The sequence below is a fragment of the Streptomyces sp. NPDC096310 genome, from assembly GCF_044763125.1.
Classification (GTDB): domain Bacteria; phylum Actinomycetota; class Actinomycetes; order Streptomycetales; family Streptomycetaceae; genus Streptomyces.
The window spans coordinates 54,702-97,527 of sequence record NZ_JBIWFO010000007.1; the positions used below are offsets into that span (position 1 = coordinate 54,702).

Consider the following 42,826-nt stretch of genomic DNA (forward strand, 5'->3'; position numbering starts at 1 on the left):
CGAGGCCACCCGCGGCGCGCCGCCCCGGATCGCCGGCCGCGGCGCCGCCGGACGGGCCGCCGCACGGCGGGGAGCGGCGGCGGGCGGCGACGAGAGTCCGCAGGAGACGATGGTCGCGCTGCGCCCGCGCATCATGGCGGCGTTCGAGGCCGACCATGTACGGATCGACGCCCTCTGTCTGACGGCCGAGTCGCTGAGCGCGGCCCTCGGGGAGCAGCGCCTGCGCATCCGCGACCGCGCCGCGCTGCCGGCGGGGAGCGGCGCGCCGGGCGCGGGCGCCCTGCCCGCCACCGTGACGGTCCGGGTGCTGCTGCCGAACCGCGACATCGAGCTGGCGTTCCCACGCTCCGTCTCCACGGCCGGCACGCGTCAGGACGAGAGCGACCTCGTCCACCAGCGCTGGCTCCAGCAGCGCAACGCGCACGGCACGGTCCTCGGGGACCATCTGATGGGGATGCGCTCGGCGGGCATCGACGTGGACGTGCGGTTCAAGGCGCTGCCGTTCACGCCGCCGGTGAAGCTGTACGTGCTCAACGGCGCGGAGGCGCTGTTCGCGTACTACAAGGTCACCGTGCGCGAGACGGAGATCCACCGGACGTCCGTCGAGATGTACGACGCGCTGGGGGACCGGTCGCCGCTGTTCTCGTTCGAGTCGGGGGCGCTGGCGGCGCAGCGCGACCACGCGTTCGTGGCGGAGTCGCAGGCGTGGTTCGACGCGCTCTGGGAGACGATCGCGACGGAGCTCGCGCTGGGGTGACGGCGCGAGAGGGACGGGCGGAGCCGTGTCGTACGGGTGTGGTTCGGGGCAGGATGTGATCCGGAGGCGCTGACGGTGCCCGGCCTCAGCCCCGATGGACGGAGCGACGTGAACGACTCGTACGCGGCCGACTGGTACGCGACCAACTCGTGCGCGGCCAACTCGTGCGCGGCCGAGGCGCCCGGCCTGCTCGGCGTGTCGGGCGCGGCCCCGGTGCGGTGTGTGCTCTTCGACTTCGACGGCCCCGTCTGCGCGCTCTTCCGTAACCATCCGGCGCCGGAGGTGGCCGCCCGTCTGCTCGCGGCGCTCCCCGGGGGGATCGCCCGCGCCGTGGGGACGGTGGACGGCGTCCCGGTCACCGATCCGCAGGCCCTGCTGCGCGCGGTGGGGGGAGCTGGTCCCGGGCGGCGCGCGGGTGGCCGAGCTGGAGGCGTGGCTGACGGAGGAGGAGATACGGGCGGCCGGGTCGGCCGTACCGACCAGGAACGCGGCGGAGCTGATACGGGCGCTGGCCGATGCCCGGGTCGCCCTCGCGATCACCACCAACAACTCGCCGAAAGCGGTCAGGCGCTACCTCGAACGGACCGGCCTGACCCGTTGCTTTGACGGGCATGTCTACGGGCGCCGGCTCGACCCGAGGCTGCTCAAGCCGCATCCGGACTGCCTGGAGCGGGCGCTGAAGTGGACGGGCACGACGGCTGCCGAGGCCGTGATGATCGGTGACGCGGAGGCGGACTTCCGCGCGGCGCGGCAGCTCGGGGTCCGTTTCCTCGGGTACGCGACGAGGGAGACGAAGAGCGCCGTGCTGTACGGGGCGGGGGCCCGGGTGGTCATGGACGAACTTCCCCACAACCTGGCGGAGTTGGCCGGACAAGTTGGCCAAGTCGACCAACTCTGAGGTTCCCGAGGGGCTCGGAGGGCCGGCGGGCGGGAATTCGCTGATCCGGGTTGGTGAAGATGGCGCCAACTTCACCCATGACGGCTTCCGGAGAGGTAGCTTCCGCACAGCGGCTCCACACACCGCACGCACACACCACCCACCACAGACACCACCCATCACAGACACCATCCGCACCACGGACACCCACGCTCAGGCACGCACCCCGCGTACATCAGAGGCACCACCAGCACCGAGGGCATACGGCACAGTGCACAAGGCAATGACAGTCGGCCGGGCATCCGGCACCGGATCCGACATCCGCAGGCGAGCGGGCGAGCTGAGCCGTGACGGCCAGGGGGTCACCGGCCCCCTCAACGGCTACCACCACGAGACGTACGCCTTCCCGCTGCCCGCCACCCACGAGCTGAGCGCCCGTTTCGAGCGCGCCAAGCTTCGCGCCCCCCGCCCCGGGCTGCTCTGGTTCGACCGGCGCTGCTTCGCCTCCGAGGATCTGCTGCTCACCGCGCTCCAGGGCCGGGTGGACCGTATCCCGGAGATCACCAGGGTCGACGGCGGTGTCTATCTCCAGGGCTTCATCGAGGGCCGGACCCTCGACGCCCGCCAGGTGCCGGGGCGCGGGCTCTCCCGGCGCCACGCCGACCAGCTCGGACGTTTCTTCGGCCAGTTGGTGTCGATCGATCCGAAGGAGCTGGCGGAGCGTGACGTCACCCGGATCTGCGCCCCGGACGACTGGACGGCCGAGGGCGACTCGGCGGGGTTCCTCGACCGGCTGATCCGGTTCACCGAGGAGCAGGTCCACCGGGACCACGGCGAGCCGTACCGGAACCTCTTCGGGGAACTCGGCGTCAACGCCGACGCGCTCGGGCGCCTGCGGAAGCGGACGGTGGAGCTGCGCGCACGCCCCTTCGCGCTCCTCCACTGCGATCTGCACCGGAAGAACCTGATCGTCGACCGGGACGGCGACCTCTGGGTCATCGACTGGGAACTCGCCATGATCGGCGACCCCCTCTACGACCTGGCCACCCACCTCCATCTGATGGGCTATCCGAAGCAGGAGGAGGCCCGGGTCAAGGAGGTGTGGGTGGCGGCCGTGGAGGAGGCCAGGCCCGGCAGTTCGTACGGCTGGGAGGAGGACCTTCCGCTGCTCCTCGCGTACAAGCGGGTGCAGTCCGTCTTCACCGACGTCATCCGTACGGCGCTGCTGCTCGGCTCCGACGCGGAGTCGAACTGGCGGGTGCTGCCGCGCGCGGCGTGGCGGATCCAGCGGGTACTGGCGGCGGCGGAGCGGGAGTTGTACGGGGCGGGCACGGCGCCGTCGATGCGGCAGGTGGTGACCGCCTACCGCAACTGGTTCCGTACGTCGCACGGGGGCGAGGCGGAGGCGACCGCCGTCACGAGGTCCGGGACCTGAACAGCACGCCCGACAGCCCCAGCGCGACGGCCAGGATCCCGGCGGTCCAGGCCAGCGCGAGCCAGGGCGTATGGCCCACCGGCAGCCCCAGCAGCAGCCCGCGCAACGACTCGATCACCGGGGTGACCGGCTGGTGGTCGGCGAAGCCGTGCAGCCAGGTGGGCATCGTCCCGATGGGGACGAAGGCGCTGCTCGGGTAGGGCAGGAACAGGACGAGGAAAGTGAACCCGGACGCGGCCTCGGGGGACTTGGCGAGCAGCCCCACGGCCGCCGAGAGCCAGGACATCGCCGTGATGTAGGCGAGCAGGATGCCCGCGGCGGCGAGCGCGGCGGCCGGTCCCGCCGCCGGGCGGAAGCCGATCAGCAGGGCGACGCCGAGGACGAGCGCGGTCGAGACGAGGTTGCGGACGACGCTCGCCGTGACGTGCCCGGCGAGGACCGGCGCGCCGCCGACGTCGAGGGAGCGGAAGCGATCGATGATGCCGCCCTTCATGTCCTCGCTCACGCTCACGGCGGTGCTGGCCGAGCCGAAGCCGGCGCAGAGGATCAGAACGCCGGGGACGACGTAGGTGACGTACTCCGTACCGGTGTTGATGGCGCCGCCGAAGAAGTAGACGAAGACCAGCATCATCATGACCGGCAGCATCAGCGAGGTGACGACGGCGTCGGTGTTGCGCCGGCTGAGGCGGATGCCGCGCCCGGCCAGGGTGACGGCGTGGGTCAGGGTGAGGGGGCGGGGCAGGGCGCGGGGTGCGGGCGTGTCAGACACGGGCGGGCTCCTGGGTGTGGGGGCCGGCGTCGGGGGCGGCGCGGGTGAGGGAGAGGAAGACGTCGTCGAGGGTGGCGCTGTGGAGGGCGAAGCGCGCCACCTCCGTACCGTCGGGGTCGATCTCGTCCAGCAGGGCGCGTACGTGCGCGGCGGTGCCGTCGGTCGGCAGGCCGAGGGTGAGCGCCTCGGGGGCGTGGTGCACGGCGCGGGCCGCGAGCCGCAGATAGGCGTCGGGACCGGTGAGGACGAGGTCGAGCCGGTGGCCGGAGACCAGGCGCTTCAGCTCGTCCACGGTGCCCTCGGCGGCGATCAGGCCCCGGTCCATGACGGCGACGCGGTCCGCGAGCCGGTCGGCCTCCTCCAGGTACTGGGTGGTGAGGAAGACGGTGGTGCCGCGCGCGGCGAGGTCCCGTACGACCTGCCACAGCTCCTGGCGGCTGCGCGGGTCGAGGCCGGTGGTCGGCTCGTCGAGGAAGACCACCTCGGGGGCGCCGACCAGCCCCGCGGCGAGGTCGAGCCGGCGCCGCATGCCGCCGGAGTACGTGCCGGCCAGGCGGTGGCCGGCGTCGGCGAGGCCGAACCGGTCGAGGAGTCCGGCGGCGCGCCGGCGGGCCTCGGCCCGGGGGAGGCCGCCGAGGCGGGCCATCATGCGGAGGTTCTCCTCGCCGGTCTGCTTCTCGTCGACGGCGGCGAACTGCCCGGTCAGGCTGAGGGCGCCGCGTACCCGCCGCCGGTCGGCGACGACGTCGTACCCGGCGACGCGGGCGGTGCCGCGATCCGCGGTGGTGAGGGTGGTGAGGATCCGGACGGCGGTGGTCTTGCCGGCGCCGTTGGGCCCGAGGAGGGCGAAGACGGTGCCGCGCTCCACGCGGAGGTCGATGCCGCGGAGGACGCGGAGCGCCGTCTTCCCCTTCCCCTCTCCCCTGCCTGTGTAGGACTTTTCGAGGCCGATGGCCTCGACGGCCGTATCTGAATCCACGGTTGCTCCCCCTCGCGCTTCTTCTGCGTATGTCATACGCGCTACTGTGTAAGGGTTACGCATTACTAGGATGGGCGTCAAGCGGCGGGGAGCGGAAGAAGAGGGGTACGGCGATGACGGGCACCGCGGGCGGCAGGGCCGAGGAGGGCGGCACCGGGCTTCCCGCCAGCATCGAGGCGGCGTGGGGGCTGCGCGACCGCCCCGCCAAGGGGCCGCGGCCCGGCCTCACCCTGGCGCGCATCGTCGACGCGGCGGTCGGACTCGCGGCGGCGGAGGGGCTGGGCGCCGTCTCGATGGGGCGGGTCGCCAAGGAACTGGGCGTCTCCACGATGTCGCTGTACCGGTACGTCGCCGCCAAGGACGAGCTGTACATCCTCATGCTGGAGGAGGCGATCGGCGCGCCGCCCCCGCCGCCGGACCCGGCGCTCGGCTGGCGCGAGGCGCTGGCGCGGTGGGCGTGGGCGCAGCGGGAGGCGTTCCACCGGAACCTGTGGTCGCTGCGCCTGCCGATCTCGGGCCCGCCCAGCACGCCCCACATGGTGGCGTGGTGGGAGCAGGGGATGGTGGCGCTGGACGGTACGGGCCTCGACGACGGCGCCAGGATCTCGGTGATCCTGCTGGTCAGCGGCTACGTACGGAACGAGGCGCTGACGACGGCGGATCTGGCCGCGGCGGTCGAGGCGAGCGGTGGCTCGGCCCGGCAGGTGATGGAGGGCTACGGGCGTACGCTCCGCCGGCTGGCCGACCCGGCCCGCTACCCGTCGGTCGCCCGGCTGCTCGCCGAGGGCGGCCTGGAGGAGGACGGGGAGCCGGACGCCGACTTCCTCTTCGGCCTGAACTGCCTTCTGGACGGGGTGGACGCGCTGATCCGGCGGCAGGGGTGAGTGACGGGGATGAGCGCGCCGCACCCGTAGGCTTCTCCGTCATGAACGGCGACGGCGACAACGAGGTCCTCGACCCGGCCCCCCACCCCGAACCCCTTTCCGCCCCCCACCCCGAACCCCTTTCCGGCCCCCGACCCGGCCCCGGCTCCGCCCCCCACTCCGATCCCGGCCTGCGGGAACGGAAGAGGCGGCGGCGCCACCAGGAGATCTCGGAGGCCGCGATCGCGCTCTTCCTCGCGAAGGGCTTCGACCGGGTCCCGGTCGCGGAGGTCGCCGCCGCGGTCGAGATCTCCAAGCCCACCCTCTTCCGGTACTTCCCGGCCAAGGAGGACCTGGTGCTGCACCGGTTCGCCGACCACGAGGACGAGGCGGCCCGTGTGGTCTCCGGCCGGCCCGGAGGCGTACGCCCGCTGGACGCGCTGCGCCGGCACTTCCTGGCCGGACTCGACCGGCGCGACCCGGTGACCGGGCTCAACGACGCCGAGGGTGTGCTCGCGTACCACCGGCTGCTGTACGGGACGCCGAGCCTGGTGGCCCGGTTGTACGGGTACCAGCGGCGCTCCGAGGAGGCGCTGGCCGCCGCGCTCGGGGGCGGGGTCGAGGGGGCGCTCGGCGCGGCGCAGATCGTCGCCGTCCAGCGTGTCCTCGCGCAGGAGAACTGGCGGCGGATCGCGGCGGGCGAGCCGGCCGGGGCGGTGTACCCGGACGCGGTGGCCGCGGCGGAGCTGGCCTTCGAGCGGCTGCGCAGCGGGCTCGGCCTCTGGTGACGCCGGTCCCGTAAACCCGTCGTGATGCTCCGCGATTGTTAACCCGGTAACATTCTTTACCAGGTAACGCTAATCTTGACGGTATGACCGCAGCCGAAGCACTCGACGAGGAACGGACCTACCACCGGACCTGCCGCGCCGCGCTGACCGGCATGGTGGACGACGCGCACGAACAGATCGTCACCGGCGAGAACGCCTTCGCCTCCGGCGCCGACGCCGAAGTCCTCGGCCGCCATCTGCGCAGCTACGCCAAGGAGTTGCGGCAGGAGCCCGACAGTCCGCTGTTCTTCGGCCCGCGCGATCGCCCGCCGCGCGGCCTTCGGCTCGCTGACCGTGCTGGGTGATCTCGCACAGGGCACCACCCCGTGGGCGGCCCGCTCCTGGCCCGCGCTCCTCGCGCACCTCGGCCGGCCGGACGCGTCGGTGACCTCGCTGACCACCGGATTCCGCGTGCCCGGCGCGGTCGTGGAACTCGCCAACCGGCTGCTGGCCTCGCTGGACGTCGATGTACCGCCGGCCCGATCCCTGCGCGGCGCGGGGGAGTTGACGATCAGCTGGGCGGGGGACGGTGAGCGGGAGGCGGCGGACGGGCTCGACGCGGTGGTGGTCGGCGCGGTGCGCGCGGCGCTCGCCCGTGAGGGTTCGATCGGCGTGATCGCGGCGGGGCCCGAGGCGGACCGGCTCCGCACCGTCCTCGTGGGGGCCGGGATCGACACCGTCACGGCGGACGACTTCGGCGCGCCGGCCGCCAGGGTGACGGTGCTGCCCGCGACGGCGGCGAAGGGGCTGGAGTACGACCATGTCGTCCTGGTCGAGCCGGCGGCGGTGCTGGCCGCCGAGGCCCGTGGGGCGCACCGCCTGTATGTGGCGCTCACCCGCGCGGTCTCCCGGCTCCACATCGTGCACAGCCGGCCGCTGCCGGGGGAGTGGGGGCCGGGGCCCAGCGCGTCGTGACGTTGACACGCCTGCGCTCCGCCGCGCCGAGGAGATCGCCTGGTGCCATGCCGTACTTCCCGCTCGGTGGCGCGTCCCCCGGTGTGCCGAAGGCGACCGGCGAGCAGGCCGTCCTGGCTGCCGTGTGCTCCCTCGATCGGCCGTCAGGAGCGTGTACCGGACACCTCGGTCCGCCATGGTGGAAGAACGGCCTGTACCTTGCTCTCGGCGGAAGGCGGAGAGCCCATCCGTATGCGGTTCGTACAGCGGTATTCCGTCCATGTCCGTCCATGTCCAGATGAACCGGACCCAGGTGTTCCGGACGCACCAGCGAGGCGGCACCCTTCATGAAGCTTCTGCACATCGACTCCAGCATCTCGGGCGCCGAATCGGCCAGCCGCCGGATCTCGGCCGCTGTCGTCGGCCGCTTCAAGGACGAGCACCCCGGTCTTGAGATCACGTACCGCGATGTCGCCGCCGAGCCGCTGCCGCACCACTCGGAGGCCATCCTGAGGCTCAAGGCGGCCTCGGCGGCGCGGAGCTCGAATGCGGAGTCCGACACCGACACCGACACCGACACCGACGCTGACACTGACGCCGGTTCGGGCTCGGGCACCGACCTCGACGCGGGCGCCCGCACCCTGGGCGAACTGAGCAGACTCGACGAGGCGTTGGAGGAGTTCCTGGCCGCCGATGTCGTCGTGATCGGCGCCCCGATGTACAACTTCGGCATACCCAGCCAGCTCAAGTCGTGGATCGATGCCCTGGCCGTGTTCGGCAAGACCTTCCACTACACCCAGGACGGCCCCGAGGGACTGGCGGGCGGCAAACGCGTCATCGTCGCCTCCTCGCGCGGCGGCGAGTACGTGGCGGACACCCCGACCGCGTCGTTCGACCACCAGGAGACGTACCTCACCAGCTTCTTCGCCTTCCTCGGGGTACGGAACCTCGAATTCGTCCGCGCCGAGGGCATCAACTACGGCCCCGAGCAGCGCAAGCTGGCGATCGACGCGGCGCTGGCCGAGGCCGTCGCACTCAAGGCCGTCCGAGGCGCACAGCCCGGAGCGGGACCGCGGTGAGGATCCGGCCCCGTCCGAGTCCCCTCCCTCAGATGTGGAGTTCGGGCGGAAAACCAGTCCAGCGCAGCTCGGCGGGCAGATGCTCCATGTCGTTGGCGCAGAGTACGGAGGGCGGCCTGCCGGGCGCGTAACGGATCACCGTCAGCGCGGCGTTGGCGAAGTCGAGGCCCAACCAGCGCCACGGGGGCGCGTCGAGGGCCGCGCGTATCAGCCATCCGATGAGGAAGTTGTGCGTGACGACCAGCTCGTGGCGAGGCGCCTCCCCGGCCACCGGACCGGTGAACTCCGCCTGTGCCTCGCGCGCCAGAGCGGCGCCGTCCCGGGCCTCCTCCTCCGTCACCCGGGCGAGAAAGGCGAGCAGGGCGTCGGCGGAGTCCGGCGGCAGCTCCTCCTTCTGCGGCAGGTACGGGACGTAGTCCCCGGCCGTCTCCGACCGGCGCAGCGGTACCCCGTCGAGCTGCCCGGCGAGCAGCGTGGCCGTCTCCTCGGCGCGGCGGAGCGGACCGTGGTGGACCGCCGACAGGGGTACGTTCCGCAGCCGCTGCCCGAGCAGTACCGCCTGGCGGCGGCCGTTCCCGCTCAGCGCGGACTCGTCGGCCGATGCCTCGCCGTGCCGGGCGAGATAGAGAAAACGGGGGGCTGTACTCATGATCGTCTGTGCCTTTCACCGATGACGGTCCTTCGGCCGCTGACGATACGTCGGGCCGCCGCTCCTGTTCCGCGCCGGTTCGCGTCGGTTCGCTCCGGTTCCGCGCGGCGAGGGGCCGGTCTCAGCGCGGGGCGGTGGCGGGTTCGGTGACGCGGCCCCGGGCGTCCGCGCGGAGGGTGGCGGAGCCGCGGGAGTCCGTGACGGTCACGCGGATGACCAGGGCCCGGGTCTTCGCGTCGCGGGCGATGTCGATGCGCCAGGAGCTGTCGTCCCCGGCGCCGGAGGTGGTGCGTGCCGTGCGGACCAGGGCGGGGAGGCGTTCGTACGGGAGGGAGCGCAGGTCGATCGACGGCTCACCGGCACCCGTACCGCTGCCGGTGTCGCCTCCGTCCCCGACTCCTTCGGCCGCCATGCTGTGTTCCTCGATGCGGAACTCGGTGGCGGTCAGCACCCCGGCCGTGGCCAGCGCGTCGACCGTGAGGCGCATCTGTCCGTCCCGCAGCATCGACTCGGTGGTCCGCGTGGTGCTCGTACGCGACGAGACGGAGGCCGAGGCGGACACGGAGACCTCGGCGCCCCCGGTCCCCTCCCCGCCGGCCGCGCCGTCCTCCCGGAACAGCTCGGCGCGGAACAGCAGAACGACCAGCGCCGCGCCGAGGAGGATCGCGAGGAGGGAGGCCAGGCAGTACGCCCCTTCCCGGTTCGGGTTCTTGACCAGCGTGGACTCGGGGGCGGAGTCCATCGACGCCTCGGCGGCCCGCCTCGCCCACTCCTGGTCCGGCCGGGTGACGATGGTGACGTCCCAGGGTTCGTGCGCGGGGTACTCGACGACCACGACGCGGCGCGCCGGGTAGTCGGCGACGTCGACGAGGTTGATCGACTGGGAGAACGCGACCCGGTAGGCGGGGCGGTCCTCCGGAGCGACGGTCAGGACGAAACTGATCGGGACATCGGCCAGTTCACCGCTGGTCGCGCGCCGGCTCTCGATCATCGCGAGGGCCGTCCGCCTCTCGGCCTTCGGCGCGCGTGCCCGGGTGCGGCTGCCCGAGACGGTCGTGACCAGGACGACGAACAGGAAGAACCCGGCACCGGCGCCCCACAGCGCGGCCTTCCCGATGACGATCCCGACCACCACGGCCGCCACCGCGGCGCCGGTCAACGCACCGGTCAGCAGACTGCCCAGCAGCGCGGCGGGCCCGGCGCGGCGGGACTCGGCGGGGCCGCTGGTCTCGGTGATCGTCACAAAGGGCGATTGTCCCCCGGCCCCCCGACCACGGGAAGCCCCTCGCGACGGGCTTCCCGCACAGGACGGCCGCACGCCCCGCCCCGTACACGCCCCGATCACCCGCGCTCGGTCGCCCGGTCAGGCGCCGACGTACGCCGCGAGGTGTTCGCCGGTCAGGGTGGAGCGGTCGGCGACCAGGTCGGCCGGGGTGCCCTCGAACACGATCCGGCCGCCGTCGTGGCCCGCTCCGGGGCCGAGGTCGATGATCCAGTCGGCGTGCGCCATGACCGCCTGGTGGTGTTCGACGACGATGACCGACTTACCGGAGTCGACGAGCCGGTCGAGGAGGCCGAGCAGATGCTCCACATCGGCGAGGTGGAGGCCGGTGGTCGGCTCGTCGAGGAGGTAGACGCCGCCCTTCTCGGCCATGTGCGTGGCCAGCTTGAGCCGCTGCCGCTCGCCGCCGGAGAGCGTGGTGAGCGGCTGGCCGAGGCTGAGGTAGCCGAGCCCGACGTCGACGAGCCGGCCGAGGATGGCGTGCGCGGCCGGCGTACGTGCCTCACCGGCGCCGAAGAACTCCTCGGCCACGGTCACCGGCATCGCGAGCACCTCGCTGATGTCCCGGCCGCCGAGGCGGTGCTCCAGCACCGCCGCCTGGAACCGCTTCCCCTCGCACTCCTCGCAGACCGTGGAGACACCGGCCATCATCGCCAGGTCGGTGAAGAGGACACCGGCGCCGTTGCACTGCGGGCAGGCGCCCTCGGAGTTGGCGCTGAACAGCGCCGGTTTGACCCCGTTGGCCTTCGCGAACGCCTTGCGGATCGGGTCGAGGAGTCCGGTGTACGTCGCCGGGTTGCTGCGCCGGGACCCGCGGATCGCGCCCTGCCCGATCGACACGATCCCCGTGCCGGCCGCCCCCGTACCGTTGCCGCCCTCCGTACCGCCGTCCCCCGAGCCCTTGACCAGGGTGCCGTGCACGAGCGAGCTCTTGCCGGAGCCGGCGACTCCGGTGACGACGGCCAGCACGCCGAGCGGGATGTCGACGTCGACGTCCCGCAGGTTGTTCGCGGTGGCGCCGCGGATCTCCAGCGCGCCGGTGGGCTTGCGTACCGTCTCCTTGAGGACGGCCCGGTCGTCGAAGTGGCGCCCGGTGAGGGTGCCGGCGGCCCGCAGCCCCTCGACGTCGCCTTCGAAGCAGACGCTGCCGCCCGCCGTACCGGCGCCGGGGCCGAGATCGACGACATGGTCGGCGATGGCTATCGTCTCCGGCTTGTGCTCCACCACGAGCACCGTGTTCCCCTTGTCCCGCAGTTGCAGCAGCAGGTTGTTCATCCGCTGGATGTCATGCGGGTGCAGGCCGGTGGTGGGCTCGTCGAAGACGTACGTGGTGTCGGTGAGCGAGGAGCCGAGATGCCGGATCATCTTCACGCGCTGCGCCTCGCCGCCCGACAGCGTGCCCGCCGGCCGTTCGAGCGAGAGGTAGCCGAGACCGATCTCCACGAACGAGTCCAGGGTCTCCCGCAACGTCCCGAGCAGCGGTGCCACCGACGGCTCGTCGAGGCCGCGGATCCACGTGGCCAGATCGCTGATCTGCATCGAGCAGGCGTCGGCGATGTTGATCCCGCCGATCCGTGACGACCGGGCCGCCGCGGCGAGCCGGGTGCCCTCGCACTCGGGGCAGGCGGTGAAGGTGACCGCCCGGTCCACGAACGCCCGGATGTGCGGCTGCATCGCCTCCCGGTCCTTGGACAGGAACGACTTCTGGACCTTGGGTATCAGCCCCTCGTAGGTGAGGTTGATGCCGTTGATCTTGACCTTGGTCGGCTCGCGGTGGAGGAAGTCCCGCAGCTCGGTCGCGGTGTAGTCGCGGATCGGCTTGTCCGGGTCGAGGAAGCCCGACTCGGCGAAGACCCGTACGGTCCAGTGGCCGTCCGTCTTGTAGCCGGGGACGGTGATCGCGCCCTCGGAGAGCGACTTGGAGTCGTCGAAGAGCTGGGCCAGGTCGATGTCGGAGACCGTGCCGCGGCCCTCGCAGCGCGGACACATGCCGCCGGTGCGGTGGAAGGTCTGCTTCTCGGTCTTGCGGCCACCGCGTTCGACCGTGATCGCCCCGCTCGCCCGGACCGAGGGCACATTGAAGGCGAACGCGTTGGGCGAGCCGATGTGCGGCTGCCCGAGCCGGCTGAAGAGGATGCGCAGCATCGCGTTGACATCGGTGGCGGTGCCGACGGTGGAGCGGGGGTCGGCCCCCATCCGCTGCTGGTCGACGATGATCGCGGTCGTCAGCCCTTCGAGTACGTCGACCTCGGGCCGCGACAGCGTCGGCATGAAGCCCTGCACGAAGGCGCTGTACGTCTCGTTGATCATCCGCTGGGACTCCGCGGCGATCGTGCCGAACACCAGGGAGCTCTTGCCCGAACCGGAGACACCGGTGAACACCGTCAGCCGGCGCTTGGGGATCTCGACGCTGACGTCCTTGAGGTTGTTCTCGCGCGCGCCGTGCACGCGGATCAGCTCATGACGGTCGGCGGCGTGCGGCGCGGGCGACTGTCTGTCCGGCCTCGTGACCGTGCTCATGGTGTCTCCATCTGTTACGCGGGCATCCGGGGCCACGTACGCGGCGCCCGTGGCGCCCGCGCCCGGCCGGGGAGCTGCGGAACCGGCGGTACGGGGGTGGCGGCGCGCCGATCTGTCGAAGGATAACCGCACCGGATCCGGGGCTGCCGACCACGGAACGGCGGACGCCTCGTGAGCCTCACCCCGCGATGGGGCCCGCCGTGTCCCCGGCGTCCCGGGGGGAGGTAAGGGGCGATCCCAGCCGGTCATGGAGGGCCGCGAAGGCCGTGCACGTGATGGGGAGGGCCACCGCCGCGGTGACCAGGATGCCGACGAGGACGGGGACGAGGATGCCGGCGTAGTACGCGGCGAAGAAGTTCCCCGTGGCCTGTTCGAGGAGGGTTCGTACGAGGGGCCGCAGCGGCAGGGCGAGCTGCACCACCACCCGGAGCACCCCGGCGGTGAGCGCGGCCAGCGGCAGCGCGAGGGCGAGAACGCGGACCACTCCGGCACGCGTCCACGTCAGCGACCAGGAACGGCGCAGGGCCGCGCGGGCACCGAGGCCGTCGGCCGCGGCGGCCGGGGCCAGGGTGAGGGCGAGGCGCAGCACGGCGGCGACGAGCAGGGCGGCGACAGGGGAGGCCTTGACGAGCGTGTAGGGCCACGATCCGCGGTCCAGGGGCAACGGGGTGTCGAGGTGGTAGCCGGTGAGCGAGTCCGCCACGAGCGCGACGACCAGCGGCAGGAGCCATACGATCACGCCGCGCAGCGCGTACACGGCGAGCAGAGGCCGCAGCCGCGCGGTGACCGAGGCCCGTGACCGTACCCCTTGCGCGGGCTCACGGGCCCCCGCCGCGACCGCCCGCGAGCACACGGCTTGCAGGGCCGCGCCGCCGGTGCCGAGGAGAAGCAGGAAGAGCGGAAGCGTGCAGAGGGCGACCAGCGCCAGGTCGGTGTGGTCGTGCAGATAGGGGTCCTCGGCGTAGTGGTACCAGATGCGTTGGTTCCGCATATGGGTGAAGAGGGGCCAGGCGAGCGCGAAGATCGCGGTCGTCATCAGCAGCGCGGCCAGTCCTGACAGGCCCACGACGCGTACCGTCGCACCCGCCAGAGCCCCCCGGTGCCGCCGCAGGACGGCGATGGTCGTGGCGGTGAGCCCGCGTCGCGGACTTCCGCTCGTCGGTGTCACCGTGCGGTCGTGCTGTGTGGGCATGAGGACGAGCCTTCTGTACGTTCCGGGTCCGTTCCCGATGTTCCGGGTCCGTTCCCGGAGAGGACGCCACGCGGACGGCCCCGGTTCTCCGGGGGTGCCCGGCCTGGGAGGCTGTCCGTTCCCCGGAGATCCGAATGGGTCTGGTACCTGCTTTCGCGAAGGGTGGTCAGCCGGTGCTCGGCCTCTGTGAAGGGATGCGCTGGCAGAACAGCGTGTTGATCGAGGAGATGTCCGCTCGCCGATGTCCGGCGCGATCCCCCGTGGCTGGGCCGTGTCTCTGAGCTGAGCGTCACGTGGGCGGCTGGGTCAGTTTGGCGGCCACGGCGTCGAGGACCCAGTCCAGGCCGGTCGTGAAGGATTCCTCGGCATCCACGTCCGTGCCGTCGTATACGGCCTTGGCCAGCGCAGGAAAGCGGCCCGTGGCCAACGTTCTCGTCATATGTGGGCCGGAGGCGCGCTGCCAGTCGAGCTTGGACAGGCCCGTGGCGCGCTCGGCCCGCAGGTTCGCGATCTCGCGCCTGATCGCGCCAGTGAAGTAGGCGCTGACAGTCTCCACGGCGCGCATGACGGTGTCGATGTCGGCGAGGTCGTCGAGGGCGGCCAGCGTGGCCTCGGTCACGGCGAGGCCGTTCGGGCCCAGGGCCGGGCGGCCGCCGAGCAGGTCGGCCAGCCATTCGTGACGGAGAGCGGCCTGCCTGGTGCGGTGGGCGAGGGTGCGCAGCGCCTTCCGCCAGTCACCGGGCTGCTCCTCGGGGAGAATCTCGGCCTGGACCTCGTCCACCATGAGGTCGAACAGCTCCTCCTTGGTGGTGATGTATCCGTACAGCCGCATCGGACCGGCGTTCAGCCGGGCGGCGACCTTGCGCAACGACACCGCCGCCAGCCCGCCCTCGTCTGCCAGTGCGATGGCGGCGGCTACGATCCGCTCCCGGTCGAGCGGCACAGGGCGAGTCGGCGGCTCCGGTCGGTCCCACACAGTCATGATGACATCGTACTGTTGCGATGCATTGTATTGGAGAAATACAGTGTATTGCCATGAGCCATCGTATCGCTGTGGTCGGGGGTGGCCCTGCCGGCCTTACCTTCGCCCGTGTCCTGCACCGCCATGATTACCCCGTCGCCGTCCTCGAACGCGATCCCGCCCCCGACGCCCGCCCCCCGGGTGGCACGCTGGACCTGCACGAAGGGCTGGGTCAGCTCGCGCTGGACAAGGCGGGGCTGCTGGCGGAGTTCCAGGCGCTGGCCCGTCCTGAGGGGCAGGCCATGCGCATCCTGGACACGGCTGGGACTGTCCTGCGCGACTGGCGACCTCGTCCAGATGACCGGGCCAATCCCGAGATCGACCGAGGACAACTCCGTGACCTGCTGCTCGGCCCTCTCGACGTCCAGTGGGGTCGGGGCGTGACAGAGGTGGTGCCGGGGACCCGGGACGGCGTACTGGTCCATTTCGCGGACGGGCGGCAGGAGACGTTCGACCTCGTGGTCGGCGCGGACGGCGCCTGGTCCCGGATCCGCTCGGCAGTCTCGTCGGTGACGCCGCACTACACCGGCGTCACCTTGATCGAGACCTCCCTCGACCACGTCGACACCCGCCACCCCGACCTCGCCCGGTTGATCGGCGAGGGTTCCATGGCTGTGTACGGCGTGAACCGAGCTCTGGTCGCCCAGCGCAACAGCGGCGGCCACGTCAAGGTGTACGCCCAGTTCCGCGCGCCGCTGGACTGGCACACGAACCTGGACCTGGCCGACGTCGAGGCTGTGCGATCAAGCCTGCTGTCCCTGTTCGACGGCTGGGCCGCTCCCGTCCTCGACCTCCTCCGCCACGGCAACGCGTTCGTCCACCGCCCCCTCTACGTCCTGCCCGTGTCCCACACCTGGACCCACGTATTCGGGGTGACGCTACTGGGCGACGCCGCCCATCTGATGCCCCCATTGGGGGCGGGCGCGAACCTCGCGATGCTGGAAGGCGCCGAACTCGCCGAGTCCATCGCCACCGGCCCTGGAGATCTGGACGAGGCCGTCCGCGCCTTCGAGGAACAGATGTGGGCACGGGCCGGCAGATGGGCGAAGATCACGACGGATGGGCTGGAACGCCTCGTGAGCCCGCACCCCGCCGAAGCCCTCGCCCTCTTCGACCAAGTCCAGCCATCCTGACTGCCAGTGGTCGCCCGGCCTGGGAGGCACCGCGGCCACCGCGGCCACCGCGGTGTGACTGAGCACGGAACTTGTCACCTGGCAGCGGCTCCGACCTAGTCCTCCGAGACGGCGTGAGCAGGATTGCTGTCACTGAAAGTGCATCCTTCTTGTCACCTTGAGATTGTTTGCGGTCTTGTTGTCACCAGTACCGAAGATCGCCTACGCCGTACGACAGGGCTTCGCTTGTCTGAGGGAATGGCGGAGATTCAGGGATCCGGCAGCGTACACGCCAAGGCGGCCGACGACGCGGGGTACAGGCCCTTGTGGTCGCATTCGTGCCGGTGGGAAGACCTACTCATCCCCGTCTCGCTCGGTGCTGGGCGTGACGGGCTCGATCTGGCCGAGGGCTGGACGCGACAGTGGACGGCGACCTGGCGTCACGCCGGGGGCGAGGTGACCTGTCCGGTGGCCGACCTGGCAGCGGCTCCGGTCACCAGGCTGGGGCCGATGCGGGGCTTCACATGGAGGCGGGATCAGCGTCATCGTCCCGGGCTGAAGTACATGGTCAGTACGGGGTGTCTGCACGGTTTCGACAGCCTGGAAGTGGCCGGGCTGCTCCCGGCTCTGGACTTTGCCGGCGATGTGACCGAAGTGCTCTCGCAGCCACTGAGGCTGAAGTTCCGTACGGCTGCCGGTTGGCGCAAGCACACCCCGGACTTCCTCGCGATCAGTCGCCTGGGCATCTGGCTGATCGACGTCCGACCCGCCGACTTGATCCAGCAGGAGGACCGCGAGTCCTTCGCGGCGACAGCCGAGGCCGCGCTGACCTGCGGCTGGCATTACGCGGTGGCAGCGCGGTGGAAGCCACATGTGCTGGTGACGGTGGACGAGATGTCGTCGCGGCGGCGACCGCTGGCGGACCCGCTGGGCGTTCAGCCGGGCCTGTTCGCCGGGGCCGGCAAGGGGTTGAGCTTCAAGGAGATCGTGACGGGCAGCGCGTTCGAACCGGTCGCGCGGGCTCATCTCCTCCATCTGCTGTGGCACCGCCGTCTTGGTGTTGATCTGAGCCAGCCGCTTGCGGACCGCTCGACGGTCGTACTTGGTTCGGAGGGTTCGTGACACCGCTCATACGCTGGATCTGTCTGTTGGCGCCGGAGTGGTGCTGGACGACGTGGAGTGGACCGTTCGAACTGCGTGAACCGCACCTTGGACGTGTCCAGTTGGTGCGGCCGGACGGTGTCCGGCAACGGCTGACCTTCCGGTTCCTTGCCAATCACGAGCGCTGCCGTTCCTCGTCGCGGACCTCGGAAGCGGGGGCGAGTCGCGGACGACAGTCCGCGTCGGTAGGGGACTTGGAGCTCGGTAAGCGCCGACTGGCCGAGCTGCGCGCCGCCCATTTGCTGGAGGTCAAGACCGGGTTCCGCAGCGGGGACCCGCTTCGGCCTGGGCCGGGTGAACCCAAGCCCGAGTACAACCCTGAGGTGACCACGCTGACCCAGCGGCGGCTGGCGAAGGTCGCCGAACTCAAGGCCCTGGCCAGCCAGGAAGCAAAGCTGCTCGGCCTGGCCGAGGTGGGCTACCGGACCCTGATCCGCTGGGAGAAGAACCGCAACCGCTTCGGGCTGATCGGCTGCGCGGACGACAGATGGCTGCGCGAGAGCGGCGGACACCCGAGCATCAGGGAGGAGGTGCGGGAGGCGATCTTCGCGGTGAGGGCCGAGACGCTGCACCGCTCGCGGGTGGACGGTCGAACCCGCGAGGCCATGATCCACCAGTACGTACGCGAGACTTTCGGGGCGGACGTTGCGGTCCCGGGCTATCACACACTGCTGAGGGTCTGGAAGGAATGGTTCGGCCCAGGTGGGGCCCGTCAGCGCTATGCGCGGTCGGCGGAGCTGCCCATCAAGGCTGGGCATGTGGTGTTACACCGTCCCGGTCAGGTGGTGGCGCTGGACACCACTGTGCTGCCGGTCATGGTCCGCGAGAGCGTGTTCGGCGACCCGGTGAAGGTCCATCTCACTCTCGCCATGGACGTTTACACGCACTCGCTCTGCGCGTTCCGGCTCACCCTGGTCTCCGACACCTCGGTGGACGTCGCGATGCTGTTGCGGGACGTGACGCTGCCGCTGCCAATGCGGGCCGACTGGGGAGAAGAGATGGAATGGCCCTACCCCGGGCTGCCCGCCGCGGTGGTTGCGGAGTTCGCCGGCCACAAGGTTGCGGGGCTGCCGTTCTTTGCTCCGGAGACGGTGACAACCGACCACGGGTCGGTCTACCGCAACCACCATCTCGTCGATGTCCAGCGCGTACTCGGGTACAACATCCTTCCCTCTCGTGTCTTGCGCCCCACAGACAAGCAGGTAGTCGAAAGGGCATTCGGAAGTATCCGAACTCTGCTGTTCGAGCAGCTGCTGGGCTACACCGGGGTCGATGTCGCCGACCGCGGAGCCGACCCGGAGGGCGATGCGACGTGGACCATCGAGCAGATGGAACACCTGATCGCGACCTGGATCGTTCAGGTGTGGCAACAGCGCCGCCTTGGCGAGTACGCGCCGAGCTGGGACCCGGGCGGCGACCACAGCCCGAACTCGCTCATCGCAGCCTCCTTCGCCCAGGGCGGCTTCGCGATGGAGATCCCCTCGCCCGAGCTCTACTACCAACTGCTACCAGAGCACCCGGTGACGAAGATCCACGGCCGTCGCGGGGTGAAGATCCGCGGACTTTGGTACGACGGCCCGGCCCTGGACCCCTACCGCGACCAGCGGTCCACCCGCGGCGGCAAACGCAAGGGGCAGTGGATCGTCCACCGGGAACCCCGTGACCGCCGCACAGTGTTCTTCCAGGACCCGCTCTCCCACGAGTGGCGTCCGCTGAGTTGGACGGGGCTGCCGCCGGAGGAGAGGGTGCCGGCCTTCGGTGATGCCCGGGTGCGTGACCTCTTACAGCGCGCGGAGAGGGCCGGTCTGAAGCCGAAGACGGATGCCGAACTCCTACCACTGCTCCTGGACTTGGTCGGCTTGCGGACACCGGTCACGCAGTGGCCGACCCGTTTGAAGAAGTCTCAGCGCACCGAGTACGCCCGTGATGTCACACAGGCCGAGGCCGCAGTTGCCGACCGGCCCGCCGCCGCACGAAGCGAGAAGAAACACGCCGTCCGGGCGGCAGGCGGCACAGTCGTCCCTCTCCGATGGCCGGATCAGGCCCGGCAGGCAGCCGAGAGCCTGGACGCCGAGCGCCGTCGGCGCCGGGAACAGGCCGGGCCGGCACAGCCCGCACTGCCGCCCCCGCTGGGCGCCAGCTACCGCAAGGGAAACCTGTTCGTCCTCCCCGACGAGGACGAGTGCAACGCTGCCGGGCCGGCGATGGGCCCGGATGCGGAGGAGGGAGAGGACTGAGATGGCAGACAGTCAGAGCGGACCACAGGACGGTGTCGTCCCGTTCCTCCGGTTCGGCCCCTCGCCGAACCGGGTGACCCACGAGGGATACCAGCGGTGGCGTCAGACGCGAGGAACGTTCATCCCGGCCCCGAGACTCTCGCTGGACCAATACCGGGCCATGAGCCCCCGCAAGCGGGGCCTGCACGACCTGCACCGCGCCGCGACCCACGTGAACCTGCGGATGCCGGAGACACCGATGAGCGCGCAGGTCACCGCGTTGATGCGGTCGCGGATCCAGAACAACGCGCTGAAGCAGACGCCCGGCACCCGCGACGGGCTGATGATCAACGGTGGTGGCTATCAGGGGAAGACGGAGACGGCCTGCGAGACCGCCGCCGAGTTCGAGGACTTCTGGCGCGACCTGCACCACCAGCTCAACCCGAACGCGATCCCCGGCACCCGGGACCTCTTCTTGCCGGTGGCCTACTGTCAGACACCGGTCAAGGCCACACCAAAGGGACTGTGCGAGGCCATCCTGGACTTCTATGGAGCCCCGCACGCCAAGACCCTGCGCGGGCTGATCCGCAACGTCCGGGAGTCCCTGCACGCGCACTGCACGACCGCGCTGCTGATGGACGACATCACGCGTCTGAAGATGCACAGAGAGGACGACCAAGACACCCTCGATCTCATCCGCGACCTGATGAGCTTGAACGTCACCCTCATCCTTATCGGCGTCAACATCCCGGGCTTCGGGCTCCTGCGAGAGGGACGCCACGATCCCCGCACCGGGCAGATGGTCCTGTCACCCACCAAGCGCGGGAAGAGCTACAACGACGAGGCGGCCACCCAGACCGAGCGCCGCTTCGACATGATCAACCTCAACCCGTTCCACTACGACACCCCCCACGGCATCGCCGCCTGGGTCAATCACCTCGCCGGAGTCGAGGATCAGCTGCGGCTCTTCCGAGCCGCGCCGGGCATGCTCACCGACGGCACGATGCCCGAGTACTTGTTCCGCCGCACCGAAGGCATCGTGGGGCTGCTGAAACGGCTCATCGAGGACGGCTGCACCAAGGCCATGGAGAACAGCCAGGAGAACCTGTCCATCAACCTGCTCGACGAGATCCCCATCAACCTCGGCAACATCCCCGGCCGGGACGCGGCCTCCGGCGAGATCCCCGTGTTGAGGGATGAAGAAGAGGCAGCCTCGCCCAAGCGCCGCAAGCGCGGCCGGAACACCGTTTTCGACGACCAGGGCGGCCGCCCGGCAGCCGATGCTTGACGCTCCTGATGCCGGCCTCCGCGCCTTGCCGCGGAGCCTCGATCCGCTGGAGGACGAGTCACTTCGCGGCTATCTACTCCGGCTCGCCCACCTGTACGGCGCCACTCCCTCGGAGATCGCGGTCTGCACGGGGCTGGTCTCTTCGGCCTCGACCCGCAGCATGGTTCGCATCCCCATGCGTTTTGTGCATGACCGGGACGAGCAGCGGCTCAACGCGTTTGCCCGTACCACTCATTTCACGCCCGACGAGGCCCGGTGGTTGCTGACTGCTCCGCTGGGCAGGCGCTACGGTCCGCTGAACGCGCGTCTGCTGGCAGAGACCCGCACCCCCGCGGGCATGCTCCACAACAACAGCTGGATCCTTACCAGGACGACCAGGTACTGCCCCCGATGCCTTTCAGGCGACGGGTCCGTGATCCAGGAGCGTCATGGCGGATCTTGGCGGAGGTCTTGGCGGCTCCCTCCCGTCTTCGCCTGCCTGCGGCACCAGCGCCTGCTTCTGCACGGTTGTCCCCGCTGCGGGCAGGACATCAATGCCACACGTACGGGGAGCTTGATCGCCCGCAGCTCCGAAGCCGGGCTTCACCCCGCTCAGTGCCGGGCCACCGTCCCCGGCACGCGGACGGTCTGCGGCGCCGGGTTGGCCGACGACGGGGCGGACCCGGTTCCTCAAGCTCCCGCCACGGTCGCTGCGTTGCTGAGGCTCCAGTACCACTTCGACGGACTGCTGGCACCGGACGGGCCGAAGTTGGTGGGCAGCTTCGGCTGGATGATTCCTGCTGCCCAGTACTTCATCGATCTTCGTGCTCTGAGCGGACTGATCTTCATGACCTGGCCGCACGCCAGGGAACTGGCTGACACGGAGGCCCTGGCGGTACTGGTTGACCGGGAAGCCGAGCGACGGCACGCCGAGTTCGCCAAGTCCCGCGCCCCGATCGGAAAGCAGCGCCGGGCCTCACACCACTACAGCGACCCATCGGCGGACCCGGTCTCCGGCGGCGCGGTGTTCGGCATCGCCGCCCGGCTGCTGTCAGCCTCCGACGAGATCGCGGCCCACGAGGCGATGGCACCGATCATCGATGGGGCCAAGGACCGAGACTTCTCGGTGGGGTATCAGTTTCGGAGTCTGAACGGGGCCTCCCGCCCACTCAGGGTGGTCCTCCGTACCTCACGCCAGGACAGAAGCGCGTTCCAGCGCATGGGGCAGCGGATTGAAGACCAGGGGATAAGTCGAATTGGGTAGAAGATGAAATGGTGTCGAGGTGGTATGGACGGGAATTATGGTGCCCGAAAGTCTTACTGAAGGAAAGTGGCTGCTCGTTTTATGAGTCTTGCTGGCCTTCGGGCGTATAGAACAGTTGAAGATCGAGGACGGCTCGGCGAATCGCTCGGTGATCCTGCATAGGCACGTCAACGTCTACATAGCCCTCCGGGGTGTCTTCGTTGCCGACAGGCAAGGCGCCGAGTGGCGCGCTTTGCGTCTGGACCAGGTCGACGTATGCCCCGTAGTCGATGCCCCAGATGTCAAACCGCTCGCCAGGTTTGTCCTGTGCGGAGTAACCGCGCCGGAGAATATGAAGTACACGAGCGTCGAAGAGCGCGAGAAGAAGCTCGTCACGTGCATCAGCTGAATTCACGAGGAACGCTCGGGCGCGCTTCCCGCGGATTACCTCGGCAATGATCCACTCAAGTAGTTGGCGAGCCTGTGTCAAGCTCGCAAGGCCGGTCATTTTGTCCCCGTGGTACCAACTACGAGTAGAGTCCCGGATGAGGGGAACCGAGATCTTCCCTTGCCCTGCCTTCATCGCGGCCTTGGCGGCGATATACAAAGCATCCCGAGGGACTCCCTCCGCTGCGCGGACGAGTTCATCAAAGGCGCGCTTGTCAGTGAATCCCGCCGATACGATGTTTCCTGAGATCTGCGTCAAGGGGGAGTTGGGGGTGGTCGTTGCGAGGCTCTGAAGATGCTTAGCGAACAATCCTTGGAAGAAGGAGCGTGCCCTTTCTTCGTTTCCTTCGTATACCAGGAAGTCGTCAAGGTTCACATGAGCGCCCATGTCCGCACCGAGTTCGATGCCAATGGTGTTGCCGTCAACTTGGGTTCTAAAATTCGACTGCTGCTCGATGGCGGCGATTTTGACGGTGAACTTCTGGACAGGGAGCACGCACCGGGTCAAGAACTGGGCCAAGTAGGGCTGTAGGTCCCGCGGAACGCTGCTCCATTCATCAAGAAGTAGCCATACCCGCTTGCTCGACAACGTGTTTCCAAGATCACGAAGAGATTTGGCCACATCGCTGAAGTTGAGGCTGATCTGCTCAGTGCCTTTCCGTGTCTCCCTCTGCATGCCGCGGTCCTCGGAGGACTCATCGGCGCTCAGTCTGCTTGAGATTCTCGGGCCTTGAGCGGAGAGCGTTGCTTCGGCCGAGGCCCCCACCTTGCTGCCGGTCTTGCTCTCTGCCTCAGCAGTCTGCTCCACCTCGCCCAGGACTCGAACTGAGGTGATCGCCATGAGGAGTTGATCGGCCTTCTCAACAAAGAGCCCGTCCTCTATCAACGCACTATCTTCGAGCACTGCGTTGAGTAGCGACTCGTGGAGTTGGCCGAGGAGATCTACAAGCAGCCGAGCCGCGCGCTCGGTGATCGGAGCCGACTGCGGGTCGAACAGGCCGTTAGCCGATCCAATCGTGCGGAGGTCGATGTACAGGGCCAGGTCGCCGTTGCCCGTCGCTTCGGACCCCAGATAACTGAGAGCGTGGGTCTTGCCAGTGCCTCGACGGCCGTAGATGACCTGATGGTCCACGGTGTTGATCACATCGACGACGCCTGAGTCGACGAACGTCTCGTGAAGTTGTGGACCTTCCTGTTTCTCTGCACGCTTAGGGATCTGGTTATACGCGCGGTTCAGTGGCGAGAGAGCTGACATGGAGGAAGGCTAGACCGATCGACGCGTTCCGTACTGCTGGACTGATGAATCCACCTGTAGACCGACGTGATCCGACGCCGTCAGAACATCATGAGGGCGTGCGTCCGTTGCCCCGCAGCCTCGATCCATTGCCTGACGAAGCGCTGACTGGCTACATCCTTCGTCTCTCTCGGCACCTGGGAACGTCGCCCGGAACGGTCGTCATCCGTACCGGTCTGGCCAGTGAGAAGAACCGACTGTCCCGTGTTCCCATCCGGCTTCTGCATGACTTGGAGCCAGCGGAGCTTCACTCCTTCACCCGGGCGACTCGACTCACCCCAGACGAGGTCAGTCGTCTGCTGACCTCGTCGCTCGCCGGAAGATACGGGCCCCTGAGCGAGAGGTTCACCCCGCGCAAGAGCGCTGCGAGGATGGTCAACGACAATGCATGGTTGCTGACTCGTACTCCTCGTTACTGTCCGCAATGCCTCACCGGGGACGGCAGCGAGATCCAGCAACTCCATGGTGGAGCCTGGCAGCGGTCCTGGTTCCTTCCGCCGGTTTTCGCCTGCACGAAGCACCGACGCCTGCTGCGAGTCGGCTGTCCCAAGTGCCGCCAACCCACCGATGAGGTCGAGATGGGCAGCGTCATCGCCCGCCCTTGGGACGAAGACCTGCACCCGACCCAGTGCCGGACCACCACTGCCTCGCGCACCACCGGGCACATCCAACCGGCTTGTCGCGCCCAGCTTGCCGAATCCGGCCACGTGGTCCCCGAAGACCTTCCCGACCTCAAGACGCTGGAACATCTGCTTGGCCTTCAGCAGCGACTTCAGAGTCTCCTTGATCCCGCGAGCCCCGAGATGACCTCGTGCGTCGGCTGGTTGATCCCCGTTGCCGACTACTTCGCAGACCTCAGGGCTCTTCTGGGTCTAGTGTTCCTGTCTTGGCCGGCGGCACGGCCCTTCGCTGCGACTCCAACTCTCGCTGAAGTCCTGGACGATGAAGCCGCACAACGTTATGCCCGCGCGGCAGTCCTTCGCGGCGAGCCTGGCAAGAAGCACAGCTCCCGTCCCTTCACCGACCCACCACTGCCCCCACTGCCTATGGGGGCAGTACTTGGAGTCGCCGAACGACTCTTGGATGTCGAGGACGAGAACCAGGCCCGCGAGCGAATGCTGCCACTCATCGAGCAGGCCAGGGACTTTGATCAGGCTCTGTCGCTCTATCTCCGACGCGAAGGATGGATCTCGTTCCCACTGCGGATCGCCGTCATGAACCGGTCCAAGCACATGGCTCCGATGCACGAGATCATCGCCCGCGGCCCGATTCCGTCAGGCGGCCTTCGACGCCGACCTTGAAGGGCTACCACCGGGCGTCTCGTAGTCACCTTGGACCGAGTCGCACGGCGTGATCCAAGAGAGTAAACGGGATGTGGCCGACCCATGCCTACCGGACACGTCTCCTTCCTGCCGGGAGATCATGTGCGCGTGACGCTATGGATCCGTGCCTGCGACGGCGAGAGCGATGTCTGGTCGTACTTCGAGCTGGACGACAAGGAATGGGCGCTACGGCACGTCGACCTGCAAGGACTTCAGCGCCAGCCCGTGACCGCAGCCTCGATGGCGGAGGTCATCGAGATCCGTGACCGCGGCGACCTCGCAACCATGGCCTCCTACGAGCGGCAGTACGGCGTCCTCGCGGAAGGCACCCGCACGGCTGGCGAGAAGTGGACGGCGTTGCCGAGATCACCCGCCAAGAATTCGAGTCGACGTGGGCCGCTGCGCGAGAGACCCTCAACGGGGATCGCGCCGAGGAGACAAGTTGATCACGGACTACCAGCAGAAGCTGCGCGAGCGCTACCTCGCCGCCCCCGTCCTGCTGGCTCCGGAACCGTGGCAGACGGTGCTGGACCGCAGGACCCCCATTGGGGGTCTGCTCGGCATCGGATTCGCCGTCCATCCCGACAGCGGTCACGACCTCGTCATGGTCGTGTCCAGCGACGGCCATGGACTCTTCGACGCGGTGACTGGCGAGAAGATCGCCCGCGACAGGGAGCCCGACCCCGAAACGAGCACCCCCGACGCCCACCCGGACCTCACCTGCCCCGGGCTCGCCCCGATCGCAGGCGCTCCGGTGCGCATCGCCGGACTCTTCGGCGGCGGCCTGCACAGCACCACGCCGGACGGCTGGACTCTGGACGTCGTCAGCCCCGAGTGGCCCCACGACCGCGTCATCCTTTCCGCCGACGGTGGGTCCCACAAAGGGCCGGCGGGAGGGACGTGGTGGCACGTCTTCCACTCCGAGTACTCAGAGCTCCGCGCAGCCGGATTCTCGCCCTCCGGCCTGACCCTCGCGGTCGCCACCAGCAGCGACCTCACCCTCTGGACCCGGACTGAGCTCCACTTCGACGACTGAGCGGACAGCGGGCCACCACGCGAGAGGACGGCAGATGGACCGGGTAGTACTCGCCGGGATGCTGAGCGACCAGACCACGGCCTGCGAAGCCGCCAGAACCGCGCTCCTCAACGGAGGCGACTTCGTCGTATGGGACGGCGGCGTTCCCAGTCGGCAGCTTGCCGGCATCTACGCGGCTCGTCTTCGACGGGCGAGGAAGCGAGGTACTGAGACGCTCGCCCTGCCGTCCACCGTCGACATCCTCACCCGGCTCGAAGCTGCTCAGGTCAGGATCGGCTGCATCTTCTCACCGGACCGGACGTGGGCCTTCATGCTCTTCCTCGCCGACGACGTCAACTCAGTCCTCGCCTGCACGGGAGTCCGCCAAGCCGAGCGGTGACAGTTGTCCTGCTCAAGTGACAACTGTCTTGCTCAGTCACACGCGGCCACCGTGGGACAGAACACTTTTGCAAGCGTCTGCTTGCAAAAGTTAGCGAGCCGACGCACCATGGCGTCATGGCATCACTCAACGTCGGCAATCTCGGTGAGTACCTGCGGGAGCAGCGCCGCAGCGCGCAGCTCTCGTTGCGGCAGCTCGCCGATGCCGCCGGGGTGTCGAATCCGTATCTGAGCCAGATCGAGCGCGGGCTGCGCAAGCCGAGCGCGGACATTCTGCAGCAGCTCGCGAAGGCGCTGCGGATCTCCGCCGAGACGCTGTATGTGCAGGCCGGGATGCTCGACGAGCGGGAGCGGGAGGAACTGGAGACGCGGGGTGTCATCCTCGCGGATCCCTCGATCAACGAGCGGCAGAAGCAGGTGCTGCTCCAGATCTACGACTCGTTCCGCAAGGAGAACGCCCTCGACACGGAGAACGCCCTCGACACGGACACCCCGGAACCAGCCCCCGAGCAGCGCTCGGAGCGAGCCGCCCGTGCGGACGGCGGCGGTGCCACCCCCACCCCACCCTCAGACTGAACCGACCCGGGAGGACCCCAGTCATGGCCATCACCGATGACCTGCGTAAGACCTTCAGCGACCCGAAGCCCCTCTACTTCGCCGCCGGGACCGCCGAGCTGGCCGTGGAGCAGGCCAGGAAGGTGCCCGGGCTGATCGAGCAGATCCGGGCCGAGGCGCCGGGGCGGATCGACGCCGTACGGAACTCGGACCCCAAGGCCGTCCAGGAGAAGGTCGCCGGCCAGGCCAAGGAGGCCCAGGCGACCGTTCAGGCCAAGGTCACCGAGGTGATCGGTTCGTTCGACACCGATCTGCGGAAGCTGGGCGAGACCGCCCAGGACCTGGCGCTGCGCGGGGTGGGCGTGGCCGCGGAGTACGCGGTCAGGGCGCGCGAGACGTACGAGAAGGTCGCCGAGCGCGGCGAGCAGAGCGTACGGGCGTGGCGCGGTGAGGCGGCCGAGGAGATCACCGAGATCGCCGTCGCCGTGGAGCCGGAGCCCGCCGCCAAGGCCGAGCCCGCCGCCAAGGCCGAGCCCGCCGTCGAGGCCAAGCCCGCCGCGAAGAAGCCCGCGCAGCGCAAGCAGGCCGCCAAGAAGACCACTCCTCCCGCCGCCGAGTAGAGCGGGCGGGACGGGGAACGGGAGAACAGGCCGGGCCGGGCACCTCAGGGGTGTCCGGCCCGTTGTCCAGGTACCTTCGACGTACGGATCGGCACAAGGACCGCAAGTCCTCCCACCACTGTTAGGCGGTGCTCAGCATGTTGCTCTCGGCATTCGGTTCTGTTCTGTGGCTGCTCAATATGGCCATGCTCGTCCTCGCCGTCGTCGCGCTCTTCTTCTCCGCGACGGCCCGTGAGGACGCCTACCGGGCGGCGGACAAGCAGACCAAGAAGTTCTGGCTGATCCTTCTCGGTGTCACGGTCGCCGTGAACCTCTTCGTGCCGATGCTGTTCCTCCAGATCGCCGGGCTCGTCGCCACGATCGTCTTCATGGTCGACGTACGCCCCGCCGTCCAGCAGATCTCCGGTGGCGGCGGTGGACGGCGCGGCGGTTCCAGCAGCGACGGTCCCTACGGTCCGTACAACGGGGGACGCTGACCGGCCCGAGCGCGGGCGCACACGGCGGGCACGCGCAGGCCGCGGACGAGGCCGTACGGCCGCCGCTCAGGCGCCCCGGCCGAGCAGCAGGACCGCCACGTCGTCGGTCAGTTCGCCGCCGTTCAGCTCGCGCACCCGCGCGACGGCCGCCGCCAGCAGTTCGTCGCCGCGGAGCCCGGCGTCGAGCTGGGCGTTGATCATCTCGACCATGCCCTCCTCGCCGAGCCGCGCTCTGGTCTCCGGGCCCGCCCGGCCCTCTATCAGGCCGTCCGTGTACATCATCAGATTCCACGAGCCGCCCAGCTCCACCTGCCGACGTGGCCAGCGGGCCCGCGGCAGCAGACCCAGCGCGGGGCCGCCCTCCTCGTACGGGAGGAGCCGCGCCGCCCGGCCCTTGCGAGCGATCAGCGGTGACGGATGGCCGGCCAGGCACATCCCGGCGCGCCGTCCGTCCGGCGAGATGTCGACGGTGCAGAGCGTCGCGAAGATCTCCTCGCTCTCCCGCTCGTGCTCCAGGACCTGCTGGAGCGTGGAGAGAAGCTGATCGCCGCAGAGCCCCGCCAGGGTCAGCGCCCGCCACGCGATCCGCAGCTCCACGCCGAGCGCCGCCTCGTCGGGGCCGTGGCCGCAGACGTCGCCGATCATCGCGTGGACCGTGCCGTCCGGCGTACGGACCGTGTCGTAGAAGTCCCCGCCCAGCAGCGCACGGGAGCGGCCGGGGCGGTAACGGGCCGCGAAGCGCAGGTCCGAGCCCTGGAGCAGGGGAGTGGGCAGCAGGCCGCGCTCCAGCCGGGCGTTCTCCTGGGCGCGCAGCCGGGACTCGGTGAGCTGGCGCTGGGCGATGTCCGCGCGCTTGCGCTCGACGGCGTACCGGATGGCGCGGCTCAGCAGCCGTCCGTCCAGCTCGTCGCGGAAGAGGTAGTCCTGCGCGCCGACCCGTACGGCCGCCGCCGCCCGCTCGCCGTCGCCCTCCGCCGCCAGCGCGAGCACGGCATGGCGCGGCGCGAGCCGCAGGACGTGCTTCAGCGGGCCCAGTCCGTCGCCCTCGGCCGCGCCGGGGAGCGCGAGGTCCACCAGGATGCAGTCGATGTCGTCCGTGAGCAGCCGCTCGGCCTCGGTGAGGTTGCGGGCGCTGCGGATACGGACCTGCGCGCCCGCCGCCTCCGGCAGCTCCGGGGTGGCGAAGGTGCCCGCCGGGTCGTCCTCGATCAGCAGCAGCGTGAGGGCGCCGCTCTTGACGGGCTCCGTGACGGCTTCCCTGACGGACTCCGTGGCGGTGGCCGGGACGGCCGTGGTGTCGGCGGTGGTCGTCGTGCCCGTGCCGGCGGCTGTAGAACCTGTGCGCTGCCGCGGTACGGGTACAGGTGCGGGTACGGACATCGGTCTGGGTTTCCTTCCCTCCCCCCGAGGGCACGATGGAGCGACGATCGACGCCCCACCAGACGGGGACCATAGCGGTAGCCGCCGCCCCAGCGGAATGGCGTACGGACCGGGCCACCCCGTCATATGCCGCTTCCCGTCACGCATCCGGCGGGATTCGGGCCTCGCGCCCATGACAAACATCACGTACGTATGCGCGTGTCATCGCGGATGAACATGGAACGCGTCACACCGGCCGCCCACATGACGCGGCTGCCGTCCGGGGACCCGCGGCGGTCCTATTTGTCCGGTCGTACGACCCCGAGGATGCGCATCGACCCCGCGCCCGTCACCGTCACGTTCCGCCCCGGCCGGGGCGCGTGCACGATCTTGCCGTCGCCTATGTACATCCCCACATGGCTCGCGTCCTGGTGGTAGATGATCAGGTCGCCTGGCCGCATGTCCTTGACGCCGATGCGCGGCAGCAGCCGCCACTGCTCCTGCGAGGTGCGCGGGATGGGCCGTCCGCCCGCCGCCCACGCCTGCGAGGTCAGCCCTGAGCAGTCGTACGAGTCCGGGCCTTCCGCTCCCCAGACGTACGGCTTGCCGACCTGCCCGGTCGCGAACTCGACCGCCTTCCTGCCCTGCGCGCTCGCGGTCCTGTTGATCTCCTGGAGCGCGCCGGAGCCGAGCCACGCCGTCTGGGCGGTGAGCGCGGCGTCCTTCTCCAACTGGGCCAGCCGGGCGCGGTCCTTCCGCGCCAGGCTCGATTCCAGCTTCTCGGCGGCGGCGATCCGCTTCGTGATCTCCTTCTTCGCCTTCTCCTTCTTCGCGCGGTTGGCCTCCAGCTCCTGCCACCGCGTCCCCGCGTCCGAGGTGTAGGTCTTCAAGTCCTCCTGCGCCCTGGAGAGTTCGGCGATGAGGCCCCGCGTGGCCTTCTGGCCCTCCCGGGCCCGCGCCACGCCGTCGAGGAAGAGCTGCGGATCGCCGGTGAGCATCAGCTTCGCCTCCTGCGGCAGCCCGCCGTCCCGGTACTGCGCCCGAGCGGCGGCACCGGCCTGCTTCTTGAGGGCGTCGAGCCGCACCTGCCCCTTGACGATGTCCTCCGTCAACCCGACGACCTCCGCCGACTGCTTCTTCGCGCGCTCGTCGGCGAGGTTGTACGCGTCGGTGGCGGAGGCCGCCTTCTGGTACAGGTCCTCTATCTCCTTGCGCACCTCGTCCAGGGAGGTCGCGGCCGTGCCCGACGCGGCGATGTCCGACGGCGAGACGCCCGGGGGCAGTTCGACCGGGGGCGGTGCGACGGCGGGCGGCGAGGTGGTCGGCGCGGGGCCGGCGACACCGGGGGGCGCGGGCGCCGCGTACGCCTGGCCCAGCAAGCCGGCTCCCGGTGCGGACAGCACGGCGAGCGCGCAGACCAGGGTGATCGCGGCAGAGGCACAGCGACGTCGGTTCACAAGCTTCCCCTCCAGGCCGACCACGCGGCAGAGATATCTGATGAACCGTCAGTAATATTCCGCCACAGGCGAGATCGTGCCATGTCCGCCGTCAAAGCGACAGAGGCCCCGCTTCCCGCTTCCCGCAGATGAGACGAACGAGGCCGCGCGACCGTTCCCCGGGACCCTCGCGTGTCCCTGTTTCCCCCGCGTTCCTCTCGCGGCTCATCCGCCGCGGCCGGCCTCGGGGCCCCCTTGCCGAGCCCGCCCGGAGCCCGTCACGTAAGCCTTCCCGGCCCCGAATCCGGCCCCGAATCCGGCCCCGAACCCGGTGCGAGCGCCGCCCACTTCACCGTCACCTCGCCCTGCCGCCACCGCCGCGCGTCGTCCGCGAGCGGCCAGTCGGCCGACAACTCCCGTACGGCGCTGATCCAGCGCTGCCGCGCGCCCAGTGAGGCGTACGGGGCCGCCGCGGCCCACGCCCGGTCGAAGTCGCGGAGGAACGCGTGGACCGGCTCACCCGGCACATTGCGGTGGATCAGCGCCTTCGGCAGCCGCTCCGCGAGATCGGAGGGGCGGCCGAGCGAACCGAGCCGCGTCGCGAAAGTGACCGTACGCGGCCCCTCGGGCCCGAGCGCCACCCACACATGCCGCCGCCCGATCTCGTCGCACGTCCCCTCCACCAGCAGCCCGCCCGGCGCGAGGCGCGCGCACAGCCGCGCCCAGACCGCCGCGACCTCGGCCTCGTCGTACTGCCGCAGCACGTTCGCCGCCCGGATCAGCACCGGCCGGCGGCCGTCGGGGAGCGGCACCTCGAAGCCGCCGTGCCGGAAGCGGAGCCCGTCCCTCTCGTACGGGAGCGCCGCGGCGACCCGCGCCGGCTCGATCTCGATACCGGTCACCTCGGTACGCGGGTCCGCCGAACGCAGCCGCCGCAGCAGCTCGACGGCGGTCCACGGCGCGGCCCCGTACCCCAGGTCCACCACGACGGGATCGGCCGAACGGCGCAGCGCCGGGCCGTGGGCGGCGGCGATCCAGCGGTCCATACGGCGCAGCCGGTTCTGGTGGGTGGTGCCACGGGTCACCGCGCCCACCGGCCGCGCGGTACGCGCCGTACGGGCCGAAGGGGACAGATGCTGCGCCATACGGGTGAGCGTATCCAGATCGGGCACGGCCGCGCGGGTTGAGCCGTTGTCGGTAATGATTTGGCAAAACGGAAATGAAGGAGGTGCGTTCCGCTGTTGACGGCCTTCGGAGGGGTCCCCACGCCCTTCCTTCGTCATGCTTTCCGGCACGTTTTCCTGCGAGAGGACCCTGGACGTGAGCCAGTACGTGTCCCGTATCGCCGGCACTTTCGCAGGACCGCCCCGGCCACCCCGGCTGCGACGCCCGGGACCGCACCGCAGGCCGCGCCGGATAGCCATGCTCAGCGTCCACACCTCACCGCTGCACCAGCCGGGGACGGGCGACGCGGGCGGGATGAACGTCTACATCGTCGAGCTGGCGAAGCGCCTCGCCGCGATCGACATCGAGGTGGAGATCTTCACGCGCGCCACGACCGGTGGCCTGGCCCCCGCGGTGGAGCTGGCGCCCGGCGTGCTCGTACGCCATGTGGACGCCGGTCCGTACGAGGGCCTGGCCAAGGAGGAGCTGCCCGCACAGCTCTGTGCCTTCACCCATGGCGTGATGCAGGCGTGGGCGGGTCAGCGCCCCGGTTACTACGACCTGGTCCACTCGCACTACTGGCTCTCCGGCCATGTCGGCTGGCTGGCCTCCGAGCGGTGGGGCGTCCCGCTGGTCCATGCCATGCACACGATGGCGAAGGTGAAGAACGCCGCGCTGGCGGAGGGCGACCGGCCCGAGCCCGCGGCCCGGGTCATCGGCGAGACGCAGATCGTGCGCGCCGCCGACCGCCTGATCGCCAACACGGCGGAGGAGGCCGCAGCCCTGGTCCGCTTCTACGAGGCGGAGCCGGACAAGGCCGCGATCGTGCACCCCGGGGTGAATCTGGAGTGTTTCTGTCCGGCGGACGGCCGCGCCGCGGCCCGTTCCCGGCTGGGGCTTCCCCAGGACGCGTTCATTCCGCTCTTCGCCGGCCGTATCCAGCCGCTGAAGGCGCCCGATGTGCTGCTGCGCGCGGTGGCCGTCCTCCTGGAGCGGGACCCCTCGCTCCGCAGCAAACTGGTCGTCCCGATCGTCGGCGGCCCGAGCGGCAGCGGCCTGGCCAAGCCGGAAGGGCTCCAGAAGCTGGCGGCGCGCCTCGGCATCGCCGATGTCGTACGGTTCCGGCCGCCGGTGGGCCAGGCACGGCTCGCGGACTGGTTCCGGGCGGCCTCGGTGCTGGTCATGCCCTCGTACAGCGAATCCTTCGGCCTGGTCGCCATAGAGGCCCAGGCGGCGGGCACCCCGGTGGTGGCCGCCGCGGTGGGCGGACTCCCGGTGGCGGTACGGGACGGGGAGACCGGCTTCCTGGTCCCGGGCCACGAACCGGCGGCGTACGCGACCGCACTGCGGCGCTTCCTCGACGCCCCGGAGCTGGTCGACCGGATGGGCGCGGCGGCGGCGCGCCACGCCCAGTCCTTCGGCTGGGACACCGCGGCGGCGGCGACGGCGGACGTCTACACGGCGGCGGTCCAGGACCACCGGCGCCACGGCCGCCCCCAGCACCACGGCTGACCTGTCCGTCCCCGGCAGCACCACGGATGCCCTGTCCGTCCCCGGCGCCACGACGGCTCCTGGCGCCATGGCCGGCCCATCTCCCCGGCACGGCCCGTGTCGTAGGCTCGGCCCATGGCTGACGTCGATGTCGTACAGCGGACCGCGCGGGCCGGGCGGATCGTCGAACAGGCGCTGAAAGGCGCCGAGCTGGAGTGGGAGAGCCCGGAGCCCGGTTCGTACGTCGTCACCCTCCCCGGTACCCGCAAGCTCTCCACGACCTGCTCGCTCCGTATCGGCCGGCACGCGCTCTCCGTCAACGCGTTCGTGATCCGCCACCCCGACGAGAACGAGGAGGGCGTCCACCGCTGGCTGCTGGAGCGCAACCTCAAGCTGTACGGGGTGAGTTACGCGGTCGACGCCCTCGGCGACATCTACCTCGCGGGCAAGCTCCCGCTGGCGGTCGTCACCGAGGACGAGATCGACCGGCTGCTCGGCTCGGTGCTGGAGGCGGCGGACGGTTCCTTCAACACCCTGCTGGAGCTGGGGTTCGCGAGCGCGATCCGCAAGGAGCACGCGTGGCGGGTGTCGCGCGGCGAGTCCACCCGGAATCTGGACGCGTTCGCGCATCTGACCCGGCGTGGCGAGGCGGCCGGCCCCGCCTGAGGCCGAAGTGCGGGCGTATCCCTCAGAGGCCGGGGGCCACCGCCGCCAGGTCGTCCACGCTTCCGGACATGATCGTGCGCAGGTGCGCGGTCAGGTGCTCGACCGGCCAGTCCCACCAGGCGAGCGCGAGCAGCCGGGCGATGTCCGGCTCGCCGAACCGCTTCCGGATGAGCTTCGCCGGGTTGCCGCCGACGATGCCGTAGTCCGGTACGTCGTCGACGACCACCGAGCCCGAGGCGATGATCGCCCCGTTCCCGATCCGGACGCCGGGCATCACCGTCGTGCGGTAGCCGAACCAGACGTCATGGCCGACCACGGTGTCGCCCCGGCCGGGCAACCCGGTGATCAGGTCGAAGTGGTCGGACCAGGACCCGCCCATGATGGGGAACGGGAACGTCGACGGGCCGTCCATCCGGTGGTTGGCGCCGTTCATCAGGAACCGCACGCCCTCGCCCAGCGCGCAGAACTTCCCGATGACGAGTTCTTCCGGACCGTAGTGGTAGAGCACGTTCCGGGTCTCGAAGGCGGTGGGGTCGTCCGGGTCGTCGTAGTACGAGAACTCCCCGACCTTGATCAACGGGGAGGTCACCAGCGGCTTGAGCAGGACGACACGCGACTGCCCCGGCATCGGGTGCGGCACCGTCGGATCGGCGGGAACAGACGGAACAGACGGAACAGACGGAACAGCGGGCACGGCGGGCACGGCGAACCGTTCTCCTCGCGGTCAGAGGTCCGGATTGCCCGCCATGATCGCAGGGGCCCCGTCCGCCCCGCCACGCGTTTTCGGCGGGGCCGCGACCACGCCCGCGTCATTCTCCGGGCCCCCGCCGCCCTCCGGATCCGAGAGCCCCCGTACCAGCAGCCAGTAGCCGAGCCCGGCCGCCGTCCCCAGCGCCGCGCACGCGCCCCACAGCCAGTTCGCGCCGAACCGGTCGATCACGAAGCCCGACATCAGCGGGGCGATCAGCGCCGCCGCCGACCAGGACATCGTGTACATCCCCTGGTAGCGGCCCCGTCCGTGGAGCGGGGAGAGCCGGACGACCAGCCCCGTCTGCGTCGGTGCGTTGACGATCTCCGCCAGCGTCCAGACGACGACCGTCAGTGCGTACACGCCGAGCGACCCCGCGAACGCCGTCAGGCCGAAGCCGTATCCCGCCAGGACGGAGGAGACGATCAGCAGCCGGCGCGGGTCGCGATGCTGGATGAAGCGAGTGACCGGGATCTGGAGGATCACGATCAGCGCGCCGTTGACCGCGATCGCCGTGCCGTAGTCGGCGCTGTCGAACCCGTCCGCGCCCATCGCCACCGGCAGCCCGACGTACCCCTGCTGGAAGATCAGCGCCACCACGAAGGAGAGCCCGACGACGCTCATGAAGCGGCCGTCCCGCAGGACCGTTCCCAGCCCCGCCCCCGCCCCCGCCGAGCCGCCCGCCGCCGGGCCCGGGACCCCGCCCTCGCCCGCCGTGCCGGCCGGCCCCGTACCTTCCGGCCGGGACTCCGGCACCTTCAGGAAGACCACCACCGCGCAGGCCAGCGTCAGCACGGCCTCGCCCAGGAACCCCGCGAGATAGCTGTACTGCGCGACGAACCCGGCGCCCGCCGCCGAGACCGCGAAGCCCAGATTGATCGCCCAGTAGTTCAGAGAGAACGCCTTCACCCGGTCCTCGGGCCGCACGATGTCCGCGATCATCGCCTGCACGGCGGGCCGCGACGCGTTCGAGGCCATCCCCACCAGGAACGCCACCGCCGCGATCGCCACCGGGTCCCGCATGAAACCGAGCAGCGCGACCGAGGCCGCCGTCGACACCTGCGCGATCAGGATCGTGGGCCGCCGCCCCAGCCGGTCGGTCAGCACCCCGGCGCCGAGCGCGGAGACCACCCCGCCGAGCCCGTGGAGCGAGGCCACCAGACCCGCGTACGAGGCGGAGTAGCCCCGGTCCAGCGTCAGATAGAGCGCCATGAAGGTGGCGACGAACGCGCCGAGCCGGTTGACCAGGGTGCTCGTCCACAGCCACCAGAACTCCCGGGGCAGCCCCGAGACGCTGTCGCGCACCGCGCGCCGCAGCCCGCCGGCCCAGACGGCGACCGTGGTCGTGACCGACGTGGAGACGGGCATACGGATCCCCCGGAGCAGCGATGTGATGTGCGGTGTGGCCGTCAGCGGCGCGAGCGACCGGCGCGGCGACGACCAGGGGAAATGTACGTACGGGCGGCCCCCGTCCGCCACCCGATTGACGCGACGCGTCAACCGTCGGAAAGCGCCCGCTCCGGGGCACGAGACGTCCCCCGGGCCGCGCGCGACGGGTCCATTAGGCTTTGGCCCATGGCCGACGCACCGTACAAGCTGATCCTCCTCCGCCACGGCGAGAGCGAATGGAACGCGAAGAACCTGTTCACCGGCTGGGTGGACGTCAACCTCACCGACAAGGGCGAGAAGGAAGCCGTCCGCGGCGGCGAGCTGCTCAAGGACGCCGGCCTGCTGCCCGACGTGCTGCACACCTCCCTCCAGAAACGTGCCATCCGCACCGCGCAGCTCGCGCTGGAGTCCGCGGACCGCCACTGGATCCCCGTCCAGCGCTCCTGGCGCCTGAACGAGCGCCACTACGGCGCGCTCCAGGGCAAGGACAAGGCGCAGACGCTCGCAGAGTTCGGCGAGGAGCAGTTCATGCTCTGGCGCCGCTCGTACGACACCCCGCCGCCCGCGCTGGAGGACGGCACGGAGTTCTCGCAGAGCGACGACCCCCGCTACGCCACGATCCCCGGCGAGCTGCGCCCGCGCACGGAGTGCCTCAAGGACGTCGTGGAGCGGATGCTCCCGTACTGGTACGACGCGATCGTCCCGGACCTGCTCACCGGCCGTACGGTCCTGATCGCCGCCCACGGCAACAGCCTGCGCGCACTGGTCAAGCACCTCGACGGCGTCTCGGACGCCGACATCGCGGGCCTGAACATCCCGACCGGCATCCCGCTCGTCTACGAACTGGACGCCGACTTCCACCCGGTCACCCCGGGCGGCACCTACCTGGACGCGGACGCGGCGGCGGCCGCCATCGAGGCCGTGAAGAACCAGGGCAAGAAGAAGTAGGCCGCCTCCAGGAGGACCTTGAGCCCTCCTTACCCCCACAGGCCCCCTACCCGCGACACGTTCGCCGGTAGGGGGCCTGTCGTTGTGCCGGTGCATTTCTTCGGCTTCCGTCCTGCCCGTTCGTTAGAGGGCGTTACGAAGATTATTGACACTCTCTCGGTATGCGTTACAGCTTCTAACGAACCCGAGTGCCGCTAACCAGCCATGCCCCCTGACGAGACGTCAGAGGTCAGGACGCTGGCGGAGCACCGCGCCGGATCCCGGGCACCGTCACAACGCAGAGGAGAACGCACGCGTTTGAACGCTTGGCCGAATGGGCGATCCGCCGCTCCCGGCTGGTTCTCGTCGTCACCGTCGTGGTCGTGGCCCTCATGGGCGTGCTGGGCGCCGGCGCGTTCGGCAAGCTGCTCGGCGGCGGCTTCGACGACCCCGCCTCCCAGTCCACCCGGGCCGCACAGGTCATCGACGAGAAGTTCGGCGGGGAGACCAACCTGGTCCTGCTCGTCCGGGCGCCCGAGGGACGCATCGACAGCCCCGACGCCACGCGGAGCGGCGAGACCTGGTGGCCGACCTCAAGAAGGAGGACAAGCTCACCAACGTCGTCTCGTACTGGGACACCGACAGTCCCGATCTCCGCTCCCGGGACGGCCGCGAGGCCATGGTGCTCGCCCATGTGACCGGTGACGAGACGGAGCAGCGGGAGAACGCCCAGCGGATCCTCGACACCTACACCGGCAGCGACAAAGGCGCGCTCACCGTCGAGGCGGGCGGCGGCGCCGCCGTGGGCAGCGACCTGTCGACGCAGGTGATCGACGATCTGGTGCTGGCCGAGATCATCGCGATACCGCTCACCCTCGTGCTGCTCCTGTTCGTCTTCGGCAGCGTTGTCGCCGCCCTGCTGCCGCTCGCCATCGCGATCATCGCCGTCATCGGCTCGTTCGCCCAGCTCTCCCTCCTCGGCAGCGTCACCGAGGTCGCCGACACCGCGACCAACCTCACCACCGCCCTCGGCCTCGGACTGGGCATCGACTACGCCCTGCTGATGACCAGTCGGTTCCGGGAGCAGCTCGCCGCCGGGGCGAGCGTGGACGACGCCGTGCGGCGCACGGTGAGCACCGCGGGCCGCACCGTCGCGTTCTCCGCCGCGACCGTGGCGGCGGCGCTCGCCTCGCTCCTGGTGTTCCCGCAGTACTTCCTGCGCTCGTTCGGCTTCGCCGGGGTCGGTGTCGTCGCCATCGCCGCCCTCGCCACCCTGTTCGTGATGCCGTCCCTGCTGGCAGTCCTGGGCCACCGGGTCAACAGCGGACGGCTGCCGTGGGCGAAGCGGGGGCGCTCCGGTGCCCGGGAGCCGCTGTGGGGGCGGCTGGCCCGTACGGTCATGCGGCGCCCCGTGCTCACCGCGCTCCCCGTGCTCGCCTGCGTCGCCTTCGGGCTCTCGATGGACTACGAGGTGTTCGTCACCAGCCGGATCAAGGAGCTCCACGATCTGGGCGCGGACAACGAGACCGCGGTGGCCGACGGCCTCGGCCACACCGGGCGCATCGTCAGCGCGGCGGCCTTTGTCCTCGCGGTGAGCTTCTTCGCCTTCGGCACCGCCAAGATCAGCTTCATGCAGATGTTCGGCCTGGGCAGCGGGCTCGCCATCCTCATCGACGCCCTCGCCGTACGCGGCGTGCTCGTCCCGGCGGCGATGCGCCTGCTCGGCCGCTCGGCCTGGTACGCGCCCGGCTTCCTGCGCGGGCTCCATGACCGGATCGGCCTCAGCGAAGGCGGCCCCGAGCCCACGGCCGCCAAGGAGCCCGCGATGGCGAAGTAGGCGGTGGAGCGGACCGAGGAACGGGCGGAGGGCCCCGTCCGGCGGAACGTGGTGACACGTTCTGTCCGGGCGGGGCCCTCCGCGTGCGCGTGCTTGCGCGCGTCCTACGTCGTCGTACGTCTTCCGTCGTCGTACGTCTTCGCAGACGTGAAGGTGCGCATCAGCGGTCGCGACCGGTCGGCCGGTCAGCGGCGCCGGCCGTCAGCCGCAGCCGCCGCCGCACTGGCACGGGCCGCCCGACTGGCAGCCGCAGCCGCAGCCGGAGCCGCAGCCGCAGGCGCCGAGAACGGGCAGATGTACGACGGAGGCAGGGGCCGCCGGGGCCTCCTGCCGGGGGGCGGTCGTCGGGGAATCGGCCATGGGATCCTCCTCAAGGCGTGCACGGATGTCGCCCCCGCCATTGCATGCCGCCGAAGTCGGGGCAACAACGGCGCATGCGCGGCGCATCCGCGCAAGCGCGGCGTTTCGCGCCCCTTCCGCGCTCCCCTGCCTCAGCTCTGCACCACTACGCGCCCTCGACCGGGGAGTCCGCCGGCTGGATCTCGTCCGCGTGCTCGCCCGTCACCAGGTAGACGACCCGCTTGGCCACCGACACCGCGTGGTCGGCGAACCGCTCGTAGTAGCGGCCGAGCAGCGTCACGTCCACCGCCGTCTCGATGCCGTGCTTCCAGCGGTCGTCCATCAGGTGCTGGAAGAGCGTGCGGTGCAGCAGGTCCATCTCGTCGTCGTCCTGTTCGAGCTGGAGCGCCAGCTCGACGTCCTTGGTCACGATGACCTCGGCGGCCTTCGCCATCAGACGCTGGGCGAGCTGCCCCATCTCCAGCAGCGTCGCGTGCAGGTCGCGCGGCACCGGCGACTGCGGGAACCGCAGCCGGGCCTGCTTGGCCACGTGCTGGGCCAGGTCACCGGCGCGCTCCAGGTCGGCGCTCATCCGCAGGGACGTGACCACGATCCGCAGATCCGTGGCCACCGGCTGCTGCCGCGCCAGCAGCGCGATGGCGCGCGCCTCCAGGTCGTGCTGGAGTGTGTCGACCTTGTCGTCGGCCGCGATCACACTCTCGGCGAGCTTCAGATCCGCGTCGAGCATGGCGGTGGTGGCACGCCCGATGGCGGAACCGACCAGCCGGGCCATCTCGACCAGGTCTTCGCCTATCGAGTCCAGTTCCTCGTGGTACGCGTCCCGCATGGGGTTTGTCCCTCTCTCGACGTTCCTGTGACGATTCTGCCAGCGGCAGGGCCGGGGCCCGGGGCCAGGGGCCGCGGGGGGCCGGTGCCCTACGCTCCCACGTTCTGTCCGTTACGCGTCCGGCTCCTCCCTCCCAAATGAACCGGTACTTTCCCCTCGGTGAACTCTGGGCGACGAGTGTTCGAGGAGACACCTTGATGGCTGGGAGCATGTCAGTGGCCGCGCATAACCTGGACACATGGACGTGAACGCGGCGGTCGCCGCATTGGCAGCGATCGCCGGGGTGTGCACCGGCGTGATCGCCATGCTGGCGTTTCGCTGGAGCGAACGCGACCAGGCAAGACCCACCCGCACCTCACTGCACACGGATGCCGTACTGCCCCCGGGCGTCGACACCGTGCTCTCGGTCCTGCGCTCCTCGGCCGTCGTGCTCGACGAGAGCGACTCCGTGGTCAAGGCCAGCTCGGCGGCGTACGCGCTCGGCCTGGTCAGGGGCGGCAAGCTCGCCGTCGAGCCCATGCTGGTCATGGCCCGCGACACCCGCAGGGACGGCGAGATACGACAGGTGGAGCTGGACCTCCCCCGGAGGGGCACGGGCCGGGGCGAGGCCCTCGCCGTCTCCGCCCGGGTCGCCCCGCTCGGCTCCCGCCTCGTCCTCCTCCTGGTCGAGGACCTGACGGAGGCCCGCCGTATCGAAGCGGTACGGCGCGACTTCGTGGCGAATGTCAGCCACGAGCTGAAGACCCCGACGGGCGCGCTCTCGCTGCTCTCCGAAGCCGTCATGGACGCCTCGGACGACCCCGAGGCGGTCACCCGGTTCGCCGGCCGGATGCAGATCGAGGCGACGCGCCTCACCAATCTGGTCCAGGAGCTGATCGACCTCTCCCGGGTGCAGAACGACGACCCGCTGGAGGACTCGGAGTCCGTACGGGTGGACGAACTGGTCGCCGAGGCCATCGACCGCTCCCGGCAGCCCGCGTCCACAAAACAGATCACCATGGCCTCAGGCGGCACGGCCGACCTGTGCGTATGGGGAAACCGCGGCCAGCTCGCCGCCGCCCTCGGCAACCTCGTCGAGAACGCGGTCAACTACTCACCGGCCCGCACGCGCGTCGGCATCGCCGCGCACCGCGTCTCCGCCACCGGCGGGGACCTGATCGAGATAGCCGTGACCGATCAGGGCATAGGTATCTCCGAGAAGGACCGCGAGCGGGTCTTCGAACGCTTCTACCGCGTCGACCCGGCCCGCTCCCGGGCCACCGGTGGTACGGGCCTCGGCCTCGCCATCGTCAAGCATGTGGCCGCCTCGCACGGCGGGGAGGTCACGGTGTGGAGCGCTGAAGGCCAGGGCTCCACCTTCACCCTGAGGCTGCCCGAGGCGGGCGCCGGACGGGACCGCACACCCACCACCGGGCCGGACGAAGACGACCACGCCCCCTACGACACCGCCACAGACCCCAGCCGCGGCCTTCGGCTGGATTCCCCGACCGTGATACCTGCCCCGGAGGTCCTTCCGTGACCCGAGTGCTCGTCGTCGAGGATGAGGAATCCTTCAGCGACGCCCTTTCCTACATGCTCCGCAAGGAGGGCTTCGAGGTCGCGATCGCGACCACCGGGCCCGCGGGGCTCGACGAGTTCGAACGCAACGGCGCCGACCTCGTCCTCCTCGACCTGATGCTGCCCGGCCTGCCGGGCACCGAGGTCTGCCGTCAGCTGCGCGGCAGGTCGAACGTCCCGGTGATCATGGTGACCGCCAAGGACAGCGAGATCGACAAGGTGGTCGGCCTGGAAATAGGGGCCGACGACTATGTGACCAAGCCCTTCTCCTCGCGGGAGCTGGTCGCGCGCATCCGCGCCGTCCTGCGCCGCCGCGGCGAGCCGGAGGAGGTCACCCCGGCGGCCCTGGAGGCCGGTCCGGTCCGGATGGACGTGGACCGCCACGTCGTCACGGTCTCCGGCGGCAAGGTCGACCTCCCGCTCAAGGAGTTCGACCTGCTGGAGATGTTGCTGCGCAACGCGGGCCGGGTGCTGACCCGTATGCAGCTCATCGACCGGGTCTGGGGCGCGGACTACGTGGGCGACACCAAGACCCTCGACGTCCACGTCAAGCGCCTGCGCGCCAAGATCGAGCCGGACCCGGGAGCGCCGCGCTACCTGGTGACGGTACGAGGACTGGGCTACAAGTTCGAGCCGTAAACCGGCATGCCGTACAGCGGCGTGCCGTGAGACGGCGGACAGCGACGATACGGCGTTGGGGGGGGCGCCGGGGGGGGGGGCGGGGGCCCACCCCGCAGGGCGGGGCGCCCCCGGCGCGCGGGGGGGGGGGCCGGGCCCCCCCCCCCCCCCCCCGCG

38 protein-coding genes and 2 pseudogenes (1 of these 40 running past the window's edge) are annotated in these 42,826 nt (G+C 70.2%); 25 read left to right on the forward strand and 15 right to left on the reverse strand.

Features of this window, described 5'->3' with window-relative positions:
- The 3 genes from ACIQ7D_RS16380 to ACIQ7D_RS16390 form a co-directional block, all read left to right on the forward strand.
- Positions 1-757, forward strand: partial view of a winged helix-turn-helix domain-containing protein gene (locus ACIQ7D_RS16380; protein ID WP_403938017.1) — the 3' portion only. The gene continues 206 nt to the left of window position 1, outside the view; the window shows 757 of its 963 coding nt (coding positions 207-963); its start codon lies off the left edge, out of view; its stop codon occupies positions 755-757.
- Positions 758-1,172: 415 nt separating this feature from the next.
- Positions 1,173-1,655, forward strand: coding sequence for an HAD family hydrolase (locus ACIQ7D_RS16385; RefSeq protein ID WP_403938019.1), 483 nt, complete (start codon positions 1,173-1,175; stop codon positions 1,653-1,655).
- Positions 1,656-1,917: 262 nt separating this feature from the next.
- Positions 1,918-3,069 carry a phosphotransferase gene (locus ACIQ7D_RS16390; RefSeq protein WP_403938022.1) on the forward strand — a complete coding sequence of 384 codons (1,152 nt, stop codon included), beginning with the start codon at positions 1,918-1,920 and terminating at the stop codon, positions 3,067-3,069.
- Here ACIQ7D_RS16390 and ACIQ7D_RS16395 read toward each other — a convergent pair.
- Together ACIQ7D_RS16395 and ACIQ7D_RS16400 are read right to left on the reverse strand one after the other, a co-directional pair.
- Positions 3,050-3,838 carry an ABC transporter permease gene (locus ACIQ7D_RS16395; protein ID WP_403938024.1) on the reverse strand — a complete coding sequence of 263 codons (789 nt, stop codon included), beginning with the start codon at positions 3,836-3,838 and terminating at the stop codon, positions 3,050-3,052. The genes ACIQ7D_RS16390 and ACIQ7D_RS16395 overlap by 20 nt on opposite strands.
- Entirely contained in the window at positions 3,831-4,853 is a 1,023-nt protein-coding gene (locus ACIQ7D_RS16400) for an ATP-binding cassette domain-containing protein (protein WP_403938025.1), read from the reverse strand. Before ACIQ7D_RS16400 ends, ACIQ7D_RS16395 begins: the two co-directional genes overlap by 8 nt.
- A gap of 77 nt (positions 4,854-4,930) precedes the next feature.
- On the opposite strand from ACIQ7D_RS16400, the gene ACIQ7D_RS16405 reads away from it, so the two are divergent.
- From ACIQ7D_RS16405 to ACIQ7D_RS16425, 5 genes and pseudogenes are all read left to right on the forward strand, one after another.
- Entirely contained in the window at positions 4,931-5,701 is a 771-nt protein-coding gene (locus tag ACIQ7D_RS16405; RefSeq protein WP_403938027.1) for a TetR/AcrR family transcriptional regulator, read from the forward strand.
- A 41-nt stretch (positions 5,702-5,742) separates the two neighbouring features.
- Positions 5,743-6,468 (forward strand): TetR family transcriptional regulator, encoded by a 726-nt coding sequence (locus tag ACIQ7D_RS16410; protein ID WP_403938029.1) that lies wholly within the window; start codon positions 5,743-5,745, stop codon positions 6,466-6,468.
- Between the two features lie 83 nt (positions 6,469-6,551).
- The gene (locus tag ACIQ7D_RS16415) at positions 6,552-6,812 is read left to right on the forward strand and encodes a hypothetical protein (RefSeq protein ID WP_403938031.1); all 261 of its coding nucleotides are present in this window, start codon (positions 6,552-6,554) and stop codon (positions 6,810-6,812) included.
- Positions 6,763-7,422 (forward strand): annotated as a pseudogene (locus ACIQ7D_RS16420) (ATP-binding domain-containing protein); the annotation flags it as partial. The gene ACIQ7D_RS16415 and the pseudogene ACIQ7D_RS16420, both read left to right, overlap by 50 nt.
- A gap of 326 nt (positions 7,423-7,748) precedes the next feature.
- Positions 7,749-8,480: an FMN-dependent NADH-azoreductase gene (locus ACIQ7D_RS16425; RefSeq protein ID WP_403938033.1), complete on the forward strand. Its 732-nt coding sequence runs from the start codon at positions 7,749-7,751 to the stop codon at positions 8,478-8,480.
- A 28-nt stretch (positions 8,481-8,508) separates the two neighbouring features.
- Here the strand turns inward: ACIQ7D_RS16425 and ACIQ7D_RS16430 are convergent, their stop codons facing one another.
- The 5 genes from ACIQ7D_RS16430 to ACIQ7D_RS16450 all read right to left on the reverse strand — a co-directional run bounded on the left by ACIQ7D_RS16430 (position 8,509) and on the right by ACIQ7D_RS16450 (position 15,105).
- Complete coding sequence (locus ACIQ7D_RS16430) at positions 8,509-9,132, reverse strand: histidine phosphatase family protein (RefSeq protein WP_403938336.1); 624 nt, start codon at positions 9,130-9,132, stop codon at positions 8,509-8,511.
- Between the two features lie 118 nt (positions 9,133-9,250).
- Positions 9,251-10,372 (reverse strand): hypothetical protein, encoded by a 1,122-nt coding sequence (locus ACIQ7D_RS16435; RefSeq protein WP_403938034.1) that lies wholly within the window; start codon positions 10,370-10,372, stop codon positions 9,251-9,253.
- 120 nt (positions 10,373-10,492) lie between these two features.
- Positions 10,493-12,931: an ATP-binding cassette domain-containing protein gene (locus tag ACIQ7D_RS16440; protein WP_403938036.1), complete on the reverse strand. Its 2,439-nt coding sequence runs from the start codon at positions 12,929-12,931 to the stop codon at positions 10,493-10,495.
- Between the two features lie 178 nt (positions 12,932-13,109).
- The gene (locus ACIQ7D_RS16445; RefSeq protein WP_403938038.1) at positions 13,110-14,123 is read right to left on the reverse strand and encodes a hypothetical protein; all 1,014 of its coding nucleotides are present in this window, start codon (positions 14,121-14,123) and stop codon (positions 13,110-13,112) included.
- Between the two features lie 289 nt (positions 14,124-14,412).
- On the reverse strand, positions 14,413-15,105 hold the full coding sequence (locus ACIQ7D_RS16450) for a TetR/AcrR family transcriptional regulator (protein WP_403938040.1): 693 nt from the start codon (positions 15,103-15,105) through the stop codon (positions 14,413-14,415).
- A gap of 53 nt (positions 15,106-15,158) precedes the next feature.
- Here ACIQ7D_RS16450 and ACIQ7D_RS16455 point away from each other — a divergent pair, with 53 nt between their 5' ends.
- The 5 genes from ACIQ7D_RS16455 to ACIQ7D_RS16475 all read left to right on the forward strand — a co-directional run bounded on the left by ACIQ7D_RS16455 (position 15,159) and on the right by ACIQ7D_RS16475 (position 22,164).
- Positions 15,159-16,277 (forward strand): FAD-dependent oxidoreductase, encoded by a 1,119-nt coding sequence (locus ACIQ7D_RS16455; RefSeq protein WP_403938041.1) that lies wholly within the window; start codon positions 15,159-15,161, stop codon positions 16,275-16,277.
- A 237-nt stretch (positions 16,278-16,514) separates the two neighbouring features.
- A complete protein-coding gene (locus ACIQ7D_RS16460) occupies positions 16,515-17,378 on the forward strand; it encodes a TnsA-like heteromeric transposase endonuclease subunit (protein WP_403938043.1) in 864 nt (287 codons plus the stop codon).
- 26 nt (positions 17,379-17,404) lie between these two features.
- Positions 17,405-19,654: a transposase gene (locus ACIQ7D_RS16465; RefSeq protein WP_403938044.1), complete on the forward strand. Its 2,250-nt coding sequence runs from the start codon at positions 17,405-17,407 to the stop codon at positions 19,652-19,654.
- 1 nt (position 19,655) lies between these two features.
- Complete coding sequence (locus ACIQ7D_RS16470; RefSeq protein ID WP_403938046.1) at positions 19,656-20,921, forward strand: hypothetical protein; 1,266 nt, start codon at positions 19,656-19,658, stop codon at positions 20,919-20,921.
- A complete protein-coding gene (locus tag ACIQ7D_RS16475) occupies positions 20,914-22,164 on the forward strand; it encodes a TniQ family protein (protein ID WP_403938048.1) in 1,251 nt (416 codons plus the stop codon). The genes ACIQ7D_RS16470 and ACIQ7D_RS16475 overlap by 8 nt, the downstream gene beginning before the upstream one ends.
- 79 nt (positions 22,165-22,243) lie before the next feature.
- On the opposite strand, the gene ACIQ7D_RS16480 is transcribed toward ACIQ7D_RS16475, so the two are convergent.
- Positions 22,244-23,845 carry a hypothetical protein gene (locus ACIQ7D_RS16480; RefSeq protein WP_403938050.1) on the reverse strand — a complete coding sequence of 534 codons (1,602 nt, stop codon included), beginning with the start codon at positions 23,843-23,845 and terminating at the stop codon, positions 22,244-22,246.
- A gap of 98 nt (positions 23,846-23,943) precedes the next feature.
- Here ACIQ7D_RS16480 and ACIQ7D_RS16485 point away from each other — a divergent pair, with 98 nt between their 5' ends.
- From ACIQ7D_RS16485 to ACIQ7D_RS16510, 6 genes are all read left to right on the forward strand, one after another.
- Positions 23,944-25,185, forward strand: a complete 1,242-nt coding sequence (locus tag ACIQ7D_RS16485; protein WP_403938051.1) for a TniQ family protein — start codon at positions 23,944-23,946, stop codon at positions 25,183-25,185.
- Between the two features lie 463 nt (positions 25,186-25,648).
- On the forward strand, positions 25,649-26,242 hold the full coding sequence (locus ACIQ7D_RS16490; RefSeq protein ID WP_403938053.1) for a hypothetical protein: 594 nt from the start codon (positions 25,649-25,651) through the stop codon (positions 26,240-26,242).
- A gap of 34 nt (positions 26,243-26,276) precedes the next feature.
- Positions 26,277-26,621, forward strand: coding sequence for a hypothetical protein (locus ACIQ7D_RS16495; protein ID WP_403938055.1), 345 nt, complete (start codon positions 26,277-26,279; stop codon positions 26,619-26,621).
- Positions 26,622-26,737: 116 nt separating this feature from the next.
- Positions 26,738-27,196 carry a helix-turn-helix domain-containing protein gene (locus ACIQ7D_RS16500; RefSeq protein ID WP_403938056.1) on the forward strand — a complete coding sequence of 153 codons (459 nt, stop codon included), beginning with the start codon at positions 26,738-26,740 and terminating at the stop codon, positions 27,194-27,196.
- Positions 27,197-27,219: 23 nt separating this feature from the next.
- Positions 27,220-27,795: a hypothetical protein gene (locus tag ACIQ7D_RS16505; protein ID WP_403938058.1), complete on the forward strand. Its 576-nt coding sequence runs from the start codon at positions 27,220-27,222 to the stop codon at positions 27,793-27,795.
- A gap of 137 nt (positions 27,796-27,932) precedes the next feature.
- Positions 27,933-28,271, forward strand: coding sequence for a DUF2516 family protein (locus ACIQ7D_RS16510; RefSeq protein ID WP_399299920.1), 339 nt, complete (start codon positions 27,933-27,935; stop codon positions 28,269-28,271).
- Positions 28,272-28,337: 66 nt separating this feature from the next.
- Here ACIQ7D_RS16510 and ACIQ7D_RS16515 read toward each other — a convergent pair whose 3' ends face one another.
- From ACIQ7D_RS16515 to ACIQ7D_RS16525, 3 genes are all read right to left on the reverse strand, one after another.
- On the reverse strand, positions 28,338-29,651 hold the full coding sequence (locus ACIQ7D_RS16515; RefSeq protein ID WP_403938059.1) for a PP2C family protein-serine/threonine phosphatase: 1,314 nt from the start codon (positions 29,649-29,651) through the stop codon (positions 28,338-28,340).
- A gap of 278 nt (positions 29,652-29,929) precedes the next feature.
- Entirely contained in the window at positions 29,930-31,087 is a 1,158-nt protein-coding gene (locus tag ACIQ7D_RS16520) for an NlpC/P60 family protein (RefSeq protein ID WP_403938061.1), read from the reverse strand.
- Between the two features lie 257 nt (positions 31,088-31,344).
- Positions 31,345-32,211, reverse strand: a complete 867-nt coding sequence (locus ACIQ7D_RS16525) for a class I SAM-dependent methyltransferase (protein WP_403938063.1) — start codon at positions 32,209-32,211, stop codon at positions 31,345-31,347.
- A gap of 175 nt (positions 32,212-32,386) precedes the next feature.
- Between ACIQ7D_RS16525 and mshA the strand changes: the two genes are divergently transcribed.
- Both mshA and ACIQ7D_RS16535 read left to right on the forward strand, forming a co-directional pair.
- Entirely contained in the window at positions 32,387-33,742 is a 1,356-nt protein-coding gene (gene mshA, locus ACIQ7D_RS16530; RefSeq protein WP_403938065.1) for a D-inositol-3-phosphate glycosyltransferase, read from the forward strand.
- Positions 33,743-33,856: 114 nt separating this feature from the next.
- Positions 33,857-34,387: a YbjN domain-containing protein gene (locus ACIQ7D_RS16535; RefSeq protein ID WP_403938067.1), complete on the forward strand. Its 531-nt coding sequence runs from the start codon at positions 33,857-33,859 to the stop codon at positions 34,385-34,387.
- Positions 34,388-34,409: 22 nt separating this feature from the next.
- On the opposite strand, the gene ACIQ7D_RS16540 is transcribed toward ACIQ7D_RS16535, so the two are convergent.
- A complete protein-coding gene (locus ACIQ7D_RS16540; RefSeq protein ID WP_403938069.1) occupies positions 34,410-35,015 on the reverse strand; it encodes a CatB-related O-acetyltransferase in 606 nt (201 codons plus the stop codon).
- A gap of 96 nt (positions 35,016-35,111) precedes the next feature.
- On the reverse strand, positions 35,112-36,503 hold the full coding sequence (locus tag ACIQ7D_RS16545) for an MDR family MFS transporter (protein ID WP_403938071.1): 1,392 nt from the start codon (positions 36,501-36,503) through the stop codon (positions 35,112-35,114).
- A gap of 207 nt (positions 36,504-36,710) precedes the next feature.
- On the opposite strand from ACIQ7D_RS16545, the gene ACIQ7D_RS16550 reads away from it, so the two are divergent.
- Both ACIQ7D_RS16550 and ACIQ7D_RS16555 read left to right on the forward strand, forming a co-directional pair.
- The gene (locus ACIQ7D_RS16550) at positions 36,711-37,472 is read left to right on the forward strand and encodes a phosphoglyceromutase (protein ID WP_385004014.1); all 762 of its coding nucleotides are present in this window, start codon (positions 36,711-36,713) and stop codon (positions 37,470-37,472) included.
- A 305-nt stretch (positions 37,473-37,777) separates the two neighbouring features.
- A pseudogene (locus ACIQ7D_RS16555) lies at positions 37,778-39,288 on the forward strand (MMPL family transporter).
- A gap of 201 nt (positions 39,289-39,489) precedes the next feature.
- Here ACIQ7D_RS16555 and ACIQ7D_RS16560 read toward each other — a convergent pair.
- Both ACIQ7D_RS16560 and phoU read right to left on the reverse strand, forming a co-directional pair.
- Positions 39,490-39,648 carry a hypothetical protein gene (locus ACIQ7D_RS16560; protein ID WP_403938073.1) on the reverse strand — a complete coding sequence of 53 codons (159 nt, stop codon included), beginning with the start codon at positions 39,646-39,648 and terminating at the stop codon, positions 39,490-39,492.
- 145 nt (positions 39,649-39,793) lie between these two features.
- On the reverse strand, positions 39,794-40,474 hold the full coding sequence (gene phoU / locus ACIQ7D_RS16565) for a phosphate signaling complex protein PhoU (RefSeq protein WP_403938075.1): 681 nt from the start codon (positions 40,472-40,474) through the stop codon (positions 39,794-39,796).
- A gap of 238 nt (positions 40,475-40,712) precedes the next feature.
- On the opposite strand from phoU, the gene ACIQ7D_RS16570 reads away from it, so the two are divergent.
- Positions 40,713-41,993 (forward strand): sensor histidine kinase, encoded by a 1,281-nt coding sequence (locus ACIQ7D_RS16570; protein WP_403938077.1) that lies wholly within the window; start codon positions 40,713-40,715, stop codon positions 41,991-41,993.
- Positions 41,990-42,670 carry a response regulator transcription factor gene (locus ACIQ7D_RS16575; protein ID WP_046498012.1) on the forward strand — a complete coding sequence of 227 codons (681 nt, stop codon included), beginning with the start codon at positions 41,990-41,992 and terminating at the stop codon, positions 42,668-42,670. The genes ACIQ7D_RS16570 and ACIQ7D_RS16575 overlap by 4 nt, the downstream gene beginning before the upstream one ends.
- The last annotated feature ends 156 nt before the right edge of the window (positions 42,671-42,826 follow it).

What these genes read in the sequence shown, in the direction of transcription:
- ACIQ7D_RS16390 (WP_403938022.1), top strand. Translation starts at nt 1,918, where the DNA reads ATGACAGTCGGCCGGGCATCCGGCACCGGATCCGACATCCGCAGGCGA.
- ACIQ7D_RS16400 (WP_403938025.1), bottom strand. Translation starts at nt 4,853, where the DNA reads ATGACATACGCAGAAGAAGCGCGAGGGGGAGCAACCGTGGATTCAGAT.
- ACIQ7D_RS16405 (WP_403938027.1), top strand. Translation starts at nt 4,931, where the DNA reads ATGACGGGCACCGCGGGCGGCAGGGCCGAGGAGGGCGGCACCGGGCTT.
- ACIQ7D_RS16410 (WP_403938029.1), top strand. Translation starts at nt 5,743, where the DNA reads ATGAACGGCGACGGCGACAACGAGGTCCTCGACCCGGCCCCCCACCCC.
- ACIQ7D_RS16415 (WP_403938031.1), top strand. Translation starts at nt 6,552, where the DNA reads ATGACCGCAGCCGAAGCACTCGACGAGGAACGGACCTACCACCGGACC.
- ACIQ7D_RS16425 (WP_403938033.1), top strand. Translation starts at nt 7,749, where the DNA reads ATGAAGCTTCTGCACATCGACTCCAGCATCTCGGGCGCCGAATCGGCC.
- ACIQ7D_RS16440 (WP_403938036.1), bottom strand. Translation starts at nt 12,931, where the DNA reads ATGAGCACGGTCACGAGGCCGGACAGACAGTCGCCCGCGCCGCACGCC.
- ACIQ7D_RS16445 (WP_403938038.1), bottom strand. Translation starts at nt 14,123, where the DNA reads ATGCCCACACAGCACGACCGCACGGTGACACCGACGAGCGGAAGTCCG.
- ACIQ7D_RS16450 (WP_403938040.1), bottom strand. Translation starts at nt 15,105, where the DNA reads ATGACTGTGTGGGACCGACCGGAGCCGCCGACTCGCCCTGTGCCGCTC.
- ACIQ7D_RS16455 (WP_403938041.1), top strand. Translation starts at nt 15,159, where the DNA reads ATGAGCCATCGTATCGCTGTGGTCGGGGGTGGCCCTGCCGGCCTTACC.
- ACIQ7D_RS16460 (WP_403938043.1), top strand. Translation starts at nt 16,515, where the DNA reads ATGGCGGAGATTCAGGGATCCGGCAGCGTACACGCCAAGGCGGCCGAC.
- ACIQ7D_RS16470 (WP_403938046.1), top strand. Translation starts at nt 19,656, where the DNA reads ATGGCAGACAGTCAGAGCGGACCACAGGACGGTGTCGTCCCGTTCCTC.
- ACIQ7D_RS16475 (WP_403938048.1), top strand. Translation starts at nt 20,914, where the DNA reads ATGCTTGACGCTCCTGATGCCGGCCTCCGCGCCTTGCCGCGGAGCCTC.
- ACIQ7D_RS16480 (WP_403938050.1), bottom strand. Translation starts at nt 23,845, where the DNA reads ATGTCAGCTCTCTCGCCACTGAACCGCGCGTATAACCAGATCCCTAAG.
- ACIQ7D_RS16495 (WP_403938055.1), top strand. Translation starts at nt 26,277, where the DNA reads ATGGACCGGGTAGTACTCGCCGGGATGCTGAGCGACCAGACCACGGCC.
- ACIQ7D_RS16500 (WP_403938056.1), top strand. Translation starts at nt 26,738, where the DNA reads ATGGCATCACTCAACGTCGGCAATCTCGGTGAGTACCTGCGGGAGCAG.
- ACIQ7D_RS16505 (WP_403938058.1), top strand. Translation starts at nt 27,220, where the DNA reads ATGGCCATCACCGATGACCTGCGTAAGACCTTCAGCGACCCGAAGCCC.
- ACIQ7D_RS16510 (WP_399299920.1), top strand. Translation starts at nt 27,933, where the DNA reads ATGTTGCTCTCGGCATTCGGTTCTGTTCTGTGGCTGCTCAATATGGCC.
- ACIQ7D_RS16515 (WP_403938059.1), bottom strand. Translation starts at nt 29,651, where the DNA reads ATGTCCGTACCCGCACCTGTACCCGTACCGCGGCAGCGCACAGGTTCT.
- ACIQ7D_RS16525 (WP_403938063.1), bottom strand. Translation starts at nt 32,211, where the DNA reads ATGGCGCAGCATCTGTCCCCTTCGGCCCGTACGGCGCGTACCGCGCGG.
- ACIQ7D_RS16535 (WP_403938067.1), top strand. Translation starts at nt 33,857, where the DNA reads ATGGCTGACGTCGATGTCGTACAGCGGACCGCGCGGGCCGGGCGGATC.
- ACIQ7D_RS16540 (WP_403938069.1), bottom strand. Translation starts at nt 35,015, where the DNA reads ATGCCGGGGCAGTCGCGTGTCGTCCTGCTCAAGCCGCTGGTGACCTCC.
- ACIQ7D_RS16545 (WP_403938071.1), bottom strand. Translation starts at nt 36,503, where the DNA reads ATGCCCGTCTCCACGTCGGTCACGACCACGGTCGCCGTCTGGGCCGGC.
- ACIQ7D_RS16550 (WP_385004014.1), top strand. Translation starts at nt 36,711, where the DNA reads ATGGCCGACGCACCGTACAAGCTGATCCTCCTCCGCCACGGCGAGAGC.
- ACIQ7D_RS16560 (WP_403938073.1), bottom strand. Translation starts at nt 39,648, where the DNA reads ATGGCCGATTCCCCGACGACCGCCCCCCGGCAGGAGGCCCCGGCGGCC.
- phoU (WP_403938075.1), bottom strand. Translation starts at nt 40,474, where the DNA reads ATGCGGGACGCGTACCACGAGGAACTGGACTCGATAGGCGAAGACCTG.
- ACIQ7D_RS16570 (WP_403938077.1), top strand. Translation starts at nt 40,713, where the DNA reads ATGGACGTGAACGCGGCGGTCGCCGCATTGGCAGCGATCGCCGGGGTG.